Source organism: Kribbella sp. NPDC026611, assembly GCF_040638345.1.
In the GTDB taxonomy this organism is placed as follows: domain Bacteria; phylum Actinomycetota; class Actinomycetes; order Propionibacteriales; family Kribbellaceae; genus Kribbella.
The window spans coordinates 224469-278669 of sequence record NZ_JBEZYC010000001.1 but is presented as its reverse complement, the minus strand read 5'-3'; the positions used below and the strand labels follow the sequence as shown (position 1 = coordinate 278669).

58 protein-coding genes, 9 tRNA genes and 1 pseudogene (1 of these 68 cut by a window edge) are annotated in these 54201 nt (G+C 68.4%); 33 read left to right on the top strand and 35 right to left on the bottom strand.

The annotated features are described in order from the left end of the window. Positions 1–277 precede the first annotated feature (277 nt). Genes AB0E69_RS01430 through AB0E69_RS01415 form a run of 4 tightly spaced genes read left to right on the top strand, consistent with a single transcriptional unit; the run spans position 278 to position 3596 of the window. A complete protein-coding gene (locus AB0E69_RS01430; RefSeq protein ID WP_360137697.1) occupies positions 278–1390 on the top strand; it encodes an NRAMP family divalent metal transporter in 1113 nt (370 codons plus the stop codon). A 15-nt stretch (positions 1391–1405) separates the two neighbouring features. Then, positions 1406–2158 (top strand): 5-oxoprolinase subunit PxpA, encoded by a 753-nt coding sequence (locus AB0E69_RS01425; protein WP_360140354.1) that lies wholly within the window; start codon positions 1406–1408, stop codon positions 2156–2158. After that, positions 2158–2763 (top strand): allophanate hydrolase subunit 1, encoded by a 606-nt coding sequence (locus tag AB0E69_RS01420; protein WP_360137694.1) that lies wholly within the window; start codon positions 2158–2160, stop codon positions 2761–2763. Before AB0E69_RS01425 ends, AB0E69_RS01420 begins: the two co-directional genes overlap by 1 nt. After that, on the top strand, positions 2760–3596 hold the full coding sequence (locus tag AB0E69_RS01415) for a biotin-dependent carboxyltransferase family protein (protein WP_360137691.1): 837 nt from the start codon (positions 2760–2762) through the stop codon (positions 3594–3596). The genes AB0E69_RS01420 and AB0E69_RS01415 overlap by 4 nt, the downstream gene beginning before the upstream one ends. Here the strand turns inward: AB0E69_RS01415 and AB0E69_RS01410 are convergent. Both AB0E69_RS01410 and AB0E69_RS01405 read right to left on the bottom strand, forming a co-directional pair. Further along, positions 3589–4077, bottom strand: coding sequence for a VOC family protein (locus AB0E69_RS01410; protein ID WP_360137688.1), 489 nt, complete (start codon positions 4075–4077; stop codon positions 3589–3591). The genes AB0E69_RS01415 and AB0E69_RS01410 overlap by 8 nt on opposite strands. A gap of 68 nt (positions 4078–4145) precedes the next feature. Continuing rightward, positions 4146–5099: a helix-turn-helix domain-containing protein gene (locus AB0E69_RS01405; protein WP_360137685.1), complete on the bottom strand. Its 954-nt coding sequence runs from the start codon at positions 5097–5099 to the stop codon at positions 4146–4148. 35 nt (positions 5100–5134) lie between these two features. On the opposite strand from AB0E69_RS01405, the gene AB0E69_RS01400 reads away from it, so the two are divergent. Further along, entirely contained in the window at positions 5135–5767 is a 633-nt protein-coding gene (locus AB0E69_RS01400; RefSeq protein WP_360137682.1) for an HD domain-containing protein, read from the top strand. 41 nt (positions 5768–5808) lie between these two features. Then, a complete protein-coding gene (locus AB0E69_RS01395; protein WP_360137679.1) occupies positions 5809–6153 on the top strand; it encodes a UBP-type zinc finger domain-containing protein in 345 nt (114 codons plus the stop codon). A gap of 1 nt (position 6154) precedes the next feature. Here AB0E69_RS01395 and AB0E69_RS01390 read toward each other — a convergent pair whose 3' ends face one another. From AB0E69_RS01390 to AB0E69_RS01360, 7 genes and pseudogenes are all read right to left on the bottom strand, one after another. Then, entirely contained in the window at positions 6155–7156 is a 1002-nt protein-coding gene (locus tag AB0E69_RS01390) for a proline racemase family protein (protein ID WP_360137676.1), read from the bottom strand. Further along, positions 7153–8055, bottom strand: a complete 903-nt coding sequence (locus AB0E69_RS01385; RefSeq protein ID WP_360137673.1) for a dihydrodipicolinate synthase family protein — start codon at positions 8053–8055, stop codon at positions 7153–7155. The genes AB0E69_RS01390 and AB0E69_RS01385 overlap by 4 nt, the downstream gene beginning before the upstream one ends. Then, complete coding sequence (locus tag AB0E69_RS01380; RefSeq protein ID WP_360140351.1) at positions 8052–9392, bottom strand: FAD-dependent oxidoreductase; 1341 nt, start codon at positions 9390–9392, stop codon at positions 8052–8054. Before AB0E69_RS01380 ends, AB0E69_RS01385 begins: the two co-directional genes overlap by 4 nt. A gap of 186 nt (positions 9393–9578) precedes the next feature. Continuing rightward, positions 9579–9863, bottom strand: a pseudogene (locus AB0E69_RS01375) ((2Fe-2S)-binding protein); the annotation flags it as partial. Further along, the gene (locus AB0E69_RS01370) at positions 9860–11023 is read right to left on the bottom strand and encodes an FAD-dependent oxidoreductase (RefSeq protein ID WP_360137670.1); all 1164 of its coding nucleotides are present in this window, start codon (positions 11021–11023) and stop codon (positions 9860–9862) included. The gene AB0E69_RS01370 and the pseudogene AB0E69_RS01375, both read right to left, overlap by 4 nt. Before the next feature lie 69 nt (positions 11024–11092). After that, positions 11093–11674: an XRE family transcriptional regulator gene (locus tag AB0E69_RS01365; protein WP_360137667.1), complete on the bottom strand. Its 582-nt coding sequence runs from the start codon at positions 11672–11674 to the stop codon at positions 11093–11095. 10 nt (positions 11675–11684) lie between these two features. Next, positions 11685–12740: an SDR family oxidoreductase gene (locus tag AB0E69_RS01360; RefSeq protein ID WP_360137664.1), complete on the bottom strand. Its 1056-nt coding sequence runs from the start codon at positions 12738–12740 to the stop codon at positions 11685–11687. A gap of 70 nt (positions 12741–12810) precedes the next feature. Between AB0E69_RS01360 and AB0E69_RS01355 the strand changes: the two genes are divergently transcribed. Continuing rightward, the gene (locus AB0E69_RS01355) at positions 12811–13701 is read left to right on the top strand and encodes a LysR family transcriptional regulator (RefSeq protein ID WP_360137661.1); all 891 of its coding nucleotides are present in this window, start codon (positions 12811–12813) and stop codon (positions 13699–13701) included. After that, positions 13694–14626 (top strand): cation diffusion facilitator family transporter, encoded by a 933-nt coding sequence (locus tag AB0E69_RS01350; RefSeq protein WP_360137658.1) that lies wholly within the window; start codon positions 13694–13696, stop codon positions 14624–14626. Before AB0E69_RS01355 ends, AB0E69_RS01350 begins: the two co-directional genes overlap by 8 nt. On the opposite strand, the gene AB0E69_RS01345 is transcribed toward AB0E69_RS01350, so the two are convergent. From AB0E69_RS01345 to AB0E69_RS01335, 3 genes are read right to left on the bottom strand one after another with little or no spacing between them, the layout of a single operon-like run. Further along, a complete protein-coding gene (locus tag AB0E69_RS01345) occupies positions 14611–14799 on the bottom strand; it encodes a DUF3099 domain-containing protein (RefSeq protein ID WP_360137655.1) in 189 nt (62 codons plus the stop codon). The genes AB0E69_RS01350 and AB0E69_RS01345 overlap by 16 nt on opposite strands. Next, complete coding sequence (locus AB0E69_RS01340; RefSeq protein WP_360137652.1) at positions 14757–15704, bottom strand: dihydrodipicolinate synthase family protein; 948 nt, start codon at positions 15702–15704, stop codon at positions 14757–14759. Before AB0E69_RS01340 ends, AB0E69_RS01345 begins: the two co-directional genes overlap by 43 nt. Then, positions 15701–16720: an aminotransferase class V-fold PLP-dependent enzyme gene (locus tag AB0E69_RS01335; RefSeq protein WP_360137649.1), complete on the bottom strand. Its 1020-nt coding sequence runs from the start codon at positions 16718–16720 to the stop codon at positions 15701–15703. The genes AB0E69_RS01340 and AB0E69_RS01335 overlap by 4 nt, the downstream gene beginning before the upstream one ends. 72 nt (positions 16721–16792) lie before the next feature. Between AB0E69_RS01335 and AB0E69_RS01330 the strand changes: the two genes are divergently transcribed. Continuing rightward, a complete protein-coding gene (locus AB0E69_RS01330; protein ID WP_360137646.1) occupies positions 16793–17740 on the top strand; it encodes a helix-turn-helix domain-containing protein in 948 nt (315 codons plus the stop codon). 21 nt (positions 17741–17761) lie between these two features. Here the strand turns inward: AB0E69_RS01330 and AB0E69_RS01325 are convergent, their stop codons facing one another. After that, on the bottom strand, positions 17762–18820 hold the full coding sequence (locus AB0E69_RS01325) for a hypothetical protein (protein ID WP_360137643.1): 1059 nt from the start codon (positions 18818–18820) through the stop codon (positions 17762–17764). Next, positions 18817–19941 (bottom strand): hypothetical protein, encoded by a 1125-nt coding sequence (locus AB0E69_RS01320; RefSeq protein WP_360137640.1) that lies wholly within the window; start codon positions 19939–19941, stop codon positions 18817–18819. Before AB0E69_RS01320 ends, AB0E69_RS01325 begins: the two co-directional genes overlap by 4 nt. Positions 19942–20141: 200 nt before the next feature. On the opposite strand from AB0E69_RS01320, the gene AB0E69_RS01315 reads away from it, so the two are divergent. Together AB0E69_RS01315 and AB0E69_RS01310 are read left to right on the top strand one after the other, a co-directional pair. After that, positions 20142–20936 (top strand): serine protease, encoded by a 795-nt coding sequence (locus tag AB0E69_RS01315; protein ID WP_360137637.1) that lies wholly within the window; start codon positions 20142–20144, stop codon positions 20934–20936. Positions 20937–21024: 88 nt separating this feature from the next. Next, on the top strand, positions 21025–21735 hold the full coding sequence (locus tag AB0E69_RS01310) for a TetR/AcrR family transcriptional regulator (protein ID WP_360137634.1): 711 nt from the start codon (positions 21025–21027) through the stop codon (positions 21733–21735). Between the two features lie 5 nt (positions 21736–21740). On the opposite strand, the gene AB0E69_RS01305 is transcribed toward AB0E69_RS01310, so the two are convergent. Genes AB0E69_RS01305 through AB0E69_RS01295 form a run of 3 tightly spaced genes read right to left on the bottom strand, consistent with a single transcriptional unit; the run spans position 21741 to position 25231 of the window. Further along, a complete protein-coding gene (locus AB0E69_RS01305) occupies positions 21741–23156 on the bottom strand; it encodes a dihydrolipoamide acetyltransferase family protein (protein WP_360137631.1) in 1416 nt (471 codons plus the stop codon). Continuing rightward, positions 23153–24139, bottom strand: coding sequence for an alpha-ketoacid dehydrogenase subunit beta (locus AB0E69_RS01300; protein ID WP_360137628.1), 987 nt, complete (start codon positions 24137–24139; stop codon positions 23153–23155). Before AB0E69_RS01300 ends, AB0E69_RS01305 begins: the two co-directional genes overlap by 4 nt. Before the next feature lie 3 nt (positions 24140–24142). Further along, a complete protein-coding gene (locus tag AB0E69_RS01295) occupies positions 24143–25231 on the bottom strand; it encodes a thiamine pyrophosphate-dependent dehydrogenase E1 component subunit alpha (RefSeq protein ID WP_360137625.1) in 1089 nt (362 codons plus the stop codon). A gap of 118 nt (positions 25232–25349) precedes the next feature. Between AB0E69_RS01295 and AB0E69_RS01290 the strand changes: the two genes are divergently transcribed. After that, positions 25350–25838 (top strand): Lrp/AsnC family transcriptional regulator, encoded by a 489-nt coding sequence (locus tag AB0E69_RS01290; RefSeq protein WP_360137622.1) that lies wholly within the window; start codon positions 25350–25352, stop codon positions 25836–25838. On the opposite strand, the gene AB0E69_RS01285 is transcribed toward AB0E69_RS01290, so the two are convergent. Continuing rightward, positions 25835–26821 (bottom strand): LacI family DNA-binding transcriptional regulator, encoded by a 987-nt coding sequence (locus tag AB0E69_RS01285; protein WP_360137619.1) that lies wholly within the window; start codon positions 26819–26821, stop codon positions 25835–25837. The genes AB0E69_RS01290 and AB0E69_RS01285 overlap by 4 nt on opposite strands. A gap of 92 nt (positions 26822–26913) precedes the next feature. Between AB0E69_RS01285 and AB0E69_RS01280 the strand changes: the two genes are divergently transcribed. Then, positions 26914–28227 (top strand): Gfo/Idh/MocA family oxidoreductase, encoded by a 1314-nt coding sequence (locus AB0E69_RS01280; protein WP_360137616.1) that lies wholly within the window; start codon positions 26914–26916, stop codon positions 28225–28227. On the opposite strand, the gene AB0E69_RS01275 is transcribed toward AB0E69_RS01280, so the two are convergent. Together AB0E69_RS01275 and AB0E69_RS01270 are read right to left on the bottom strand one after the other, a co-directional pair. Continuing rightward, complete coding sequence (locus AB0E69_RS01275) at positions 28204–28662, bottom strand: nuclear transport factor 2 family protein (RefSeq protein ID WP_360137613.1); 459 nt, start codon at positions 28660–28662, stop codon at positions 28204–28206. The genes AB0E69_RS01280 and AB0E69_RS01275 overlap by 24 nt on opposite strands. 32 nt (positions 28663–28694) lie before the next feature. Next, on the bottom strand, positions 28695–29699 hold the full coding sequence (locus AB0E69_RS01270; RefSeq protein ID WP_360137610.1) for a magnesium and cobalt transport protein CorA: 1005 nt from the start codon (positions 29697–29699) through the stop codon (positions 28695–28697). A 173-nt stretch (positions 29700–29872) separates the two neighbouring features. Here AB0E69_RS01270 and AB0E69_RS01265 point away from each other — a divergent pair, with 173 nt between their 5' ends. Continuing rightward, a complete protein-coding gene (locus AB0E69_RS01265; RefSeq protein ID WP_360137607.1) occupies positions 29873–30841 on the top strand; it encodes a 2-hydroxyacid dehydrogenase in 969 nt (322 codons plus the stop codon). Here AB0E69_RS01265 and AB0E69_RS01260 read toward each other — a convergent pair. Further along, on the bottom strand, positions 30831–31733 hold the full coding sequence (locus tag AB0E69_RS01260) for an RNA polymerase sigma-70 factor (RefSeq protein ID WP_360137604.1): 903 nt from the start codon (positions 31731–31733) through the stop codon (positions 30831–30833). The two genes, AB0E69_RS01265 and AB0E69_RS01260, sit on opposite strands and share 11 nt — an antisense overlap. A 151-nt stretch (positions 31734–31884) precedes the next feature. Here AB0E69_RS01260 and AB0E69_RS01255 point away from each other — a divergent pair, with 151 nt between their 5' ends. Further along, a complete protein-coding gene (locus AB0E69_RS01255; protein ID WP_360137601.1) occupies positions 31885–32385 on the top strand; it encodes a carboxymuconolactone decarboxylase family protein in 501 nt (166 codons plus the stop codon). Positions 32386–32427: 42 nt separating this feature from the next. Here AB0E69_RS01255 and AB0E69_RS01250 read toward each other — a convergent pair whose 3' ends face one another. Continuing rightward, positions 32428–32946, bottom strand: a complete 519-nt coding sequence (locus tag AB0E69_RS01250; RefSeq protein WP_360137598.1) for a DinB family protein — start codon at positions 32944–32946, stop codon at positions 32428–32430. A gap of 380 nt (positions 32947–33326) precedes the next feature. Here AB0E69_RS01250 and AB0E69_RS01245 point away from each other — a divergent pair, with 380 nt between their 5' ends. Next, on the top strand, positions 33327–33575 hold the full coding sequence (locus tag AB0E69_RS01245; protein WP_360137595.1) for a hypothetical protein: 249 nt from the start codon (positions 33327–33329) through the stop codon (positions 33573–33575). Here the strand turns inward: AB0E69_RS01245 and AB0E69_RS01240 are convergent. Then, the gene (locus AB0E69_RS01240) at positions 33556–33963 is read right to left on the bottom strand and encodes a VOC family protein (protein ID WP_360137592.1); all 408 of its coding nucleotides are present in this window, start codon (positions 33961–33963) and stop codon (positions 33556–33558) included. The two genes, AB0E69_RS01245 and AB0E69_RS01240, sit on opposite strands and share 20 nt — an antisense overlap. Positions 33964–34082: 119 nt before the next feature. On the opposite strand from AB0E69_RS01240, the gene AB0E69_RS01235 reads away from it, so the two are divergent. Then, a complete protein-coding gene (locus tag AB0E69_RS01235; RefSeq protein WP_360137589.1) occupies positions 34083–34457 on the top strand; it encodes a VOC family protein in 375 nt (124 codons plus the stop codon). On the opposite strand, the gene AB0E69_RS01230 is transcribed toward AB0E69_RS01235, so the two are convergent. Then, entirely contained in the window at positions 34454–35098 is a 645-nt protein-coding gene (locus tag AB0E69_RS01230; protein ID WP_360137586.1) for an HAD family hydrolase, read from the bottom strand. The two genes, AB0E69_RS01235 and AB0E69_RS01230, sit on opposite strands and share 4 nt — an antisense overlap. Positions 35099–35190: 92 nt before the next feature. Here AB0E69_RS01230 and AB0E69_RS01225 point away from each other — a divergent pair, with 92 nt between their 5' ends. From AB0E69_RS01225 to AB0E69_RS01210, 4 genes are all read left to right on the top strand, one after another. Continuing rightward, the gene (locus AB0E69_RS01225) at positions 35191–36867 is read left to right on the top strand and encodes a heparinase II/III family protein (RefSeq protein WP_360137583.1); all 1677 of its coding nucleotides are present in this window, start codon (positions 35191–35193) and stop codon (positions 36865–36867) included. A gap of 672 nt (positions 36868–37539) precedes the next feature. Further along, positions 37540–38349, top strand: a complete 810-nt coding sequence (locus AB0E69_RS01220; protein WP_360137580.1) for a hypothetical protein — start codon at positions 37540–37542, stop codon at positions 38347–38349. A gap of 62 nt (positions 38350–38411) precedes the next feature. Continuing rightward, positions 38412–39173 (top strand): hypothetical protein, encoded by a 762-nt coding sequence (locus AB0E69_RS01215; protein WP_360137577.1) that lies wholly within the window; start codon positions 38412–38414, stop codon positions 39171–39173. A gap of 220 nt (positions 39174–39393) precedes the next feature. Next, entirely contained in the window at positions 39394–41289 is a 1896-nt protein-coding gene (locus tag AB0E69_RS01210; RefSeq protein ID WP_360137574.1) for a heparinase II/III family protein, read from the top strand. Between the two features lie 74 nt (positions 41290–41363). Here the strand turns inward: AB0E69_RS01210 and AB0E69_RS01205 are convergent, their stop codons facing one another. Beyond that, positions 41364–41948 (bottom strand): DUF664 domain-containing protein, encoded by a 585-nt coding sequence (locus tag AB0E69_RS01205; RefSeq protein WP_360137571.1) that lies wholly within the window; start codon positions 41946–41948, stop codon positions 41364–41366. Positions 41949–42047: 99 nt separating this feature from the next. Here AB0E69_RS01205 and AB0E69_RS01200 point away from each other — a divergent pair, with 99 nt between their 5' ends. Both AB0E69_RS01200 and AB0E69_RS01195 read left to right on the top strand, forming a co-directional pair. Then, entirely contained in the window at positions 42048–42533 is a 486-nt protein-coding gene (locus AB0E69_RS01200) for a GNAT family N-acetyltransferase (RefSeq protein ID WP_360137568.1), read from the top strand. Between the two features lie 96 nt (positions 42534–42629). Further along, positions 42630–42998 (top strand): YciI family protein, encoded by a 369-nt coding sequence (locus AB0E69_RS01195; RefSeq protein ID WP_360137565.1) that lies wholly within the window; start codon positions 42630–42632, stop codon positions 42996–42998. 46 nt (positions 42999–43044) lie between these two features. Here AB0E69_RS01195 and AB0E69_RS01190 read toward each other — a convergent pair whose 3' ends face one another. The 6 genes from AB0E69_RS01190 to AB0E69_RS01165 form a co-directional block, all read right to left on the bottom strand. Next, positions 43045–43431 (bottom strand): VOC family protein, encoded by a 387-nt coding sequence (locus AB0E69_RS01190; RefSeq protein WP_360137562.1) that lies wholly within the window; start codon positions 43429–43431, stop codon positions 43045–43047. Positions 43432–43537: 106 nt separating this feature from the next. Continuing rightward, positions 43538–44656, bottom strand: a complete 1119-nt coding sequence (locus AB0E69_RS01185) for a phosphotransferase (RefSeq protein WP_360137559.1) — start codon at positions 44654–44656, stop codon at positions 43538–43540. A 229-nt stretch (positions 44657–44885) separates the two neighbouring features. Beyond that, positions 44886–45509 carry a hypothetical protein gene (locus tag AB0E69_RS01180; RefSeq protein WP_360137556.1) on the bottom strand — a complete coding sequence of 208 codons (624 nt, stop codon included), beginning with the start codon at positions 45507–45509 and terminating at the stop codon, positions 44886–44888. A gap of 91 nt (positions 45510–45600) precedes the next feature. Next, positions 45601–46014 carry a VOC family protein gene (locus AB0E69_RS01175; RefSeq protein ID WP_360137553.1) on the bottom strand — a complete coding sequence of 138 codons (414 nt, stop codon included), beginning with the start codon at positions 46012–46014 and terminating at the stop codon, positions 45601–45603. A 153-nt stretch (positions 46015–46167) separates the two neighbouring features. After that, positions 46168–46692 carry an ester cyclase gene (locus AB0E69_RS01170; RefSeq protein WP_360137550.1) on the bottom strand — a complete coding sequence of 175 codons (525 nt, stop codon included), beginning with the start codon at positions 46690–46692 and terminating at the stop codon, positions 46168–46170. 132 nt (positions 46693–46824) lie between these two features. Continuing rightward, a tRNA-Thr gene (locus AB0E69_RS01165) sits at positions 46825–46900 on the bottom strand. 311 nt (positions 46901–47211) lie between these two features. Here AB0E69_RS01165 and AB0E69_RS01160 point away from each other — a divergent pair. The 10 genes from AB0E69_RS01160 (at position 47212) to AB0E69_RS01115 (ending at position 49180) form a co-directional block, all read left to right on the top strand. Next, complete coding sequence (locus tag AB0E69_RS01160; RefSeq protein ID WP_360137547.1) at positions 47212–47358, top strand: hypothetical protein; 147 nt, start codon at positions 47212–47214, stop codon at positions 47356–47358. A gap of 146 nt (positions 47359–47504) precedes the next feature. Next, positions 47505–47575: transfer RNA gene (locus AB0E69_RS01155), tRNA-Pro, on the top strand. Positions 47576–47669: 94 nt separating this feature from the next. Beyond that, positions 47670–47744 (top strand) — tRNA-Arg (locus tag AB0E69_RS01150). Positions 47745–47746: 2 nt separating this feature from the next. Further along, positions 47747–47820: transfer RNA gene (locus AB0E69_RS01145), tRNA-His, on the top strand. A 77-nt stretch (positions 47821–47897) separates the two neighbouring features. After that, positions 47898–47971 (top strand) — tRNA-Leu (locus tag AB0E69_RS01140). 83 nt (positions 47972–48054) lie between these two features. Continuing rightward, on the top strand, positions 48055–48501 hold the full coding sequence (locus AB0E69_RS01135; RefSeq protein ID WP_360137544.1) for an HNH endonuclease: 447 nt from the start codon (positions 48055–48057) through the stop codon (positions 48499–48501). A 34-nt stretch (positions 48502–48535) separates the two neighbouring features. Further along, a tRNA-Gln gene (locus AB0E69_RS01130) sits at positions 48536–48608 on the top strand. Between the two features lie 25 nt (positions 48609–48633). Continuing rightward, a tRNA-Ser gene (locus AB0E69_RS01125) sits at positions 48634–48726 on the top strand. A 249-nt stretch (positions 48727–48975) separates the two neighbouring features. Further along, positions 48976–49063, top strand: a tRNA-Ser gene (locus tag AB0E69_RS01120). Positions 49064–49097: 34 nt separating this feature from the next. Next, positions 49098–49180: transfer RNA gene (locus AB0E69_RS01115), tRNA-Tyr, on the top strand. A gap of 1088 nt (positions 49181–50268) precedes the next feature. Here AB0E69_RS01115 and AB0E69_RS01110 read toward each other — a convergent pair. From AB0E69_RS01110 to AB0E69_RS01095, 4 genes are all read right to left on the bottom strand, one after another. Continuing rightward, entirely contained in the window at positions 50269–51642 is a 1374-nt protein-coding gene (locus tag AB0E69_RS01110; RefSeq protein ID WP_360137541.1) for an FAD-linked oxidase C-terminal domain-containing protein, read from the bottom strand. Further along, positions 51639–52505, bottom strand: coding sequence for a hypothetical protein (locus tag AB0E69_RS01105; RefSeq protein WP_360137539.1), 867 nt, complete (start codon positions 52503–52505; stop codon positions 51639–51641). The genes AB0E69_RS01110 and AB0E69_RS01105 overlap by 4 nt, the downstream gene beginning before the upstream one ends. Continuing rightward, on the bottom strand, positions 52502–53710 hold the full coding sequence (locus tag AB0E69_RS01100) for a DUF2088 domain-containing protein (protein WP_360137536.1): 1209 nt from the start codon (positions 53708–53710) through the stop codon (positions 52502–52504). The genes AB0E69_RS01105 and AB0E69_RS01100 overlap by 4 nt, the downstream gene beginning before the upstream one ends. Positions 53711–53889: 179 nt before the next feature. Further along, positions 53890–54201: the 3' end of an IlvD/Edd family dehydratase gene (locus tag AB0E69_RS01095; RefSeq protein WP_360137533.1), read on the bottom strand. Its footprint extends 1542 nt past the window's final position; the window shows 312 of its 1854 coding nt (coding positions 1543–1854); its start codon lies beyond the right edge, outside the window; it ends in the stop codon at positions 53890–53892.

Here is a 54201-nt window from a genome sequence, read left to right as displayed (position 1 = left end):
GGAAGTTTGGTGGAACAAGAGTCTTGCAGGATTGTTGAACAATCTCTACTCTCGTGTCATCCCCCGATCACTCACCGCCATGGAGACCGTCCCGACACCTCGCTTCCTGGAGTCCGCCATGTCCCTCCGCACCCCGCGCCCGCGTAAAACACCGGTACGGCGACCGGCCACCCGAACCCTGCAGCGCCGTACCGGCCGATCCGGCCCCAGCGGCCGGACCAATCCCTACGCCCGGCAGCTCACCCCCGCCGCCGGCCGGAAGACCCCGGACAGCGCGATGAAGGCCGGAGCCCGGTCGACGCTGGCCGGCGCGATGTTCCTGGCGGCGACCGCGGCGATCGGCCCCGGGTTCGTCACCCAGACGACGGTCTTCACCGCGTCGCTCGGAGCAGCGTTCGCGTTCGCGATCGTGGCGTCGGTCCTGGTCGACGTCGCGGTCCAGCTGAACGTCTGGCGGGTGATCGGCGTCTCCGGACGCCGGGCCCAGGAGCTGGGCAACCTGCTCGCGCCCCGACTCGGGACCGCGATGGCCGCGCTGCTGTTCGCCGGCGGGCTGGCGTTCACGATCGGCAACATCTCCGGCACCGGGCTCGGTCTGCAGGCGCTGGTCGGTCTCGATCCCCGGATCGGCGCGGCCCTCTCCGCGGTCGTTGCCATCGGCATCTTTCTGGCGAAACGTACCGGGGTCGCGATGGACCGCGTGGTGATCGTGCTCGGTGCGGTGCTGATCTCCTTGGCGGTCGCCGTCGCGATCAGCTCGCATCCACCGGTCGGCGCCGCGTTGCAAGGAGTCGTCCAGCCGTCCCACCCCCTCGTCGTCCTGACCCTGGTCGGCGGCACGATCGGCGGCTACATCACGTACGCCGGTCCACACCGGCTCCTCGACTCCGGTATCTGCGGCCCGACCTACGTCCGCCACCTGAATCGGGCCGCCGTCGGCAGCATCCTGATCACCGCCGCGATGCGCATCGCGATCTTCCTGGCGGTGCTCGGCACTGCCCGTGCGGTTGGGTCCTGGGCGTTCGGCGCGGTCCTCTGGTGTGGAGCGACCGCCTCGGTCATTGGAGCGGCGTACACGACCGTCACGTTCGTCACCTCGCGGACCAAGACGTCGGACAGCACGCGCACCACCCTGATCGTCCTGTTCATCGCAGTAAGCACTGTCATCTACCTGGCGCTCGGTACGGCCCCGGCCCGGCTGCTGATCTTCGCGGGTGCGTTCAACGGCGCGCTGCTGCCGCTGGGCATCGGCGTACTGCTCTGGGTGGCGTGGCAGCGTCCCGCGCTGCTGCGCGGGCACCGGTACCCACGGTGGTTGCTCGGCGTGGGCGGCGCCGCCTGGCTGCTCACGGTGCATCTGGCCGTCCGCTCGATCGTCGACCTGTTCTAACTTGGAGGAATGTTCATGGACCTCAACGCCGACCTCGGCGAGGGCTTCGGATCCTGGCCGATGGGTGACGACAGCGCTCTGCTCGAGGTCGTCACGAGCGCCAACGTGGCCTGTGGGTTCCACGCCGGCGACCCGTCGATCATGCGCCGGGTCACCGCGGAGGCGGTTGAGCGCGGCGTCGCGATCGGCGCCCACGTCGGGTACGCCGACAAGGCCGGGTTCGGCCGGCGGTTCGTGGACATCGAGCCGGCGGCGCTGCGCGACGAGGTCGTGTACCAAATCGGTGCGCTGGACGCGTTCGCGCGGATCGCCGGCGACCGGGTCCGGTACGTCAAGCCGCACGGCGCGCTCTACAACACCATCGGCCATCACGAGGAGCAGGCCGCGGCGGTCGTCGGAGCGGTCGCCGACTACGACAAGACGCTGCCTGTCCTCGGGCTCCCTGGTTCGGCCTGGCTCCGGCTGGCCGCCGACGCCGGTCTGACCGTCGTACACGAGGCCTTTGCGGATCGCGCGTACACGTCGGCCGGCACGTTGGTGTCCCGGCGCGAACCCGGCTCGGTGCTGCATGACGCGGACGAGATCTCGGCCCGCTGTACGGCGATGGCGACCGGGCAGCCGATCCGGGACAACGCGGGCGGGACACTCGTGGTCGACCCAGCCTCGATCTGTGTGCACGGCGACACCCCCGGCGCGGTCGACATCGCGCGCCGGGTACGTGCCGCCATCGAAGGAGCGGGCGTGACGCTACGTCCGTTCGCAAGCTGATGCGCATCCTCCCCGCGGGGGACCGGGCGCTGCTGGTCGAGCTCGCAGACCTGGACGAGGTGCTTGGGTACTACGCCGCGCTCGCGGCCGCACCGCCCGCCGATGTGGTCGATATCGTGCCGGCGGCGCGGACCGTGCTGGTAACCACTCGGGGCTCGCTGGAGGTACTGTCCCGCTCGCTGCTGGCAGTGACACCTGCTGACGGATCCCGCTCGGCCGGCTCGTTGCTCGAGCTCCCGGTGACGTACGACGGCGAGGACCTGCGCGACGTGGCCCGAATGCTCTCTTGCAGCGTGGACGAGGTGATTGCCCGGCACTGTGGCGAAGAGTGGACGGTCGCGTTCTGTGGGTTCTCGCCGGGGTTCGGGTACCTGACCGGTGCAGGCGAGTGGGACATCGCGCGGCGGGAGTCGCCGCGGACGAAGGTGCCGGCGGGGGCGGTTGCGCTGGCCGGGGAGTTCAGCGGGGTGTACCCGCGCGAGTCGCCGGGTGGCTGGCAGTTGATCGGACGGACGACGGTCCGGATCTTCGACCAGGACCGCGACCCGGCCGCGCTGTTCCACCCCGGGCGCCGGGTTCGGTTCGTCGACGCGGGTCGTGGATGAGCAGCCTGACCGTACTCGCCCCGGGGCCGTTGGCAACGATCCAGGATCTCGGCCGCCCCGGCCAGGCAGCCCTCGGCATCACCGCGTCCGGTGCCTGCGACCGGGCCGCCTACGCGCTGGCCAATCGCCTGGTCGGCAATCCCGCCGGCACCGCCGCGATCGAGGTGACCTTCGGCGGCCTGGAGCTCCACGCCGACAGCGACCTGACGATCGCGATCACCGGCGCCCCGTGCACCGGCGTACCTCTCAACGCGCCCGCCCACTTGGAGCCGGGCCAAGTACTGCGCCTCGGCCCACCCCGCACCGGCCTCCGGTCGTACGTCGCAGTCCGCGGCGGCCTCGACGTCCCACCAGTCCTGGGGTCCCGCTCCACCGACCTCCTGTCCGGCCTCGGCCCCGCACCTTTGAGTTCCGGGCAAACACTGCAGGTCGGCAAGGTCGTGGATCCGATGCCCGGCGTCGACCTCGCTCCGGTAGCAGATCCACGAGGCGATGAGGTCACCATCAGAGTCACCCCCGGCCCACGCCGAGACTGGTTCACAGACGCCGGATGGAAGGCCTTGATCACCCAGACCTACAACGTCAGCAGCAACAGCAACCGCGTCGGCGTCCGCCTCGACGGTGAACCGCTGGAACGAGCCCGCACCGGCGAGCTCGCCAGCGAAGGCATGGCCCGCGGCGCCATCCAGATCCCGCCGTCCGGTACGCCGGTCATCTTCCTCGCCGACCATCCGGTCACCGGCGGCTACCCGGTCATCGCCTACGTGACCGAGGCGGACCTGGACGCCTGTGCCCAGCTCCGCCCCGGCCAACCGGTCCGTCTGATCAGCTAGCCCGCGAGCGCATCTCCACCGCGAACGTCTCCTGCGCGTGCCGCATCAGCGCGGCCTCCTGCGGGTCGGCGAACAGCTCGCCCAGCTTCGCCGGGTCCACGTCCTCGACATGCGTCTGCAGCCACCAGATGTTGCCGACCGGGTCCTTCACCCGGCACCCGCGGTCGCCGATGATCCGCGAGTAGAACAGCTCGGTCACCACCGTCGCACCCGCTGCCTTGGCCCGCGCGAACGTCTTGTCGACGTCGTCGACGAACACGCTCAAGAAGGCCGGCGTCTCGGGCCAGTCGTCCGCCGAGTCGAACGCCATCAGCACGGACTCGCCAACGGTGATCTCCGCGTGCCCGATCGTGCCGTCCTGGTTCCGGATCCGCGCCGACGCCTTGACCTCGAAGGTCTCCTCCACAAAGTCGAGGAACCTGTCCGCGCCCTTGGCCGCGACGTACGGAGTAACAGTCGACTTCCCGCTTGGATTGTTCATGGGACTCAGTCTGCTCGGGGTAGCGGACAGGTTCTGTCCTCCATTGCGACGGAGATCGAGCGCACTACTCAGGTGGTTTGGAATCGGCGGCGGTAGTCCGTAGGGGTTGTCCCGAGGTGTTTGGCGAAGGCGCGGCGGAGGGTCTCGTCGCTGCCCAGGCCGCTGAGACTGGCCGCCGACGTGATGCTGTGGCCATCCAGCAACAGCTGCTGAGCCCGGTCCAACCGCACGCGCTCGACCCACCGGCCTGGCGTGGTCTGGAACTCGGTCTGGAACAGCCTGGTCAGGTGCCGCGCACTGACAGCGGCGTACGACGCCATCCGCGGCAGACTGTGGTCAGCGGCCGGATCTGCGACGACCGCCTCGGTCACAGTCCGGAGGAGGTCGGTCCGCGGCGGCGGAGTCGCCATAGCCGTCGAGAACTGCGACTGACCACCAGGCCGCTGCATGAACACGACCAGCTCCCGCGCAACAGCCCTCGCCAGGTCAGCCCCGTGGTCTGCCTCCACCAAAGCCAGCGCGAGGTCGATACCGGCACTGATCCCCGCCGACGTCAGATAGCGCCCATCCGCCACGTGCAGCGCGTCCGGTACGACGTCCACCTTCGGATACTGCCGCTGAAGCGCCGCGGCATGCCGCCAGTGCGTGGTCGCTTGCCGCCCGTCGAGCAGACCGAGCGCGGCCAACACGAACGCGCCGCTGCACACCGAAGCGACCCGGACAGCCGTCTTCGCCAGCCCCTCGGTCACCGCCAGGACCTCTGTGGGCACTCCGTCGACCAGGTGGTCCGCACCAGCGACAACGACGGTGTCAACCCGACCTGTCCTCTTGACGGTCCCCGCGAGCACCAGACCGGATGCAGTCGTGACCTCGCCGCCAGCTGGTGACACCAGCACGGTCTCGTAGCGGCCCGCCTGGTGCAGCACCTCGAGCGGTCCACTGACGTCGAGCAGCGTCACCCCGTCGTACACCACAAACGCGACCCGTGTCCGAATCTGTGGTTTCCGTGGCGATCTGGACATGGCACCAGCGTAGCCCTCCGCCCGAACCTGGACGCATGACCGAAACCATCGCCGGGATCCGGATCCCCGACAGCACCCTCGCCACCGCAGCCACCGAGCTCGTCCGTGACGTCGCCTCACCGCTCCTCTTCCACCACTCCCGCCGCGTCTTCCTGTTCGGCGCACTGCGCGGCCAGGCCCTGCAGTACGACCCGGAACTGCTGTACGTGGGCGCGATGTTCCACGACCTCGGCCTGACCGACCGCTACCGCCGTACCGACCAGCGCTTCGAGATCGACGGGGCCGACGAGGCCAGGCGGTTCCTGGCGGCGCACGGCGTGACCGGTGAGCCGGCCGAACGGGTCTGGACCGCGATCGCGTTGCACACAACGCCGGAGATCCCGCAGCACATGGCGCCCGAGATCGCGCTGGTCACGCGCGGCGTCGAGGTCGATGTCCTGGGCATCGGGTACGACGTCATCACGGACGCGGAGCGCGACGCGATCACCGCGGCGCATCCGCGGCCGGACTTCAAGACGCAGATCCTGGCCGCGTTCACCGACGGTCTTCGCGACCGGCCGGCCACGACGTTCGGCAATGTGAAGGCCGACGTGCTCGAGCATTTCGTCCCCGGCTTCCACCACACCGACTTCGTTGACGTCATCAAGAACTCGCCGTGGGCGGAATGAGTTCGCTTGTTCTCTGCCGGTAGGCCGGTAAGGATGGCGGCATGACGAACATTCCTGGGATCGACGCGACGGTCCCACCGAGCGGCGCCGGGTGCGCGGAGTGCCTCGCTGCCGACGGCTGGTGGTTCCACCTCCGCCGCTGCGCCCAGTGCGGTCACATCGGCTGCTGCGACTCGTCGCCGGCCCAGCACGCGTCGGCCCACGCGTCCGAGTCCGGCCACCAGATCGTCCGGAGCTTCGAGCCCGGCGAGGACTGGTTCTGGCACTACGGCGAGTCGGAGTACTACGAGGGTCCGGAGCTGGCGCCGCCGGTCTCCCGCCCGGTCGACCAGCCCGTCCCCGGTGGGAACGTCCCGGCCGACTGGCAGGACAAGCTGCACCGCTGAGTTAGAGCACGAAGCCGGCCGGGAAGGGGTCGTCGGGGTCGAGCAGGTAGTTCGCCGTCCCGGTGATCCAGGCCCGGCCGGTGACCGTCGGTACGACGGCCGGCCGGTCGCCGACCGTGGTCTCCTCGATCAGCCGGCCGGTGAAGCGGGTGCCGATGAAGGACTCGTTCACGAAGTCGGTGTTCAGCGCGAGCTCGCCGCGAGCGTGCAGCTGGGCCATCCGGGCCGACGTACCGGTGCCGCAGGGTGAGCGGTCGAACCAGCCCGGGTGGATCGCCATCGCGTTGCGCGCGTCCGCGCCGTCGAGGCCCGGCGCGGTGAACTGGACGTGCTTGCAGCCGTTGATCCCCGGGTCGAGCGGGTGCACCGGTCGATCGGTCGCGTTGATCGCGTCCATGATGTCCAGGCCGGCCTTGAGGATCCGGTCCTTCTCGGCCCGGTCGAACGGAAGGCCGAGCTGGTCGAGCGGCAGGATCGCGTAGAAGTTCCCGCCGTACGCCAGGTCGTACGTGACCTGGCCGAGCCCTGGTACGTCGACCGTCGCGTCGAGCGCGTGGCTGTACGACGGGACGTTGGTCAACGTCACGTGCTCCGCGCGACCGTTGCTAACGGCAACGTCGACGACAACCAGACCGGCCGGCGTATCCAGACGAACCTGCGTGACCGGCTCGGTCACCTCGACCATTCCCGACTCGACCAGGACCGTGGCCACGCCGATAGTCCCGTGGCCGCACATCGGCAGCAGGCCGGAGACTTCGATGTAGAGCACGCCCCAGTCGGCGTCGGAGCGGGTCGGCGGCTGCAGGATCGCGCCGCTCATCGCCGGGTGCCCGCGCGGTTCGTTCATCAGGAACAGCCGGAGGTCGTCCAGGTGCTTGACGAAGTACTCGCGCCGCTCGGCCATCGTCGCCCCGGGGACGACGCCGACCCCGCCGGTGACGACGCGGGTCGGCATCCCCTCGGTGTGCGAGTCGATGGCCGAGATCGTCTTAACCGACCTCATCCGAGGGACTCCACGGCTTTCTTCATGTCCTGCTCCAGCTGTGCGACGTGCTCCGGAACCAACGGCCCGCGCGGCGGGCGGCACGGGCCGCCGAACCGGCCGACGTAGTCCATGCCGTACTTGATCGCCTGTACGAACTCGGGCCGCGAGTCCCACCGGAACGCGGCGACGAGCGGCTCGTACAGCGCCCGGGCCTCCTCCAGCTTGCCTTGCACCGCAAGGTCGAACAAGCGCACCGACTCGGCCGGGAACACGTTCGGGAAGCCGGCGAACCAGCCAGTCGCGCCCATCAGCAACGCTTCCAGGGTCAGGTCGTCGGCGCCGGCGATCACCGCGAGATCGGGAGCCTGCTCGCGGATCTCCAGGATCCGGCGGACGTCGCCGGAGAACTCCTTGACCGCGACCACGTTCTCCAGCTGGGCGATCTCGGCGAGCAGGTCCGGGGTCAGGTCGACCTTGGTGTCGAGCGGGTTGTTGTAGACCATCACCGGGAGGCCGACCTTCGCCACCTCGCTGAAGTGGTTCAGGACCTCGCCGCGGTTGGCGCGATACATGGTCGGCGGCAGGCAGAGTACGCCGTCGGCACCGTCCTCGGCGGCCTTCTCGGCCCAGGCGCGGGCCTGATGCGCGCCGACGCCGTGCACGCCGACGACCACGATGCCGTCGTCGCCGACCGCCTCGATCGCGGTCTTCGCGACCGCCCGGCGCTCGTCGTCGGTCAGGCTCGAGTACTCGCCGAGAGAGCCGTTCGGCCCGACACCGCGGCAGCCGTTGTCCACCAGCCACCGGCAGTGCTCGGCGTACTTGTCCAGATCCGGCCGCAACCCCGCCGGCGCCGACGCGTCCTCGGCGTACGGCAACGCGGTCGCAACGATCACGCCTTCCAACTTCTCACTCACATGTCCTCCTGCGCCTCAGCCAGATCCCGCAACCGCACCGGCACGGCGATCGGTCGTCTTGTCCCTGCATCTTCGGTCCCCAGCAACCCACAAACATTCCGCGAACAGACCCGCCCCTGGCACAACCCCAAACCCACCCGGGTCGTCAGCCGCAGCGCCCGCCCGTCCGTCACCCCGCGCGCATCCACCGCACTCTCGAGATCGCCCTTCGTCACTTCCTCACACCGGCAGACCAGCGTGCTTGCATCGCTCCAGCTCATCCATCCGTCCCGCAGCGGGTAAGCAGCTGCCAGAGCCGCAGCAAACCGCCGACCCCGCTCCACGGCCGCGAACTGGCGGTCGGTTGGTACGTGACCAGCGGCCGCCAGGCCCGCGACCTGTCCCTCAGCGGACGAAAGCTCAGCGCCGCCGATCCCGGTAAGTTCACCGGCGGCGAAGACGCCTGGAGTGGTGGTCTGCTGGTTGCGGTCCACAACAACAGCAGAACCGCTGAGGTCGCAGCCTGTCGCGGTGGCCAGCTCGAGGTTGGGGGTGAAGCCGAAGCCTACGCAGATGGCGTCGACCTCGAGCTCGCGTTCGGTGCCGGGGATCGGGTGCCAGTCCGCGTCCAGCCGTGCGATCGTTGCCGACTCGACGTGGTTGTTGCCGTGGGCAGCGATGACGGTCCAGCCGTGCTTCAGCGGAATGCGATGACGCGCGAGGAGAGCGGCGTACCCGGCGGTCTCGCGAAGCTTGCTGCGAGCAACAAAAGGATCGGTGGACCAACCACGCCTGACGGTCGCCAGTGAGTTGGCTTCCAGCAGGCCGACTACCTCAGCGTCGACCCCGATCAGTGATTCCGCTACGGGAAGCAAGAACGGTCCAGTGCCTGCTACGAGCACACGCTTGCCGACGGCAACTCGCTGACCCTTGGCAAGAGCTTGGGCAGCTCCAGCCGTGTAGACACCTGGCAGATCCCAACCAGGGAAGGGAAGCACGCGATCGTAGGCACCCGTCGCGAGCACGACCGCCTTCGCGTCGATGGGAAACACCGCCCGACCAGCCGCGTCTGCCGGCCCGCGCTGCACCCAGAGCCGCAAGCCCTCAATCGCCCACACTGAAGTCTCAGGCGAATGCGTGATCCGCGGATGCGCAGCCAGCCGCTCCCGCTGCTGCACGAACGACTTCCACCCATGCTGCAACCGCTCGGGCCGCCGAGCCCCGAACTCGACCGGCAACTGTCGGTTGAACTGCCCACCCACCGTCCGGCCGCTGTCTACCAACACCACCTCAACCCCGGCATCCGCAGCAGCCAGAGCCGCCGCGATGCCGGCGGGCCCCGCTCCAACCACCACCACATCTGACACCATCGGCCGAGGACGATCCCCTCCACCCGAGGTCCGCGCCCCGCCCGCCCAGGACTCAAATGACGGTGCGTCCCGGGGCGTCGAGCCTGCGGGTGTCTGGGGTGTCTGGGGTGTCTGGGGTGTCTGGGGTGTCTGCGGCGTCGGGGGTGTCGGGAGGACAGCGCCCGCCTGAGTGTCGATCGCGTCGCCGGCCTCGACCGTCCGCTGGCAGGCGCGTACGTCGGGCAATCCGTTGACCGTGATCAGGCAGTCGTGGCAAGCACCGATTCCGCAGAAGGTGCCGCGTGGGCGGTTCTTCACGCGGGTGGTTCGCCAAGTATCGCGGCCGTTAGCGAGGAGTACGGCGGCAACAGTTTGTCCGGCGTGAGCAGTTATCGGATGACCGTCAACGGTGACGCGAACGGCAGGCGGCGTACCGACCTCAGCTGGATCGCCCCGCCGCGGGCGCAGGAACGCGCTCATGCGGCGATCACCGCCGGCCGGTCCACCCGGAAGGGCGTGGCATCCACATGCGGCGCCAAACCAAGGAACAACTCAGTGATCAACCGCCCGGTGGCAGGCGCCAATCCGATCCCCGCACCTTCATGCCCGGTCGCATGCCACAGCCCGGCCATCCGCGGATCCGGCCCGATCACCGGCAGATGATCCGGCGCATACGGCCGGAACCCGCCGTACGCCCGCATCACCGGCACATCCCCCAGAAACGGAAACAACCCCCACGCCTTCGCGGCCAGCTCGCGCAGCACCCGCACCCGGATGGTCTCGTCGAACCCGATCCGCTCCCGGCTCGACCCGATCAGCACTGTGCCGCCCCGCGTCGACTCCACCACCGTCGACGTCTGCAGTTCGGCGTCCCCGCTCCCGACGGCACCGACATAGTCAGCGTCATAGACCTTGTGCCGCACGGTCTCCGACGGCAGCGGCGCCGTCACCAGAATCATCCCGCGCCGCGGCAGAATCTCGATCGCCGCACCCGCCGAAGCAGCAAACGCCCCGGCCCAGGGCCCACAGGCATTGAGTACGGCGCCACACGCGATGTCGCCGTCCGACGTCTCCACCCCGACCACTCGCCCACGCGACTGCCGCACCCCCAGCGCAGTCACTCCCGACAGCACCTCGCCGCCGCGCGCCCGTGCCGCGGCCAGCAAAGCCGTTGCCGCCAGCACCGGTTGAACCTGCGCGTCATCCGGATAATGCACCCCGACCGTCACCCTCGGCGTGATCAACGGTTCCAACTCGAAGACCTCAGCCGGAGCAATCACCCGGGCGTTCACTCCAGCTGCCCGCTGCTTCCCCGCGAACTCTTGCAGCGGCTCCGGATCGCCGGTCGCGACCACCACACCGCCCTTGGCCTCCCACTCGATGTCCGCGACCGCCGCAGACAACCGACCGCGGACGACGTCCCACTCCGCGCGCGACGCCATCGCCAGGTCGAGCTCCGGTCCCGGCTCCTTGTCCGAGACGAGCACGTTGCCTTCCCCCGCTGCTGTCGTACCCGCGGCCGGTCCGGCGCGGTCGATCACCAGGACCCGGACGCCCGCGGCGGACAGCGCCTCGGCACACGCGGCACCGACAACACCGGCACCCACGACCACCACATCGGGTGTCGCCGACCGGGCCATAGCGCTCCTCAGGGAAGACCGTTCACTAAAATGAACGGTACGCGCGCCACACCCCAGCGGTCAATGACCTCAGTGCGGACCGGGCGGGGCCGGGTACAGATCCGGCGGGTACTCCAGCAGCAGCACCGACCGCACCGGCCCGTCCACTGCCTCGTAGCCGTGTGGCGCCGCGGCCCGAAACGCCAGGTAGTCTCCCGGTCCGAGCTCCTCGACCCGGTTCCGCGTCGTCACCCGCAACCGCCCGGACAGCACGATGTGGTGCTCGGTCCCCGGATGCCCCTCGGAGTGCTGGGCGGCGTCCGGCCGGAACTCCTGGTTGTAGATCTCGAACAGCCCGCCCGGGTGCTCCAGCCGCCGCAGCAGCCGCAGGTCGATTGCGTCACCGGGCAGTACCTCGACGTCCGCCGACCGCACCAGCACCACGTCGGACCCCGTCGACTCGGTCAGCAGCGCGGACACCGGTACGCCGAGAGCGTTCGACAGACTGAACACCGTCTCGATCGTCGGGTTGCCCGTCCCGGACTCGAGCTGCGACAGCGTGCCCTTCGCGATCCCGGACCGCCGGGCCAACTCGGACAGCGAGATCCCCTGCTCGTCCCGCGCCGCCCTGAGATTCGCCCCGAGCAACTTCCCTGCACCGATCGCCGTCACAGCCGGGAGCTTACTCAGGGATGATTCGCCGCTGCTGCAAGTCGGCGAAGATGCCGGTGAACATGGCCGAGGTCTCGACGTACTCGTGGAAGCCGGCTCGGCGGATCTTCGACGAGTCGGCGAAGAAGTCGTAGTCCCACCCGAAGACGAAGTCCGCGAACGGCCACGACGACACCTCGGCGAACGACGTGCCGGCCAGCCCGTGCTTGACCTGCAGCTCCTTCCAGACCGGTTCCTTGTCCGCCATCACGTCCGCCAGCGACATCTGCAACGGCGGCGCGACCTCCATCCCGAACCACGCCCCCAGCCGCGGCCACAGCTCGCTCCACCGGAACAGGTCACCGTTCGCGATGTTGAACGCCTGGTTCGCCGCCGCCGGCGCGGTCGCCGCCCAGACCGTTGCCTTCGCCAACAACCCGGCATCGGTCAGCTCGAGCAACGCGTCGTATGCACCGGGCTTGCCCGGAAACCGCAGCGGTACGCCGAGCTCGCGCGAGATCGACGCATACACAGCGATCCCGACCGCCAGGTTCATCGGGTTGCCCAGGGCAACACCACCGACGACGGACGGTCGCAACGCTGACCAGCTCCACGCCTTGCCCCGCTGCCGTTCCTCGAGATACCGCTGCTGATCGACGTTGAACTCCGGCGGCAGGTGCGGCGGGTCGTCCTCCCGCGCCGGCGTCTTGAACGGCCCGAGATGCGCGCCGTACACCTTGTAACCCTGCATCAGGCTGACATGCCGCAACCCGCGCGCGACCGGCTCGATCGCCTCGACCACGTTGACCAGCATCGCGAGATTCGGCGCGACCAGCTCGGCCCACGTCGGCCGATCCTGGTAGGCGACGTAGAACACGTGCGTCACCTCGGTCAGCCCCGACAGCTTCGCGCGGGTGTCGTCCGGATCAAGCAGATCGACCGCGACCTGCCGCACCCGCCCGGGTACGTCGGCTCCGCCGCGCCGCGACAGCCCGATCACCTTCCAATCCGGCAGTCCGGCCAGATGTTCCACCAGATTGGTGCCGATCACCCCACGAGCACCGACCACCAACGCGACCTTGTCCATGCTCACAGCCTTGCTGACCTGCACAGATAAGACCAAGGCATAGTTTTCACCGAACCCATAAACTGAGTTCATGACAACGCTCCGGCAGCTCGAGTACCTCGTGACCGTGGTCGACCAAGGCTCGTTCACGAAGGCCGCCGAGCTCCTGCACGTCACCCAACCGGCGCTCTCCCACCAGATCCGCACGCTCGAACGCTCCGCCGGCGGCCCGCTCCTCGAGCGCCTTCCCCGCACGATCCGCCTCACCCCGACCGGTCGCGCGATGCTGCCGCACGCCCGCGCCACCCTCGCCGATGCCGAGCGAGCCCGCTGCGCGGCCCGCCAAGCAGCCGGGCTCGAGGTCGGCGAACTGCAGATCGCCACCCTCTACTCGATCACCCTCGGCGTACTCCCCCAGGCACTCAGAAGTTGGCGACAGACACACCCTCAGGTCGGCATCCGCCTGCACGAGCACCGCCACACCGACGAGCTGATCGAGGCCATGTACGCCGGTGAAGCGGACCTCGCCGTCGGTCCGACGCCGCCCGGCTGGACCGGGCCGATCCACACCCTCGGTACCGAGGAGCTCGTGGTCGTGGTCGCGAACGACGACCCATTGGCCCTGCGAGCAGCAGTCCGGCTGACGGACCTGGCCGACCGTCCCTGGGTTCACTACGCGCCCGGTCACGGACTGGCCGACGTACTCGATCGCGCCTGCGCACAAGCCGGTTTCGAGCCGAGGATCGCCGTACGCACGGAGCAGACCGCGGCCGCTCCCGCATTGGCAGCGGCCGGGCTCGGTCCGGCGCTCGTCCCGGACAACATCCTGCCGAAGGACTTCGACGGCCACGTCCTCCACCTCGAACCGCCGGTGCGACGCACGCTCACGGCGTACACGCGCGGCCAGCCCGACCCGCTCGCCGCCGCCTTCATCCGGCTGTTTGACGAACGCGGCCCGCGGGCACGCGGAAGTGATGGCTGACGAGGAATCCGATGCGACAGTCCTGCTCGCCGGCGGGGCGAATCTGGCGATCGCGCTCGCCAAGATCGTCGCCGGCCTGCTCTCCGGCTCGACCGCGCTGCTCGCCGAGGCCGCGCACTCGGTCGCCGACACGATGAACCAGGCGTTCCTGCTGACCGCGCTGCACCGCAGCCGGAAGCCGGCCGATGCCCGGCACCCGTTCGGCTACGGGATGGAACGCTACTTCTGGTCGATGCTCGCCGCGGTCGGCATCCTCGTCCTCGGCGCCGGCTTCTCGATCACCGAGGGCCTCCGCTCGATCCTCGCCCCCCAGCCGATCACGGCCCTGCCGGTGACGTACGGCGTACTCGTCATCTCGTTCCTGTTCGAAGGCACCTCCTGGCTGCGCGCGATCGTCCAGCTCCGGCGCGAGGCCCGGGAGCACGGCGTACCGCTCCGGCAGCACCTGCGCACCGCCGAACCAGCGGTCAAGACCGTCGCGTTCGAGGACACCGCCGCGCTGATCGGCCTGCTGATCGCGGCGATCGGCGTCACGCTCGCGGTCGTCACCGGCGAGCACGTCTTCGACGGCGCCGCGTCGATCGCCATCGGCGTCCTGCTGATCGTGGTCGCGTTCACGCTCGGCCGCGACAACAAGGCGATGCTGATCGGGCGGGCCCTGCCCGACGACACCCAGCGCGAGATCCGGGCGATCATCGCCGGCACGCCCGGGATCGACGAGGTCCTCGACCTGCTCTCCCTCCAGCTCGCGCCGGACCAGGTCCTCGTCGTCGCGAGCGTCGATCTCGACGACTCGGAGACCACGGGCGCCGCGGTCGAGCAACTGGCCGAGAAGATCGACGCCGAGGTACGGCGGGACCACCCGACGATCCGGCACCTCTACCTGGACCCGACGCCGGGCGACCCGGATCAGCGCCGGTCGTGACCCCAGTTCGCCACGATCACCGCGATCGGCGGTAGCACCGCGGCGACCGCGCTCATCCCGATCGCGACCGGGATCGAGAACAGCCGGACGACGAACCAGGCCAGCCCGATCAGCGTCAGGCAACTGCCCATCAGCCAGTAGTAGAGCTTCCGGTTGTCGTACCGGCGGGCCATCCCGTGCTCCCTGCCCTCGGCGACCATGTGGTGTCGGCCAGCAACGCACCGACCAGTTCGTGTTCCCCCTGGGTCAATCCTCCCACCGGCGCCCGAACCGTCGCGGTCTCGATCAAGCCGGCCGCGACCAACGCAGTCTTCAGGACTCCGACACTCGCCGCACCGCCCCGGCGCGCCCGCAGATCCTCGAAGCGCGCGGCGGCCGCCCAGGTACGGCGTACCGCAGCCTGATCGCCGGCCCGGAGCGCATCCAGCAGCTGCTGCGGGATCGTGTCGTCCAGCTGCGCCAGCCCCGAGGTGAACCCCGTCGCACCGGCCTGCCAGGCGAACGGCGCCCACTTCTCCGCCAGCCCGCATAGCCAGACGAACCGCTCCCCGAGCGCCGTCGTCAGCGCGGCCAGTACGGCGGGATCGGCCACGGCATGCTTCACACCCACCACGTTGGCCGGCAGCTCGGCCAGCACGGAAGCACCGATCGCGGGATCGCGAAGGTACAGGACCACCGGCATCGGACCGACCGCATCGGCCAGCTCCTGGTGGTACGCCAGCCAGCCGCTCGCCGAAGCAAACGGGTTGGCGGGCTGGTGGACCATCACCGCCGCGGCGCCCTTCTCGGCCGCGTCCACGGCATCCTCGATCGCGGACCGGACCGGTCCGCCGACCGCGGTGATCACCGGCGTCGATCCAGCCGCGGCGACGGCGACGGCGAGCATCGCGCGCCGCTCACGCGCGGTCAGCGCGAGGAACTCGCCCACGCTGCCGCCCAGCGTGATCGTCCCCGCCCGGGAGGCGGCCGTTGCCGCAACCAACCGGTGCAGGGAATCGAGATCAAGGGTGCCCTCGGCATCCATCGGGGTGACGAGCACGGCACACACCGAGCCGAGCCGGCTGACGAAATCGCTCATCCGAGTACCTCCAAGGCTTTGTCCACGTCGATGTCGTCGTTGCAGGGGCCGAAGGAAAGCCGCGCGCCGCCGCCCGCGGCGTGGGTCACGGCGAAACCGGCCGCGGTCAACCGGGCGAGTGCCTCGACGCCCTCGACCACGACGATCGGCGTCGGACCGACCGGCAGCCCGCGACCGGCGCGGAAGCGGTTGGCAAGGGCGAGGACGTGGTCCCCGATCCGCTGGACGCCGAGCCGGCCGATCGTGCCGAGGGCAGCTTCAGCGGCCACCCACGAGTTCCAGACCGGGCTGACGTCCAGCCGCTTCGCGGTCGAGCCCAGCTCGAGCGGACCGCCGTACCCGCGGCCGGCCGGCCACCAACCGGCCGCAATCGGCTGTAGCGCGTCCAGTAGATCGGGACGAACCGTGAGGAAGGCGACCCCACGCGGCGAGCCGAGCCACTTGAAGGCCGGGCAGACCACCAGGTCGAACAGCCCGTAGTCCAGCTCGAGCCACCCGCACGCCTGGGCCGCGTCGACAACGGTCCACGCAGATCGGGACGCCGCGGCGGCTTGGATCTCGCGATAGTTCGCCGGCGTCCCGTCGGCCGAGCTCACCAGGCTGAACAGGACCAGATCGCCGCGCTCGGCGATCGCGTCGGCGAGCCGGTGCCGCGGTACCAGCTCCACCCGCACTCCCCGCGACTCCGCGGCCAGGAACGGCAGCAGCAGCGAGGCGAACTCCTGTTCGTCTGCGATCACGAGTGTGCCGCTCGGGAGCGAGGCCGCGACCAGCCCGACCAACTGGGACACCGAGGTGCCGGTAGCCACCGCCTCGGCCGGCACGTGCACGAGGTCGGCGAAGAGCGCGCGGGTCCGATCGGTCGCCGCCAGCCAGTCCGGGTACGGCGTACTTCCCTCGGACCACTGGCGGATCCACGCATCGGCCGCCTCGATCGCGCCGCGCGGCGGCAGGCCGTAGGCAGCGGTGTTCAGGTAGTACCGGCCGCGGCCGCGCCAGGGTTCCAAGGACGCCATGGGAATGATCCTCGTCGTCCGTACGGCGTTGACGTGAGCGGCAGGAATGTCCTGATCCGTATGATTCCGGACATGCAGACGATCGCCGTGCTCGCCTACGACCGGGCGCCGACCTTCGAGTTGTCGATCCCGGCGGAGGTGTTCGGGACGGCAGCGATGCGCGACCGCTGTCGCCTGGTGATGCAGCGCGGCGAACCCGGTCCGCTCCGGACCGAGCACGGCTGGTCGATCCCGGTCTCGCCGGCCGTCGACCTCGCGCCGGGTGACCTGCTGATCGTCGCCGGATGGCGCGATCCCGTCGAGAAGCCGCCGGCGAGCATGCTGGACCTGGTCCGCTCGGCGGCCGCGGCGGGCGTCACGGTCGCATCGCTCTGCACCGGCGCCTTCGTTCTCGCCGCGGCCGGTTTGCTGGACGGGAGGACCGCGACCACGCACTGGCGGCACGCGCCGGTCCTCGCCCGGGACTATCCGTTGGTGACGGTCGATCCAGCGGTGCTGTACATCGATGCCGGTGACGTGCTGACGTCCGCCGGCAGCGCGGCCGGCATGGATCTCTGCCTGCACCTGGTCCGCCGGATGTACGGTGCCGCGCCGGCCAACGAACTGGCGCGGCAGATGATCGTCGCCGCCCACCGCGAGGGCGGGCAGGCGCAGTACCTGCCGCAGACCATGGCCCTCGCCACCGGGACCGGCGCGGTCGCCGCGTCGACGGAGTGGATGGCCGGTCGGCTGGACCAACAGATCACCGTGGCCGAGCTGGCAGCCCGGTGTCACCTGAGCTCACGTCAGTACGTACGCCGCTTCACCGAGCTGACCGGGACCAGTCCGTACCAATGGCTGCTCCGGCAGCGGATCGCCCGCGCGTGCGAGCTGCTCGAGACGACCGAGGCAGGCGTGGACGAGATCGCCCGGTCGTGCGGCTTCGGCGACGCGACCGGGCTGCGGGCGCAGTTCCGCCGACGGTTGGGAACGACACCGACGGCGTACCGCGGGACCTTCCGGCAGTCGGACCTTCGCTGACGAACCGGCGCTACTTTGGTGCTACTGAACGATGACGTCGTCCAGCCAGGAGAATGCGGCGTCCTGCATTGCGCCGTCGAACTTGTGAGGGCCGTCGAAGAACTGGCCGGTGTAGGTGTTGGTGCCGGCATAGTGGGCGGCAATGCGCTCATGTGCGGCCTCCGCTCCGGCCAGGGGAAATAGCTCGTCCTGGCGGTCGTACTGCACCAGCAGCGGGGCCGGTGCCTGGCATGCGGCGACGTCCGGCCAATCGATGGTGGTCGGGAGCATGCGGGGCATGAGCATCCACGTGTGGGTCACGACGTTCTTGTCGAGCAGGGAGTTGTAGGTGCCCATCATGCCGACCACCACGGCTGCCGTCAGCTCGGAGCTAGTTGCCCTGAGCAACGCTGATCGGCAACCACCGCCGGACAGCCCGATGCTGGCGGACTGATCCGTGGTGTCCTCCCGGTTGCGCAGGTAGGTGAGCGCGATCAGGTCCTCGCGGGCGACGACGGCGGCCATCGTCGTGCCGAGCATCGTGCAGTACTTCTCGACCACGTGCTCGTGAGGTCCGGCGGCCGCGTTGTAGGCGGCGACGTCATCGCCCACCGGGAGGTCGAAGCGCCGGCTGCCCCAGAGGAACACGTCCGGCACGATGACGACGTACCCCCGTCGCGCCAGGTCGTTGGCGAAGGCTCGCCCCTCGTACAGCTCGGCCCGCGCCGCCTGCACGGCCTCGACCGGTTCGATGTCAGTGTCGGCGATCTTCTCCTTGCCGTAGTACTTGAACCCGTCGTGCCCGTGCATCGCCACCACGCCCGGCAGCGGCCCGTCGGCATTGGCCGGCTTCAGTACATATGCATGCGTCCGCGGTCCGAAGCCGACGTCGTACGAGATCTCCTCGCCGGCCAGCCCGTCCGCGGTCCAGCGCCGCTCGACCCGGACATCTTCCGGATAGTTGACCGCACCCGCTGTCGCCACCATGGCTTGCACCGCCTGTTGGACCGTTTCAGGAGCTGGGAGGGATCCGGAGCGGGCGGCGGGGGCGGCCGCGTGGTCGATCCAGTCGCTGTAGACGCCGAGGTGTGCGGAGGTCATCTGCCGAGGCTGTCACAGTTTCGGTAGTAGCGGCTGACCGCATCGAAGGACTTCTTCGGCAGCCAGCGATAGCGCGAGGCCGGGTCGGCGTCGTCGTACCGGAAGACCTTGCAGAGGCTGTACGCGGCGATGTCCTCGTCGTGCGGACGGTCGTGCGGACGGTGCGGAGCATCCGGCGAGATGAACGTGTAGTTGGACGCACCCAGGAATCCCTCGGCGGTGAAGACTTCGAGCATGTTGACGAGGTGGTCGGCCTGTTCCTGCTCGTCCCGGGTGTACTGCGGTGGAATCACCGGAACACCGCTGCTGTAGTCGACGATGTCCCAGCCCATGCCGCCCAGTTCGGCCGCGCCGGTGAACGTGCAGCAGCCGAACTCCAGGATCAGGATCGGCTTGCGCCAGCGGCGGAACGGCGCCAGCTCCTTGGTGTGGTCGGCGCGGTTCCGGTGGTACGAGTAGTAGTCCAGCCCGACGATGTCGAAGAGCGACCAGTCCACCTGCTCGAGGTCCGACGCGGCGCCGTACGTGATCCGGCCCTTGAAGTTGCTCCGGGCAACCTTCACCATCCGGGCCGTGAACGCGCGGAACTTCCGCTGCAGCTCGGTCATGTCGAAGCCGCCCTTGGTCAGGTACGCGACCCGCTCGTCGAACGTCGCACCGGGCACGATCCCCGGCGTGAACAGCATGAACTCGCACCCGATCGCGAGGATGACCTCCCGGTCGTACCGGCGCCGCAACCGCTCGGCCTCGACCGCCACCTTCCGCAGCAACTCCTGCTCGTCCGCCTGCGGCTCGTCGAACGACCGCGGCTGGATCGACACCGTCAGTCCCTCTTCGAGCGCCGCGGTCGCGGTGTCGATCAGCCGGTGTACGTCGCTGCCGTAGATGCTGACCCAGTTCGCGTGCAGCCGGTGGCGGATGGCGTGGATCTCGCCGCGCATGATGCTGGTCCGCCAGAGCGCGCGGCTGTCGTCCCCGAGGTACCCGGTGCCGGTGTCGTAGGCGGTGCCCCGGAGCTCGAGCTTGCGAGCGGGAGTCGCTGCGGCTGTCGTCGTACCGGCAACGCTTGCTGCCGCTACGAGACCCAGAAACTGTGCACGATTGATCGCCGGAATGTTCATACGATCAGGTTTTCGTGGGGATCGCGCGGTGTCGTCGTCCGTTGGCACCGCGCGGTCCGACTTTGGTCGCGTGACACAGGGATGACCCGTCACCGATGTGCCCTGTCAATCGCTTGCATCACTCCATGTGGCTGTACGACTCTTCTCAGTCATGGGGGTCGCACCGCCCTGGCGACCCACCGACACCTGGAGTGTGAGGCATGACAGGAAAGCTCAACGCTGCCCGGATCGTGTTCGCCGCCGCCCTGCTGGCGACCACGACCCTCGGCGCGGTCGGGACCGCCGAGGCCCGGACACCACCGGTCGCCAACATCGTCGGCGGCTCGCTCGCGAGTACCGCGCAGGCGCCGTGGGCGATCGCCCTGAACAACAGCCGCTCGTCGGACCCGTACGGCCAGTACTGCGGCGCGACGCTGGTGAAGGCGAACAAGATCGTCACCGCGGCGCACTGCGTCACCCAGTCGATCAGCACGTACACCGCGGTCCAGGGCCGCGACGACCTGCGCGGTACCGGCGGGAAGACGTCGAAGATCGCCAAGATCTGGAAGGACCCGCAGTACGGCCGAGTCGGCGGTCACGACGTCGCGGTGATGACCCTGTCCACCCCGTTCACCGGGGTCGCCACGCTGCCGCTGGAGTCGAGCCGCTCCGCGGACGCCGTCGGCGCGCAGTCGACCGTCTACGGCTGGGGCACCACCGAGGGCACCGGCCCGGAGGACCGCTTCCAGAAGGTGCTCGTGCCGGTGCTCGGTGACGCGTACTGCGGCCAGGTCTACGCGAGCGACGGGTACGTCGCCAACGGCGAGATCTGCGCCGGCTACAAGAACGGCGGCAAGGACTCCTGCCAGGGCGACTCCGGCGGGCCGCTCGTGCTCAACGGCCGGCTCTTCGGCGTCGTGTCCTGGGGGATCGGCTGCGCCGACGCCGGCAACCCGGGCGTCTACGCCGAGGTCGCTTCGTACTACTCGGCGCTGACGACGCAGATCAACAGCTGAGGTTCACGAGTGGCCGGTCCACGGGGATCGGCCACTCGTGCCGGGGGCCGCACTGAAACAGTGTTCTCGTGTCTGGGACACTGTTTCAGTGCGAGAAGCTGACCAGCGGACGGTGCTCGGATCGGTGTGGCTGCGCGACGACGCGCGGCCGACGAAGGCCGAGCTGACCAGGGAGGATCTGGTCGCGGCGGCCGTTCGGGTGCTGCACCGCGAAGGTCTGGACGTGTTCTCGATGCGGATGATGGCCGCGGAGCTCGGCACCGCGGCGACCTCGGCGCTGTACTGGCGGGTCGCGAACAAGAACGACCTGCTCGAGCTCGTCGTCGACGACATCCTCGCCGCCGCGCTCGTGCCGCCGCCGGAGCGTGGTGACTGGCGCGAACAGGCCACCGTCGTGCTCGAGGCGGCGTACCACGTCCTGTGGGAACACCCTTGGGCGTCGCAACTGCTCGCCTCGCATGCCGGCCTCGGGCCGAACTACCAGGCGCTGACCGAGCGCCTCCAGGCGATCCTGCGGACCGCGGACTTTCGCGGCAAATACCTGGACTCCGCCGTCACTGCGCTGTTCCGCTATCTGATCGGCTCCGCGGTCACCGACTCCGCTTGGCTGTCGATGGTCCGCCGGAGTGGACTGACCGACCTCCAGTGGGCTTCGCGCTCCGCGGACAGGCTGGGTGTCGACGCGGAGCAGCTCACGGCGTACTTGAGCGAGAAGAGCATCGCGGGACCGAAGGCGCGGTTCTCCTCCGGTCTGCGCGTGATCCTGATCGGGCTGCGGCCTCGCGAACTGACTCTCTAAGATCCTTAGAGGTCCGCGAAGGCCGAGGCGGGGTTTTCGAAGGCGTCGGCGACGAAGCGGAGGAAGGCTGCCGCAGTGCCGCCGTCGCAGACCCGGTGGTCGAAGACGAGCGACAGCTGGGTGAGCTTGCGGATCGCCAGCTCGCCGTTCAGCACCCACGGGCGGTCGATGATCCGGCCGACGCCGAGGATCGCGACCTGCGGGTGGTTGATGATCGCCGCGCTGCCGTCGACCCCGAAGCTGCCGTAGTTGTTCAGCGTGAAGGTCCCGCTGGTCAACTCCTCCTGAGTCAGCCGACCTGTCCGCGCTTGGTCGGTCAGCCTGCGGATCTCGGCGTCGAGGGCTCGGGTGGTGAGTTGGTGAGCGTTGGCCACCGCCGGTACGACGAGGCCGCGATCGGTCTGCGCTGCGAGGCCGAGGTTGACGCCGTCGTACTGGACCAGTTCTTCGCGCTCGGTGTCGACGTACCCGTTGAGCTCTGGATACTTCAGCAGACCAGCGACGACGAACCGCGCCATCAACGCCAGCAGACCGACGTCGGTCGATGCCCTGAGCTCCATCAACGCGGTCGCATCGACGTCCACCCAGGTGGTCGCCTCCGGAATCTCCGCCCGGCTCCGGCTCAGCGTCGCGACGACCGCCTTCCGGAACCCACTCATCGGCGTCCGCCGCAACTCCGGCAATCCGACCCTGGACGTCGCGGCCGGCTTGTCGTACCGCGCCGCGATCGCTTGCTCGACATCCCGCCGAACGATCAAGCCGCCCTCACCAGACCCGGCAAGCGCCGTCAGATCAACCTCCGCATCCCGAGCCAACCGCCGAACCAACGGCGCAACCACCAACGGAACCCGGGGACCCGCCGCCTGCCGCTCCCGACCCGACCCGACGGAAGCCGTCCCGGCGCCCACCGCCGCAGACGAATCTGCCGGCGCCACCCGCCTGGCACTCACCGCCGCACTCCTCGCAGCAGCGGAATCGGCCGGCGCCACCACCCGCCCAACACCCACCGGAACAGTGGAACGGGCTGGCGTCGCCATCTGCTTTTCAGCAACAGTGTCTGGGTCTGCGGATCGTGCTGCTGTGCGGGGCTTTCGTCGGCGTGCGGTGGTCGTGCTCGTATCAGTGCCGTAGCCAACCAGCACATTCCCCGACCCAGCCTGCTCTTCCTCGCGATAAGCAGAAGCCGCGCCGTCCCCCACGGTGATCAACGGCTTCCCCACCGGCACCGTAGTACCGACCTCGCCATGCAGCTCCTCGACGATCCCCGCATACGGCGACGGCAGCTCGACGATCGACTTCGCCGTCTCGACCTCGGCAATCGGCGTGTCGACCGTGATCACATCACCGACCTTGACCAGCCAGCGCACGATCTCCGCCTCGGTCAGCCCCTCACCGAGATCAGGAAGCAGGAACGTGTTCACGAGTCCTCCCACTGCAGATCGTCAACAGCGTCAAGGATCCGGTCCACACTCGGCAACTGGTACTTCTCCAGCTTCGGCGGCGGGAACGGAATGTCGAACGCCGTCACCCGCCGGATCGGAGCCGCCAGCGAGTGGAAGCACTTCTCCGTCACCCGCGCCACGACCTCCGACGAAACACTCGCAAACCCGGACGCCTCCGCAACCACGACCGCCCGCCCGGTACGCCGAACCGCCGCACACACCGTCTCGTCGTCGAACGGCACCAGCGACCGTACGTCGATCACCGACAACTGCCGCCCCTCGGCCGCCGCAACCTCAGCAGCCTCCAACGCAACCGGCACCGCGGGCCCGTACGCGATCAACGTCGCGTCCGCCCCCTCACGCCGTACCACCGCGGTCCCGATCCCGGGCTGCGACTCGGTGAGGTCGACCTCCTCCTTCGCCCAGTAGAGCTTCTTCGGCTCCATGAACACGACCGGATCCGGGAATTCAATTGCCCTGCGCAACAAAGAGTAGGCGTCCGCGACCGTCGCCGGCGTGACCACGGTCAGCCCCGGCGTGTGCGCGAAGTAGCTCTCCGACGAGTCGCTGTGGTGCTCGACCCCGCCGATCCCGCCGCCGTACGGGATCCGGATGACCATCGGCAGCGACACCCGTCCACGGGTCCGGTTCCGCATCTTCGCGACGTGCGAGACGATCTGCTCGAACGCCGGGTACCCGAACGCGTCGAACTGCATTTCGACCACCGGCCGCATCCCGTTCATCGCGAGCCCGACCGCCATCCCGACGATCCCGGCCTCGGCCAGCGGCGTGTCGAAGCACCGGCTCTCGCCGAACTCCGCGGTCAGCCCGTCGGTGATCCGGAAGACGCCGCCGAGCGGGCCGACGTCCTCACCGAACATCAGCACCGAGTCGTCGGCCTTCATCGCGTCCCGTAACGCCTGGTTGAGCGCCTGCGCCATCGAGATCTTCACGTGCGTCATGGGTCAGGCCTCCTCTCGGGCCAGCTCGTCGCGCAGGTACTCGGCCTGCTCGCGAAGCTGTTGCGTCTGCTCGGCGTACAGGTGCTGGAAGAGGTCCGCCGGATCGACCACCGGCTCCGGCATCAGCCCTTCCCGCAACGCCTCCGCCACCTGCACTGCTTGTGCCTCAGCGCGTTCCTTCACCTCGTCGGACAGCCAACCTTGCGTCTCGAGGTACGTCGTCAGCCGCTTGATCGGGTCGCGGTCCAGCCACGGCGTGACCTCGTCGTCCTGGCGGTAGCGCGTCGCGTCGTCGGCGTTGGTGTGCGCCTGCACGCGGTACGTGTGCGCCTCGACCAGCTGCGGGCCCTCGCCGTTCCGGGCCCGGTCGACGGCCTGCTGGAGGATCGAGAGCAGCCCGGCGAGATCGTTGCCATCGGCCCGCTCGCCGGGGACGCCGTACCCGATGCCCTTGTGGGCCAGCGACGGCGCGGCGCTCTGTCGCGCGAGCGGGACCGAGATCGCGTACTCGTTGTTCTGCACGAAGAAGACGACCGGCGCGTGGAAGACCGCGGCGAAGTTCAGCGCCTCGTGGAAGTCGCCCTCGCTGGTCCCGCCGTCGCCGACGAGCGCCATCACGACTGTGTCCTCGCCCTTCAGCCGGGCCGCGTGCGCGACGCCGACCGCGTGCGGGAGCTGGGTCGCGAGCGGGGTGGACTGCGGCGCGACGTTGCGCTCGTACGGGTCGTAGCCGGAGTGCCAGTCGCCGCGGAGCAGCGTCAGCGTCTCGATCGGGTCGACGCCGCGGCTGACGATCGAGACCGAGTCGCGGTACGTCGGGAACAGCCAGTCGCCGTCCTTCAGCACCATCGTGGCCGCGACCTGGCAGGCCTCCTGGCCGTGCGACGACGGGTAGACCGCGAGCCGGCCCTGCCGGACCAGGGCGCTGGCCTGGTCGTTGAACCGCCGGCCCTTGATCAACTGTGCGTAGCCGTCGAGCAGAGCGTCCTTGGTGGGCAGCTCGTACGACGGATTGGCGTGCAGTACGCCGTCCTGGTCGATCAACCGGACGGGCTCTGCGGAGGGGAGCAACTGCTCCTCGACGGTGGTCATGGACCCTCCAGCACAGGGAGACGGAGTGTGGCCTAATCGTCGTCTTTATGGCCAACTGGATCCATAGCTGGAACAATCGTGAGACGTTTGGTCGATTCGGGGGAGTTTGGGGCGCAGAGTGTCTGACGAGGTGATGGTCCACCGGGCGGGTCCTGGACAGATTGTCGTGGCGCCGGCCCTGGACGAGGTCGACCGGCAGATCATCGAGGCGCTCGGACGGGACGGCCGGCTGTCGATCCGGGCGCTTGCGGATGCTGTGCACATCTCGCGAGCCAACGCTTATGCGCGGGTCGAGCGACTCACCGACACCGGGGTGATCACCGGCTTCACGGTGACGGTCGATCCGCTCAAGCTCGGGCTCGCGACGTCCGCGTACGTCACGCTCAGTCTGCGGCAGAGCTCGTGGCGGACGCTGCGGAAGCAACTGCAGACGATTCCGGAGATCAAGCACATGGCGCTGGTCGGCGGGGATTTCGACGCGATCCTGCTGGTCCGCGCGGCGGACAACGAAGGTCTGCGCCGGGTGGTGCTGGAGAAGCTGCAGGCGATCCCGGAGGTGCTGGGCACGCGGACCGCGTTGATCTTCGAGGACATCGGGACGCTCTAAGGGCAGCCGCAGGACCTTCTCTTGATGAGCTCAGTGGGGAAGGTGATCGCCGAGGTCTTGCTCTCCCCCTCGACCAACCGTCTGACCGCCTCTCCAGCCATGCGCTCCAACGGTTGTCGCACCACAGTCATGGGCGGCCAGCTGAATTCCGTCTCCGCGGTGCCGTCGAAGGCCACGAGTGCGACGTCCTCAGGTATCCGTAGGCCCGCTTCATGGATCGCCTTCAGCGCACCGACCGCCTGCAGATCCGAGCTGGCGAACACCGCGGCCGGCCTGGGTGTCGCCGCGAGCAGCTGTCGCATCGCATCGAAACCACCCTCGCGACTGAACGCCGCCCGGACGATCGGCCCTCCCACCAGACCTCTGCTCTGCAAGGCGTCGCGATAACCCAACTCCCGCTCGGACCCTTCGGGCCCACCAACAATCAGCCCAATCCGCCGATGCCCATGTCCCATCAGGTGCTCAACCCCACTCCGAGCCCCCTCCCGATAAGCCGGCCGCACCGAACTGACCCCACCCACCTCCCGATTGATCGCCACCACCGGCACCACCCCCTCCGCCGTGCCCTGGGGCTCACCCAGGTCGGGCGGCAGGCTTGGTGCGACCAGCAGAAGGCCGCTCACCCGTCGCGCCAGCAGCTCCGCGACCTTTGCCCGCTCGGTCTCCGGATCGCCGTCCGCGCTGGTCTGAAGGACGACGTACCCACGCTCGGCCGCCGCCTTGTCGATCGCCTTCGCCAGCTCTGCGAAGAGAGGATTGCCACCGTCGGGCGTGATCAGGCCGAGGGTCCGCGTCGTACCCGTCCTCAGCGCCCGAGCCGTCGCGTTCGGTCGGTAGCCGAGCGCGCGGATCGCCTCGAGCACCCGGTCGCGCGTCTCCGGCGCGACCGCGCGTGGGCCCGCGTTGACGACGTAACTGACGACCGCGGCGCTGACCCCGGCGTATTCCGCCACGTCGTTACGGGTGACCGGATCCTTCGGCATGCAGCGATGGTACGACGGTTGACCGCATTGGAAAGCGATTGCTAGCGTCATATCTACACGAGTAGATCTACACGAGTAGAAGGAGACCTGCCGTGCCCAGACGCTATGCAGTCGCCGGGACCGGTTCGCGGGCGCAGTCGTACGTCCGCGCGATCCTCGAGGAGCACCCGTCAGAGGCCGAACTGGTCGCGTTGCTCGACTCGAACCCGGGGCGGCTGGCTTTCCATCAGCGACGCGTGACGGAGCTCGGCGGGCCGGAGCTTCCGCAGTACGGCGCCGACGACCTGGAGCGGATGGTCAAGGAGCAGTCCGTCGACCGGGTGGTCGTGACGACCCCGGACTACACGCACGCTGCGGTTGTCTCCCGGTTGCTCCGCGCCGGCGCGGACGTGATCGTCGAGAAGCCGCTGACGATCACCGCAGAGGGCACGCGGCAGATCGTCGACGCGATGAACGAGTCCGGCAAGTCCGTGGTCGTCACCTTCAACTACCGGTACTCGCCGCGGAACAGTGCGCTGCGGCAGTTGATCCAGGACGGCTCGATCGGGAAGGTGACCAGTGTCGAGTTCCAGTGGGTGCTCGACACGCGGCACGGCGCGGACTACTTCCGGCGCTGGCATCGCGAGAAGAAGAACTCGGGTGGCCTGCTGATCCACAAGGCGTCACACCACTTCGACCTGGTCAACTGGTGGATCGCGTCATCGCCCGTACGGGTCTTCGCGTCGGGTGGCCTGGCGTTCTACGGCGCCGACAACGCTGCCGATCGTGGCCTGGGGCAACGACCCGCGCGCGGTTCGGTCGACGGCGCGGCCGACGATCCGTGGCTGCTCGACCTGCGCACCGACGAGACGAACCGGCAGCTGTACTACGACAACGAGAAGTACGACGGGTACCTGCGCGACCAGGACGTGTTCGCGCCCGGCATCACGATCGAGGACAACATGTCCGTGATCGCCGAGTACGCGAACGGCGCCCGCCTCAGCTACTCGCTCAACGCCCACTCCCCCTGGGAGGGCTACCGAGTCGCCGTCAACGGCACCGAAGGCCGCGCCGAGCTGAACGTGGTCGAGCGAGCCGCCGTCGTCGATGACCAGATCGACCCCAGCTACCCGACCGACCGCGTCATCCCCGGCGACGTCCGCACCAACGGCGAACAGTTGATCCTCCAGAAGCACTGGGCCCCCGCGGTCGAGGTAGAAATCCCCAAGGGCGAAGGCGGCCACGGCGGCGGCGACCGCCTCCTCTATACCGACCTGTTCGTGGGTCCGACCAACGACCCGCTGGCCCGAGCCGCCAACGTCCACGACGGCGTCAGAGCAGTAGCGGTAGGCATAGCCGCCAACCAGTCCCTCACAACCGGTCAACCCGTAGTAGTAGCCGACCTACACCTCGGCGGCTGGTCCTAGGCGCAGGTGCTTGCTGAGGTCGCCAACCAGACGGATGTCGACCGCCCGCTCGACGAACCGCCAGACACCGTCCTGTCGTTCGAACCGGTCGCGGTACCGCCCGGCGGCGATCACATGTGGGACCTCACCCGGCGCCGCTTGCAAGACAGTCACGTACGAGCGGGCGGACGCCTGGTCTGGCGAGCCGCCTGGCTCGACCGTGATGTTGGTAGTGACGTGCTGGGTACGGGGTGTGCCGTCCGGGTAGACGATCAGCGTGTCACGGAACCAGCGCTCAATCTCCGCCTGCCCGACAAGCGGCGCCGCACTCCAGCGATACGTCGCACCACCCAGCAGCTCCCCGACCCCGACGAAGTCGCCGTCATCGACCAGCTCCGCGTAGCGAACGACAAGGCCCTCGATCTCCCGAGCATCTACTGGATCCACACGCGCCACGGCCTGGACTGTACTACCAGGCCGTGGGCCCGTCAGGCGGCTTGTCGTCGGGCTGCTCGTTGTCGGCGGAACCAGATCAGCAGCGCGATGCACGGAACGACCAGTCCGCCGACACCGAGCGCCAGGAAGTCCCACTTGGCGCCGATGTGGTCGACCAACCACGCGAAGTTCTGGCCGAAGAACCCGGTGACGAACGTCAGCGGCAGGAAGACGGTGGCCAGGATCGTCAGCTGCTCGATGGTCGCGTTCTGCCGCACGCTGACCTTCGTCTGCTCCACACCGATCACCGCCATGTTCGCCTCGAGCACAGTGGCAAGGAGGTCGCGCTGGGCGGCCACCTCCTCGTTGACCAGGACCAGGTGGTCGTGGACGTCGCGGAAGTACGGCAGTAGCGAGGTCTGTCGAGCGTCACGCTCCAGAGTCGCCAGCACTGCCATTAGTGGGTGCACGGCTCGGTAGAAGTCGGTCACCTCGCGGCGGAGGAAGTAGATCCGCTCGGTGGGCGCGACCGTGCCGGCGAACACGGTTCGCTCGACCTGCTCGATGTCGCGCTCCAGCTCCGCGACCACTGGTCCGTAGCCGTCGACCATCTGGTCGACGATGGCCCAGAGCACCGAGCTGGTGCCGCACTCCAGCAGCTCAGGCCGCTGCTCGAGGCGGATCCGGGCGCCGTGCAGATCGCTCGCCGTACCTTGACGGACGGTGATCACGAACGCCGGCCCGACGAAGACGCTGACCTCGCCGAAGTCGACCTCCTCGGTGTCCTCGTCGTACCGGGCGGTGCGGAGGATGACGAGGCGGATGTCGCCCTCGTACGGCTCGACCTTGGGCCGCAGGTGGAACGTCTGGGCGTCCTCGACGGCCAGCTCATGCAGGCCGAAGCTCTCTCTGACCTGGGCGAGCTCGTCGGCGTCCGGCTCGTACATGCCGAGCCAGACGAACCCGCCGGCCTTGCAGCTGGCGGCAGCTTCCTCGACTGACATCGCCTCGACGTGCTGGCGGCGTCCGTCCCGGTAGTAAGCGCAGTCGATGATCATGATTCGCCTCCTGCCCCGATCGTCACCCGCGACGGGCCCTCGGCAACAGCCTCCGTCCGTGGAAGCAGGGGTGAACAAGTCCCCGCCGAGTTCCGGCCGAGTTCCGATCCAATGCCTGAGAAATGCTGGTTGGGTTCCTGGTCCGGTCCGTGATCGTCGACAAGGATGAAGGCATGGACCTACCAGTGGTGCTGATGCCGAAGCCGATGAACCCGGCGGTCGCGGACGATCTGGACGGAGTGTGCGAGCTGATCAAGCTGTGGGAGCTCGACGATCCGGACGCCGTCCTGGATGCCAGACGCGACGAGATCGTTGCCGTCGCCGCCGGCGGCGGCTTGATCGACGGCGCGTTCCTGGACCGATTACCGGCCGTGCGGATCGTGGCGAGCTTCGGCGTCGGCTACGACCGCATCGACGCCGCGGCCGCCGCTGAGCGCGGCGTCGTGGTCACGAACACCCCTGGCGTCCTGGACGCCGAGGTCGCCGACACCGCCATGGGCCTGCTGCTGATGACGGCTCGCGAGCTCCCCCAGGCCGAGCGCTACCTCCGCGACGGCAAGTGGCAGACCGGCGCGTATCCGCTGACTCCCGTCACCCTGTCCGGCCGCCGGATGGGCATCCTCGGCCTGGGCCGCATCGGCCAGGCCATCGCCGACCGCGCCGCCCCCTTCGGCATCTCCATCGCCTACCACAACCGGCACGAGAAGGACGTCCCGTACCCCTACTACCCGTCCCTGGTCGACCTGGCCCACGCCGTAGACATCCTGATGATCGTCATCCCCGGCGGCGATTCCACCCGCCACCTGGTCGACGCCGAGGTCCTGAAGGCCCTGGGCCCAACCGGCATCCTCATCAACGTCGCCAGAGGCTCAATAGTCGACGAACAAGCCCTCGTCGACGCCCTCCGAACCAACACCATTCTCTCGGCCGGCCTGGACGTCTTCGAACACGAACCGACCCCTCACCCCGACCTCCTCACCCTCCCCAACACCGTCCTCCTCCCCCACGTAGGCTCCGCCACCACCCCCACCCGCAACGCCATGGCCGCCCTGGTAGCCGCCAACCTCAAGTCCTGGTTCAACAGCAACACCGCTCTGACGCCAGTCCCGGAGTCGATGGAACTGCCTGGAGCTAGCGGGTGAGCGGGACTGTCTGCTGGAGGTGGGAGAGCTTGGCGGGGTTTCGGACGGCGTAGAGGCCGGTGATTTGGTTGTTCTGGACGTGGAGGGCGGTGACGGTGTCTATTTCGCCGCCGGAGCGCAGGATCAGGGCGGGTTGGCCGTTGATGTGGGTCAGTTCGAGGGAGAAGTTTTCGGCGATGCGGGAGACCGCGGCGGCCAGGAGGCGGGCTACCTTGTCGGCGCCTACTACTGGGCGGGGGACGGCCTGGACGACGCCGCCGCCGTCGCCCAGGAAGACGACGTCGGGAGCGAGGATGTCGACGAGGCCTTGGAGGTCGCCGGTGTTGACCGCGTGCTGGAAGGCGTGAAGGGCGTCCCGGGTTTGGTCGGCTGAGACGGCTCCGCGCGGGCGGCGGGCTGCTACGTGGGAGCGGGCGCGGTGGGCGATCTGGCGGACAGCATCCGGCTTCTTGTCGACGGCGGCCGCGATCTCGTCGTACTCGAGGCCGAAGACGTCACGCAGTACGAAGACGGCGCGCTCGGTCGGTTTGAGAGTTTCCAGGACGAGAAGCATCGCCATCGAGACGCTCTCGGCGAGCTCAACGTCCTCGGCGACGTCCGGCGCGGTGAGCAGCGGTTCGGGTAGCCACGGGCCGACGTACGACTCCTTGCGGCGGCCGAGGCTGCGGAGTCGCTGGAGGGCTTGCCGGCTCGCGATGCGGACGAGGTACGCACGGTGGTCGTTGACGGTATCGAGATCGACGCCGACCCAGCGCAGCCACGTCTCCTGCAGGACGTCCTCGGCGTCCGCGGCCGAGCCGAGCAGCTCGTACGCGACCGTGAACAACAGGTTGCGATGGGCAACGAATTCGGCGGTGGCGCGATCCGTCCCGTTCATTGGCTGCTCCTTCATCCACATGAGTCTCTCACCCACCAGATGCCGGTCCGCGCCGTCCTGTGACATCGGCTCCGGTATGGCGCTCGTCACGTCGCGGAGGCCGTCACAGCGGACCGGCCGGCGGCATCTCGTGGTCGTCCAAGAGATCTCACCGAATGAGGTAGTGATGGAACCCCGGATCGACCTGATGAACAACCAGTTCGGCGTGAAGGTGGCGAAGCGGCTGTTCGCCGTCCACGGCGTGCTGCAGCAGTCGTCCCTGCCCGAGTCCATTCAGAACCTGGTGATGCTCCGCGGCAGCCAGATCAACGGGTGCGGTCACTGCATCGACATCCACAGCACCGAGGCGGCGGAGGCCGGTGAGACGACCAAGCGGCTCAACCTGGTCGCCGGTTGGCGGCACACCACCGTCTTCACCGAACCGGAGCGTGCGGCCCTCGCCCTCACCGAGGAAGCGACCCGCCTCGCCGACGCGTCCCCCGGCGTCTCGGACGAAACTTGGGCCGAGGCCGCCAAGCACTTCAGCGAGGACCAGTTGATCGCGTTGGTGACCATGATCGCGATGATCAACGCCACCAACCGACTGGCCGTCACCTTCAACCAGCTGGGCGGCAGCTACCACCCCGGCTTCGCCACCGAGGTACTCGCCGGGGCGGCCAGCAGCTGAGGGTCCCCGCGCCGGACGACAGCCGGGCCGGCCCGCGAGCTCTCAGCTGGCGGGCTGGTCCGGCAGGTCCCAGATGCGCTCGGACTCCCAGGCGTACTCCCAGGCCTGGATGTCCGGGGGCTCGATGCCGAAGCCGGTGAGGATGGCGCAGACCTGCTCGCGGTGGTGATTGGCGTGGTTGATCGCCTGGGCGATGAAGATGCCGACCCGGGTACCACGGGTGTTGTTGTCGACGATCATCACCCGCTCGACGTCGATCGGCGCGGCGAGGAACTTCTCCCAGAGCTCGCCGGCCTCGTCGTTCCAACGTTCGAGGGTGTCGAAGTCCTCGGCGGCGTCGGCGTCCACGTAGTCGAGCGGGCTGTCCGCGATCCGGCGCAGGTAGCTGCCGTCGCACCGGACGATGTGGTCGAGCGTCTCGATGATCGTCCCGAACGTCCCGACACCGGTCGCCTGCAACTGCTCGGCGGTGAGGTCCTGCTGCCGACAGAAGCCGATCAGACTCCGCGTCGCCCAGTTGTTGTGCCGAATAGGGTCGTACAGCAGATCATTGAGTCCCATGCCCCCGAGGCTAGCCCCGCCCCTCAGCCGCCCCCACCGAATTTCCAGCGCCGCGACCATGCCGCCCCAGCGCGAGACACGTCCTCCGCCCCCGGACCATTCACATCGCCGACAGCAAGCGAACAACAGGCCACCGCTCCGCTACAGCTCGATGCGTCCGCATCGGCGGAGACAGATCAGGCAGGCTCAGCGAGGCGGCGGTGCTGAGCCGTGCCGGAGCGCGGGCAACCCGCCGGGCTGCGGGACGCCCGCGGTGACTCGATCTCGGGGGAAGGCTGCGCATGCCAGCGTAAACGGCTCGCCGATCGACCTGCCGAGTACGGCAAGCGCGCGACGCCAGGCCGGTCCGCGACGGCCACGAGATCGTCCGCCACCGGCGCATGCGTGACGCATGGGTGTCGGTGGCGCCGTACCCGCGACGGTTGAACCGCGATCAGTGGTACGCCGGGCGGCGAGCCGCCGCGTCACCGGGGGTACGCCGGGTGGCTCGTGTCCGGGCAGACGTGCGGGAAGACGGGTACGTCGTCGACGTCACCCGTCCGACCACCACCGGACCCGGCGCCCACCTGGCGGCCCGTGAGCAGGACGCCAGGTGGGAGTGGGGCTTGGTCAGCCGGCTGAGATGTTGACCATCCAGTTGATGCCGAACTTGTCGGTCACCATGCCGAACTCGTCGCCCCACTGCTGCTTCTCCATCGGCATCGTCACCTTGCCGCCGTCGGACAGCTTCTCGTAGACGTCGCGCAGCTCGGCGTCGTCACCGCTGAGGCTGATCGTGATGCTCTCGCCCGGGTTGTAGTCCATGCCCGTCGGGGTGTCGGACGCCATCAGGGTGTAACCGCTCGGGGTCTCGAGCTGACTGTGCATGATCTTGTCGTCGTCATCCGGGCCGTGGCTGGCGCCGAACTCCCCGAAGGTGTTCGTCGCGAGCTCGCCCCCGAAGACGCCCTGGTAGAACTCCATCGCCGCGCGCGCATCGCCGTTGAAGTGGATGTACGGATTGAGCCGGGACGCCATCTTGGATTCCTTCCCCCAACTGGCCGGACCCTGTGGTCCAGCACTCTTTCCGGCACAGTAGACCCGCCTGCCGACAGTTTTCGACCCCTGGCGATCGACCGTCCGGTTAAGGTCTCGGCATGATCCTGCGACACATCACGATCGACGCGGCCAACCCGTACGAGCTCGCCCAGTTCTGGAGTACCGTGACCGGCTGGCCGCTCGGCGCGGAGGACGAACCGGGCGACCAGGAGGTCCTCGTCGAAGCACCCGCGCCGGTCCCCGGCCTGCTCTTCATCGCCGTCCCGGAATCGAAGTCGGTGAAGAACCGGGTCCACATCGACTGGGTCCCCACCGAACGCACCCGCGACGCCGAGGTGGATCGTCTCGCAGAGCTCGGCGCCACCATCCACGAGGACCACCGCCAGCCCGACGGCCGCGGCTGGGTCACCATGAAGGACCCCGAAGGCAACGAGTTCTGCGTAGAACGCAGCGAAGCCGAACGCGCCGGCTAGACCAACCCCACCATCGACCGCACAACCACGTCCGGACGCACCTCCCGCAGCCGCTCTTCGTGCTGCGGCGACTTGGCATAAGCGATAGACGGGACGCCCGCCGCCCGCGCAAACAGCGTATCGGTGGGCTCATCCCCCACCATGCAACAGTCCTCCGCGCCGTACCCGAGCAGCCGGAACGCTTCGATTGCCCGGTACGGATCCGGCTTCATCAACTCAGGACGCGCGTACGGCCGCCCGAGCACCGCCACGACGAGATGAGCCAGCTCCTCCCGCTCGAGAAACCCGTCGATCGCCACCGCCGCGTTGTTGCTGACGACCACTACCGGCTTTCCGGCCGCGGCGCACCCCTCCAGAAACTCCCGCACACCAGGCGTAATCGGCGCGTGACGCGCGGCTTCGATCTCGCCCGCGATAGCGGCCTGCTCGACTGCTTCGAGTACGGCGGGAGCCGCATGCTGCCCCGCGTACCTGAGCACGCGGAGGTGCTGCACGCTCTCCGTCAGCTCCTCCGGCAGCTCGACGCCCGCTGAAAGCAGTGGCGCCCGCGTGTCCGCCGCAATGGTCGTCGTACCCCCGGACGGGAACAGGTCGCACACCGGGCCGTCGAAGTCGAGCAGGTAGGCCTTCGGATTCAGCATGCGGTGACAGTACCCATCCCGCAACTTTCCTCAGTCGGTTGCCATCAAGCGGGCTGTCAGCAGTCTGGTGGTGCGTTCGGGGGGTTGTTGTGGTGCGTGCGTGGGTTGTGGTGGGGGCGTTGGTGGCGGCGGTCCTGGGGGTTACGCCTGCTGCGGCCGCCGCCGGGCCCGGGATCGTGGTGGCGGCGGACTTGCCAGAGCCTGCGGGGGCTCAGGGGGTCGACACTGTGATGCCGGCGGCAACTGCCAAGGCGCTGCAGGCAACTGCCTCGTTGAAGGCCAACGGGACCTACACGTGCCAGGGGTTCAGCAACGTGGCCGCCGGAACCCCAGTGGCGAACCTGCTACAGGACATCTACACCTGGGGCGGTTTCAAGCCCTACAAGGTCGGCAACGGCAGCGGCAACATCAACTGGAAGCTGAACCCGTACAACAACCCCAGCTGGTACATGTGGTTCCACTCCCTGCGCTGGCTCGGCCAGGGCATCGTTGCTGCGAGCCAGGGCAACACTGCTGCCCTGGACCGCGTCACCACGATCGTCCACGACTGGGTGCGCGACAACCCCTACTCCTGGAAGGGCAACGTCGGCGCGTGGGAGTCGACGATGCACCGGACCAACGTCCTCATCTGCACCCGGCAGGCAATCCTCGCCGGGCTGCACGTGACCATGCTGCCTCCGCAGTACCAGTGGATCGACATGGCCCTCCTCGACCACGCCAAGTTCCTGGTCAACAACTGGAGCGGCGCGTGGAACCACGGCACCGACGAGAGCATCGCGCTCTTCGGCGTCGGCTGCACGCTGGACAGGTCGGACTACCTCAGCTTGGCGGTCAGCCGGCTCCAGGCCGGCATCACCACGTCCATCGACGCGCAGGGCTCCACCAACGAGCAGTCCACGGCGTACGCCCAGTTCAACTACGTCCTGTGGGGCCGAGCGATCGACGTACTGCGCGCCTGTGGCGTCGACCCCGGTACGACGATCGCGGCGCGCCGTACGCTCCTCGCCGACTGGCTGGCCCACGCCACCGACAGCCGTGGCACCCTGCACCAGATCGGTGACTCAGAGCTAGTCCGCACGACGCCTGTCGCCAACACACCCCTCGAGTACGCCGGCAGCCTCGGAGCGACCGGCGTACCCCCGACCGACCGAGCCAAGGTGTACTCCGCCGGCTACGTCTTCGGCCGCTCCGAGTGGGCGCCCACCTTCGCGAGCCAGGCGTCGTACGCCATCAGGTACGGCCCAGCGCACGCCATGCACGGGCACAGCGACCACATGTCCGTCACGTACACCGCCCGTGGTCGCGACATCCTCGTCGACAGCGGACACGCCGGGTACCAGAACGACCAGTGGCGCACCTGGGCCAAGAGCCCGTTCGCGCACAACGTGATGACCACACCGCTCGCACCGGACCTCAACCCGGCGACGAAGCTGACCAGGTCGGCGCAGAGCGCGACGGCTGACTTCTACGAGTTCTCCGACGTACCTGGCGCCGGCATCAGCCGCGTACGCGACGTGCTGGTACTGCGGAACCCGGACCTGCTCGTCACGCTCGACCGGGGCTCCGCGAAGACCGCGCAGCAGTTCCAAACGCTCTGGCACCTGCCGGCCGACCAGACAGCGTCTGTGTACTCCCGCACTACCGCCACAGCCGAGCGGAAGAGCGACAGTACCCGCACGGTCCTGTTCCAGCTCCCCTACCGGCAGGCGCTGCCCGCCGGGGCGATCCTGGTGAAGCGGGCCCAGACCAGTCCGATCCAGGGCTGGTAGTACCCCAGGATCACCAGCCGCCAGGCCGCACCGACCCTGATGTTCGCCCGCTCCGGCAAGACGGCGTCGATTCTGTCGTTCATCGCGCCCGTCCCGACCGGGCGCCGGCGTCCAGTACAAGACTCGCTGGTCCGGAACCACCTACGTCGTCGACCTGACCCTCGCCGGCACCAAAGTCTCCGTGGGCATCACCGCCGGCGGCTCGCTCCTCCGCCTCCGCTAGGCACGTCCGCCGGAAACGTTGCAGTTTCTGCAGCGGCGAAAAGGTATCGGTCCGGGCCGGGTTCGGGGATGCTGGTGGAGTGCGGATTCTGTGGTGGGGGCGGAGGAAGAAGATCGCGGCCGATGACCAACCTCGGCAGCGGCAGGTTCAACGGGACGAGGTGAAGGATCTTCGGGCGCGGCTGACCGGAGAGGGGTACACGCTCAAGCACTGAGCGTGAAGGGGGAACCCGGACTGTGGCTGCGGACACAGACAGGGTGAGCAACAAACCTGTGATGGGGGGCATCTGACAGGTGAGCCGGATCGCATGCAACGGATACATCGATTCACCGCGTCATCTGAGTGAAGGACGTTTGCCGCGGATCGGGGTGCTACGGCATGCACCGAAACACCGGTACAGGCGTCCCGTTCGGGTGGGCACATCAACTGGGGAAGGTGGAGGCGTCGCCTTGAGACAAGTCCGGCAGGCAGCCATCGGGCAGGTCGTCGCGATCTTCGTGACGATCCTGGTACTGACGGTTGTCGGCGGACTGCTGATCGTGCTCGAGCCCCGCTCCTCGGCCGCCGACATCACCCCGATCGACGCGGACTCGTACAGCGCCCCGAGCGCCGGCCCCGGTGCCTACGGCTCCGGCACGCTCGGTCCCTGGCAGAACCTGTTGCACCACATCTCCAGCGAGGACCAGATCCGCGACGTCCTGTCCTTCGACGGCGTGTTCATGTTCGGCGACAGCATCGCCGTCCAGGACAACGACGCGCTGGAGCGAGTGCTGGCCAACCAGACCGGCGACTCGATCGCCTCGCACGACTGGTCCGGCCAGCCGACCTCCGCCGCGGTCGACGCCCTCGAACAGTGGTCGCGCAGCTACGGTCTGCCGCGGCGCATCGTCATGGCGGTCGGCACCAACGACATCTTCAATCCGCCCGCCTTCGCGGCGCAGGTCGAGCGCGCGATGAAGATCGCGGGTCCGGACCGCACGGTGTACTGGGTCGACGTGTACGCGAACCGCACTCGCGCGCGGAACGCCGTACCGGGTGCCGACGTCGCCAACAGCGCCTGGGTCAACCGGCAGCTCGAGGACGCCGCGATGCGGCACCCCAACCTGCGCATCGTGCGCTGGTCCGAGTTCGTCACAGCGCAGCCGGGTGGCCCCGCCAAATACCTGCGCGACGGTGTCCACACCAGCCAGAACGTCGGCAGCGACGCCCGCAACCAGCTGATCAGCGACGCGCTCCAGTCGAGCCGGGTCAGTAACTGATCGATGGCAACCTTTGAGCCGCCTTCCGCGTTTACTGAGGTGACACTGGGGAGGGATCGCGGATGAAGCGGGCAAGCCTGCGCGGCGGCGTGACGTCGGCGGTGATCATCGCCGTACTGACCGCGGCGTTGTTCGCGCTCCTCCACCTCGACGAACCGACCGCGAACGCGAAGTCCACCGCGCCGGCAGCGCCGAGCGAGTACGGGTCCGGCGCGCTCGGCTCGTGGCAGCACAACAAGCGCGTGATCACCAGCGCGGCCCATGTCCGCCACGTCATCGCCACGAACGGGATCGTGCTCTTCGGCGACAGCATCTCTGTCCAGGACGGGGACGCTCTCAATCGGCTCCTCGGGCAACGACTGGGTACGACGTTCGCGCAGTACAGCTGGGCCGGTCAGCCGACCTCGGCCGCGGTGGACGCACTGGCGTCCTGGTCGCGCGCGTACGGCCTGCCGCACCGGATCGTGATGGCCGTCGGGACGAACGACATCTTCGATCCGCCCGCCTTTGCCGCTCAGGTCGAGCGCGCACTCCAGATCGCCGGGCCGGACCGGGTCGTGTACTGGGTGAATGTGCACGTCGCCCGCACCGACGAGCCGGCCGACGTGCAGGTCGCCGACCAGCGCAACAGCGAGTGGATCAATCTGCAGCTCGCGCAGGCGCAGGAACACCATCCGAACCTGCGGATCGTGCACTGGGCCGAGTTCCTCGCCGCCCGGTCAAACCGGGAGAGCGCCTACCTACGCGACGGCCGGCACACCACCGTCCCGGTCGGCCAGAACGCCCGGAACGCCCTGATTCTGCAGGCGATCCAGCGCGGCTGAACCGCCCTTCCAGGCGGGCGGACCGGGGCCTATTCCTCGCAACAACTTTCTGCCGGTCCCGGACATCTATCTAGGCAGAAGCAGTTAGGTGCCGGACGCAACATCTGCCGGTCCGGCGAACTCTCAGGACACCACTTCTGATCGGCTCCCGGGCACACCTCGGTCCAAATTCAGGTCTATGCCAGAACGACACGCTGCGGCGTGTGGGGGGAGAACCAAGATGCCCGCGAGACATCTGCGCACGAAATGGAGGCCCTTGCGGCTGGGGATCGCAGCGGTCGCGAGCCTCGCCGTACTGGGGACGGCCCTGGTGGTCCCGTGGGGCGGATCCGAGCCGGAGGCCGCCGCGGACCCGACCGTCGCCCGTACGCCGGAACCGCCGACGCCGCCGCCCGCGCCGAAGAAGCTGAACACGTATAGCTGCTCCGGATACAGCGGCATCGACTCGATCAACCCGTTGGCGAACCTGTACCAGGACAAGTTCACCTGGGGTACGACACCGGCGTACCAGGTCGGCAACGGCAAGGGGAACGTCAACTGGCGGTTGAATCCTTCCAAGAACCCGAGCTGGTACATGTGGCTGCACTCGCTGCGCTGGCTCGGCCAGGGAATCACCGCCGGCGCTCAGGGCGACCAGCGGGCCTTGAAACGTGTCAGCACGATCGCGCACGACTGGGTGATCGACAACCCGTACTCGTGGAAGTCCGACGTCGGTGCCTACGAGTCGACGATGCATCGCACCAATGTGCTGATCTGCTTGCGTCAGGCAATCATGTCGGGCCTGAAGACGCCGCGACTGCCGCGGGAGTACGCGTGGCTGGACAAGGCGCTGCAGGAGCACGCGTGGTTCCTGCAGAAGAACTGGAGCGGTGACTGGAACCACGGCACCGACGAGAGCCTGGCGCTGTTCGGCGTCGGCTGCACCCTTGGCCGGAGTGACCTCAAGCAGGTCGCGGTCACCCGCCTGACGGGTGCGATCAAGACCTCGATCGACACGCAGGGCTCGACGAACGAGCAGTCGACGGCGTACGCACAGTTCAACTACGCGCTCTGGGGACGGGTGATCGACGCGCTCGAGAAGTGCGGGGTCGATGCCGGTACGACGATCCGCGCGCGGCGGCGCGAGCTCGCGAAGTGGCTGGCGCTGGCGACGAACTCGCTCGGGAACCTGCCGCAGTTGGGTGACTCGGAGGTCGTGCGCACGTTCCCGGTCCCGGGGACGGTGCTGGAGTACGCCGGGACGCTCGGGGTGAGCGGGATCCGGCCGACGCAGCGGGTCGGAATCTTCGACGCCGGGTACATCTTCGGGCGGACCGGGTGGGGCGAGACGCGGCCGTTCACGCAGGAGTCGACGTACAGCATCCGCTTCGGGCCGGCGCGGAAGCTGCACGGGCACGAGGACCACACGTCGGTCACGTACACGTCGCACGGGCGGGACGTCCTGATCGACGGCGGGCACTCGGGGTACAAGTTTGACGACTGGCGGAGCTGGGCGAAGAGCCAGTTCGCCCACAACGAACTGACGGTCGCGTCGACGGCGGGCGACCACCCGGAGACGCGTTTGGTGCGGTCGTCGATCGGTACGACGTCGGAGTACTACGAGCTCGCGGACACGCTCGGCGCCGGGATCTCGCGGACGCGGGACGTGCTGGTGCTGAAGGACCCGGATCTGATGCTGGTGCTGGACCGGGGCCGGTCGGGGACGTCGCAGCAGTATGAAACGTTGTGGCACCTGCCGTCGGATCAGAAGGTGGTTGTCTCGGGCAACGATCGCGCGGTGGCGGCGAAGGCCGGCGACCGGGTGAAGACGACGTTGCTGCAGATCCCGTTCCAGCAGGCGACGGCGCCGATCTCGGTGGTGACCGGACAGCAGGGGCCGGTGCAGGGGTGGCACTACCGGACGATCGACCAGCGGAACCCGGCGTCGGTGGTGAAGTTCAGCCGGAACGGGCAGGACGCGACGATCCTGTCGGCGATCGTGCCGACGCGGACGAACGCGGCGGTCTCGTACACGACGTCGTACCAGGGTTCCCGGCTGATCGTGAACCTGAAGGTCGACGGCGCGACGACGGTGATCGGCATCGCGGCCGACGGGACGTTGCAACGTATCAAGTAGGCGGCCGGCGGCCGGGGCTGGGCGTCGGAGTCTGCTGTCAGCGCGCCGACAGCAGACGGCCCGGCGGTTCGCGCTCAGCTCGTCTTGGCTCCGATCGGTTGCCAGTCGCGCGGCGGATCCTCGCCGACGCGGCCGTCGACGGCCTCGCGGATGAGGTCGGCATGGCCGGTGTGGCGGCCGTACTCCTCGACCAGGTCGAAGAGCAGGCGACGCAGGCTGGCGTGCTGCCCGTCCGGCCAACTGATGTGCGCCGGCTGCTCCAGCCCACCGTCCGCGACCGCCGCCGCGACGACTGCCCGCGACCGCGCGACCGCGTCGTCCCAGAGCGCGTAGAGCTCCTCCGGCGTGTTGTCGACGGCGGAGTCGAACTCGTAGTCGTTGTCGTCCCGCCACCCGTTGGTGAGCCACGGCCCGCTCATCGGCTCACCCTTGAACTTGATCGAGAACATGTAGTCCTCGTTCGCCGCGAGATGCTTGAGCAGGCCGCCGAGCGTGATCGTCGACTTCCCGATCCGCGTGTTCAGCCCGTCCGCGTCGAGCCCGTCCACCTTGTACCGGAACGTCGTCCGCAACCGGTCCAGCGCCCCCACCAGATGCTCAACCTCAGACCCCGCCACCGGCGGCTCCCAAGGAGCCGCCACCCACTGAGTGTCAGTCATAACCCCACCGTAAAACCCATTCCGGACACTCCCCTTCCGGAACAACCCGCCAACTAAACTCGGTGGCGAGGCGGGTCGGGCGACCGTACCGTGCGCTAGGTGGCCAGCTACGACATCGTGCTCCGGTTGACGGTCCGGGACCTGCGCGTCGAGGACCTGCCCACGCTCGGCGAGTCGCCCACCAAGGTGGTGTCGATGGAGGGGGAGCTGGCGCGCGCCCGGCGCGGGGAGGTCGACTATCTCGCGGTGTGTACGCCGTCCGACCGTCCGGTGGCGTACGGCGCCGTCGACTACACGAAGCCGGCGGGCGGAGCGACCCTTTACCAACTGACGGTTCTCGAGCCGCTCCAGTCGTGCGGTATCGGCACCATCCTGATCCACGCACTTGAGGACCGGATCCGCGCACGAGGACTCCGGATGGCCGAGCTGGGCGTGGACGACGCGAGCCCACGTCCGCAACGCCTGTACGAGCGCCTCGGATACGCCGTGAGCGGCACCGAGCTCGGGTCCTGGGACGTCGACGCGCCCGACGGCTCCGTCACGCGGTACGAAACGACCATCACCCTGCTCCGGAAAGCGCTCTAGCTGAGAAACTTCTGCAGGGCTGTCGGATTCGGGTTGGGGCGTTCGTTGCAGGGGTGAGAGGCGGCCGGGGTGGCCGTCGGGACAAGGAGTGGTGAGATGGCGCGGTACCTGATCTCGTTCAACAACGGCACGATGGACATCCCCGAGGGGGACCTGCCCGACGTGGCCAAGGCGGCGCGCGCAGTGGTCCAGGAGACGATGGACGCGGGCGTGTACGTCTTCTCTGGCGGCCTGCCGCTGAACGTGGAGTACGACGTGGTCGACACCGACGGGAGCATCACCGACGGCCCGTACCCGGAGAGCAAGGAACACATCGGCGGCTTCCTCATCGTCGAGGCCTCCACCCGCGCCGAAGCCGTCGAATGGGCCAAGAAGACCGCATCCGCCTGCCGCTGCCCTCAAGACGTCCGAGAGTTCCTCCCCGACCCCTTCGTAGAAGCCTGGACCGCCCACAAGACCCGCTAGCCGGCCAAACCACCTGACCTGGGGTTTGCTGTCTTTCGCCCCCGGGTCAGGTGGTCTGGACGACCTGGATCAGGTGCCCAGCAGGGTCCTCGACCCAAGCAATGAGGAGCCGACCGAGCCACGGCCGCGGCCCCTTGACGGGCGTAGCACCGACTTCCTGAAGCCGCTTGTACGCGGCGGGGGTGTCCGCAGTCCAGAGGATGACCGCAGCCCGCTGCCCCGCCGCAACCGGATCCAGCCCGTGGTCACGACGCGTCGACTCCTCGGTCGCCAACCCAATGCGGTAACCATCCAGGACGAGATCCAGATGAATAGGCGGCCCCTCAGCCGGAGTACGAAACACCTCCGCAAACCCAAGCTCCTGATAGAACCGGCCGGCCCGCTCAACGTCCTGACAGAACAGAACAACCTGCGGCCTCCCAAACAGCCCCACATCACACCTCCACTACAGACCCGCCGACGTCAGCCAGCTTCCGAGCTCGCGGCAGTGTTGGCCACAGGCCGCGAGCTCGTGTCGCAGAGCGGGAGCAGCGCGCGAGTCAACCTCGCAATGACGCGATTGCTTGAGCGGCTAGGCGTTGGGCGTGCTCGGGGCGCGCGATCCAGCCGATCCATCCCTCGTCCATCTTCGGGGTGGACCCGTTGCGCACGGCCTCTCGGTAGTCCAGGCACGCCAGCCACAGCGGTCGCATGGCCAGTACGCCGGGCAGCCGGTCGAGCTCCTCGTCGGTGAGCTGGATGTGCTCGCGGTACCCGCGCGCGACCGCGTCGATGCCCTCCCGGTCGCCCTCCCCTGCGGTCGTCAGCAGCCAGGCGAGGGCGGGCAGGCGTGGTCCGCGGCCAGATCCTGCCCAGCCGACGATGGCGAGGTCGCCCGGCCGGCCGACGGCCGCCCACGCGTGGTAGTTCCCGTGGGTGAACGCCTCGGGCAGGCCCTCCGCGTCGTCGGCGTGCTCGACCTGGTCACGCAGCCACTCGAACATCTCGCGACCCTCGGGAGCGACGGCATCCTCGACGCTCACCAGGAAGCTCATCGCCGCCGCGAGATCCTGCTTGGGCCGTCCCACGAAGAAGGCGCCGTCATGCTCCTCCGCCCCTCCGTCTCGGGCGACCGCACCGCCGGCGGCGGGCAGTTTGTGCAGGCGGCCGAGCAGGCTCGCCAGCTCGTGAAGCACCGCCGGCGACTGGGCCGGCCGTCCGCCCTCGACGTACTCGGTCACGATCACGCCGCTGCCGTCGAGCACCGATACGGGACTGTCGTGCGCGGGCCGCTCGGCGGGGAAGTCGTGCAAGGCCAGGAACCGCAGGATCTCCGCATCGCCCTCGACGCGGCCGACGGTGTCCGCCGCCGACGAGAAGACTCGCGCGATCCAGGGCGAGCCGTCCTCTCGCTTGACGACCAGCGTCCAGGGGTAGTGGCCGATCCAGGATCCGAGCGGACGCGTCTCGGGGTCATCGTCGATGGGTGCGATCGAGGTGATGCGAATGCCGTATCGCGTCTCGAGGTGCGCCCTCAGCTCCGCGAACTCGACGGGGCGAGTACGCGCGAACGGCGACGTACGGCCCTTCTCCAACGCGGCCCGGGCCTCGGTGTACCGCAGTCCGGTCGCTTGTGCCCGCTGACGTACTGCGCGCTTGAAACTGCCCTCTTTGGTCATGACAAGCCTCCTCGACGTGCCCCATTCCCCCAGCGAAGCGGCACACGAAACAGGCTTGGACAGCAGCAGCCTTGAGGGCAGAATCCCCTTCACCTTCTCGAGACCCCAGCTGGGGCAGGACCTCACGAGGCTGGGCGTCGGCAACGCCGTCCCCCGATCGTGCCGGGCCCAGACAACCATGTCAACCACAGCTTCGAGCCTGTCGCGGATCAGCTGGTGTACAAGCCGGCTAGGACTCTGCTGGAGTTGGTTCGCCCGCGATCGCTTGAGCTGGTTGTGCCATGTCCTCGCGCTTTCTCAACCACGGCTGCTGCCATTTGTACTGAGCGCACAACTCGTCGAACGGCAGACTGGCGGCGTCGTAGTACTTCGCGGACTTGTACAGGTCGTTCAGCCGCGTCCCCAGAATCTCGAGCGCCGTCAGATCGGTCGCCGGTAGGCCCATGTCACGGCGGGCAGCCAGGACGAAGTCAGCGTAGATACGAAGCGAGAGCTCGGCGGGAGGATCGTGGAAAGCCGACTGCATGAAGTTGCGGTACGTCCGCACCGCCTCGTCGGAACCATAGATGCCGATCCACAGTGCGAACTCGCTGACTTTCTCAACGCTGAACTCGTTCTCAGGATTCTTCTTGCCACTGGCGACAAAGGCCTCGCCAAGCATCGCGATCATGGGCCTGTAGACCTCATACTTCTTGTCCGCAAGCCTTGCCTCGAGGTCGCGGAGACGTTGCGTCTCAATCTCGACGACACGCGCCCGCTTCGCGAATCGACCCGCGATGACGGCCGCCGTGATAGCTGCTACGGCGGGCAGCCCGGACACCATCGTTGTAACCCACCACGGCGCAGTGTTCACAGCTCCCCCATTGCAAGCATTCAGCGGTCAGCCCGACACGCAAGCCGACCAACGATCGCAGATCTGGGGTCCTGTTCCTAGCGCTCGCCGCCTACTGGTCGGGCTTGGACCAGGTGGGGCCCTGATCGGTCCAGGTGACGCCCTTGTTGCGGCAGAGGCAGAAGGGGTGGCCGACGGGGTCGGCGTAGATGCGGAAACCGTAGCCGTCGGGATCGCTGCAGTCCCGCGCCAGCGTCGCTCCGAGCGCCAGGATGCGGCGCTCTTCGGCCTCGATGTCGTCGACTTCGAAGTCGAGGTGGTACTGCTTGGGGTGCTCGGGGTCGGGCCACTGCGGGGCGCGGTAGTCCTCCACCGGGACGAAGGCCAGTTCGATCTCGCCGAACCGGATACCGGCCCAGTTCTCGTTACTGCCCTCCTTGACCGCGACCCCCACCACCTCAGAGTAGAAGGCCGCCAGCTTCATCGCGTCCGGGCAATCAATGATGAAGTCCGTTAGTCGCAGCATCCCGCGATGATGCCACGAGCCAGACTTTGGTCCAGGCCCTGGTCGGCGCGGATCGCGTGTTGAGCAGCTAGCAGGCCCGGGCGGCCCCGGTCCCCCTGATTTGCTCTCCCGCGGGACCGCCCTGTTGTGCCGGCGAAGCGGTGATGCTGCCGCCTAGCCTGCCGGCGTCCCGGCCGCCACGCTGGAAGGTGCCGGGAGAACTCCCAACTGGTTCAGCCAGCTGAACTGGTCGAGGATGTTCCAGTGCTCGACGATCCGCCCGTCACGCACGCGCATGATGTCGACGTACTGGAACGTCACGCGCCTGCCCGTCGCCGGAACGCCGGCGAACTCCCCGGCGTTGGTACCCGACATCGTCTTCTTGGTCACGACCTTGTCGCCCTCGGCAATCATGTCGTCGATGGTGAACGTCGCGTCGGGGTAAGCCTGGGCGAACGCCTGCAGAAACACCTTGCCCCCTTCCCGATCCGCCGGGACACCCGGCGGACTGCTGAGGTTGACGAACTCCGGATCGTTGAGTTCGTCGTAGACACCGAAGTCCTTCCCGTTCTGAACTTCCTCGACAAACCGCCTGATCACGGCCTTGTTCCGCTCGACCTGATCGCGCTCTTCCATGCCTGTCACCACCTCGAACCCGCGGCGCCGCCCACCGACGCCGACAACACCCAGCGTCGCCACCCACCCTTCCCGCCCACCAGAGACCCCCTTCCCGCCCACCCGGGAATCCACGCCTCACCTGCGCAGGGTCACCGAGGCTGGAACGACAGAACCCCCAGCCTCAGAGACTGACCTCTGACCTGGGGGTTCGCGTGGAGCCGCCTGTCGGAATCGAACCGACGACCTTCTCATTACGAGTGAGACGCTCTGCCGACTGAGCTAAGGCGGCGTGGTACCGAGGCAAGAGTGTAGCGGGAGGTGGGGGGTGATTCCGAATCGGATTCGCGGGCCGGGCGGTGGGGTGGTTCAGGTCACGCTGCGGTTGGGCGAGGACCGGGCGGCGGGGCGCGTGGTGGGGAAGCGTCGGACGGGATGCGCGGGAGGCCGGCGGGCAGGGAAGGGGAACCGGCGGCGGGGCGACGTACGTCGTACGGGTGGGAAAGAATGGGGTGGGAACAAATGGGATCGGAAATGCGTTGACTTCATTGGACGTATGCCGGAGACTAATTCCCGCAAGGACCAAGAGACCTAGGAGACATCGTGACCCGCAGGCCCGACCCGAAGACTGCATGGCGGCGTAACGCCATGTGTTTGTCGGCGTGCGTGCGATCCGGGCACGAAGACAACTTCTACTACCACCAGCTCGGCATCGAGCTGAGCCTGACCAGCGGCGGCCCGCCTGGCTGATCTCCACATGGAGGGATCTCCAGGAGCCGTCTGAGTCGGGCAACCGGCCGTCAGGCGGCTCTTTTCTTTTGCCCGCCACGGGCAATTCTCACGGTATTCACGGATACCGGCACGCACAATTGACAATTACACAGTCATGCTATTTACCAGCTGTTGGCGAGAGTGGCGCCCCGCATTTGGGATGCGGAGATCGGGGGTTCGAGTCCCTCCAGCTGGACCCGGCGCCCGCGGAATGCTTGCTACCGGCCGAGCGGGCGCCACGTACGTGCCCTGCGCCGGAAATCCGCACCACATCCGGCGCAGGGCACCGAACGCCCGTGGCTCAACCGGGAGAGAGCGCCTGCCTACGAAGCAGGAGGGTGCAGGTTCAAGTCCTGCCGGGCGTGCTGTGTCCGAGGCCGAAGCGGTCGAGGCACCGGGACGTGGCCCCGGAGGAAGCGGGTTCGAGTCCCGCCGGGCACCCGCAGTACACCTGGCAGCACCCGCAGTACCGGCCGCAACACCCGCAGTACAGCGCAGGACCCCGCAGTACCCCGCAAGCGGCTCTGGCCCAATTGGTAGAGGCGCCTGGCTTAGGACCAGGAGGTTCAGGGTTCGAGTCCCTGGGGCCGCACGCGACGACCGACACCGAGATCGATTGGGATCACCCGACCTGGCGAGGCCCGGTCGGGCACACTGGAAGGGAGGAGGAACCACATGAGCGGTGTGATCGTCCTGAACGCCTCGTACGAGCAACTGCAGGTCGTGTCGATCCCGCACGCGATCCGGATGCTCGTCCGCGAGGTCGCCGTCGTCGAGGAGGCGCACGACGGCGCGAGCATCGGACCGTTCCCCCTCCCCCGCGTACTGCGTCTGGTCCGGTACGTCGTGATGAAGTGGCGCTACGCCTCCGGCCGGCTGCAGTACACCCGGGCCGGCGTATTGAAACGTGACAAGTACCTGTGTGCGTACTGCGGTAAGCCCGGCGCGTCGACCATGGACCACGTCGTACCACGATCACGCGGTGGACGCGGCGAATGGCTGAACGCCGTCGCTGCACATGCCGCCTGCAACGAGAAGAAGGGCTCGCGTACGCCGGAAGAGGCCGGGATGCCGCTGTTGTGGCAACCGTGGATTCCTTCCCGTGCCGAGATAGCGCTCTGAAACGACACAATCCCGGTGTCGCGGACGAGCGCGATGCCAGGTGGGCGCCGGCGACCCACCCTCGGCTCTGACCCGAGGCCCCGCAGGTTCGACTCCTGCCCTGGCAGCTGTACGCCGTCGCGATGACGGCTTGGCAGAGTAAGCCGAGCTTCGGCCTAACGGCAACCGTCTCGAAAACGGTCTGTCCCTCAACGGGGCGTCAGGGTTCAAGACCCTGCTCTGCCGCTCGAAGGCGCCACCGCCGCGCCGACACGCTGGCCGTGCTCCTGCCGAGCAAGGGCGCAGCCTCGGGCCGGACAGCCAGCTCGAGCGAGACGCGCCCCTTGCCGTCGAGGGTTCCCGAGTGTGTGCCGTCCGTCTGGAGCAACCCAACCGCGTATGCGGCATCCGGTCGCTCCAGGTCCTCGAACATGAGAGAAGTCAATCATTGAGCAGAAGGTCCTGCCGTGGTCAGGGGACATGGCAGGACCTTCGGGTGGGATCCGCCTGTTGGTAGGGGCAGCGGTTTGCTAAACCGTGGTCGGCTTCGGTTGGCTCGCGAGTTCGAATCTCGCTCTCACCGCTGGGTGGCCGGGAAGGACCGGTCACCCTGCCAAGCAGGGGCGCCGTCGTGGGAGAGGCGGGGTGGGCTGTAAACCCATTGCCTTGTGCTGAGCGGGTTCGAATCCCGCCTCCTGCACCGACCTGGGGCTAGTAGAGGCCCTGGGCAAATATATATGAGAGGAGGACCGGCCATGGCCGACCTCAGGAACAGAAAGCGAGTGCCTGGCGGCAGGTCCGGTGCTCCGGTCAAGCAGGGTCATGCACTCCGTCGCGTACTGCTCGCCTGCGGGCACGTGCAGCGCGACCGGATCGCCCACCCGGGCGATCACGTCTGGTGCGAATCCGACTGCTCCGACTGGACCCGCGTCGTGTCAGTCGAGGAATAACTCCCGATGGCGTGCCGGATCACCCGGTACGCCGTGCCCGGTACCCCACGCTCGGTACGCGGCCCTCGGTACGCCGTGCTCGCACCCCGCCCTCGTACGCCGTGCTCGGTACGCGAGGCCCGTACGCGAGGCCCGTACGCGGTGCTGGTGCGCGGCCCTCGGTACGCCGTGCTCGTCTGCGGCGCTCGTACACCGCGCACGTACGCCGGACTCGGACGCCGCCTTTGTAGACGGTGGTTGTACGCGGCACCTGTACGCGGTGTTTGTACGCGGGACTCGCACACGGGACTCATAAACCGGCCTCGTACGCGGGACTCGTTCGCCGCTCTCGCGTGCCGCGCAAGTACGCCGCCACCTGATGGGGTGGCGGCGTACTTGTGTTAACCCCCTGGTGACGGAATCACGTCGGGCTCTCCGAAGGCTTGGCTCCTGGTTCGACTCCGGGCAGGGGGACTCGAGGGTGGGGTCGAAGTGCGTGGAGAGTGTGAGTGGCGACGCGCCTCGGGTGGAGAGGATGTGGAGGTGGAGGTTGGAAGGGGCGACCGGCGCTGCGAGCGGGAGGTGTCGGCGGTGGCCGATGGTTGTGCCGGTGGCTTGCTCGGTCCACTTGCCGTTGGTGAATCCGTCCACTGCGATGGACTCGACTGTTTTCCGGACTCGATGTCTTCGCGGAGGTCCACGACGTTGATGGTCGCCGACAGCTGCAGGTCGACGTCGTAGATCCCGGTCCCCCACTCCAGATCCGCGTACGTATTGATCCAGAAGTGCACGAAAGCAGTCAGCTCCTGCCGCTGCCAAGCCACCTGCAGCGCCGAGGGCCGGAGCGCGGACGGCGCGATCACAGCAGGACTTTTCCTGGGTTCAGTAGATTGAAAGGATCAAATGCGGCCTTGACCCGGCGGTGTAGCTCCAGGCCGACCGGGCCGAGCTCGTTCTCCAGCATGCGTGCTTTCAGCGTTCCGATTCCGTGTTCGCCGGTGATCGTCCCGCCCAGCGACAGGCCGAGCTCCATCACCGCGTTGAAAGCTTCCAACGCCCGCGCTTCGGCCGCCGGATCATCCCGCTCGAACACCACGGTCGGGTGCATGTTCCCGTCGCCAACGTGCCCAGGGCAACAAATCAGCACGGAGTACTTCGCTCCGATCTCGGCAACCCCACGCAGCAACGCGACCAGCTGCGACCGCGGTACGGCGACATCGTCGATCAGCGTCATCCCGAGCGGCTCCAGCGAGGCGTTCACCAACCGGCGCGCCTCGAGCAGCATCCGCGACTCCTCGGCGTCCGACGCCTCGGCAACATCCACAGCGCCGTGCTCAGCACAGATCGCCGCGATCCGTCCCACGTCCTCCGCCGCCCGCGGCCCGCGGTCGGACTGCGCGATCACCATCGATCCGGCATCCGCCGGCAACCCCATGTCCCGATAGTCCTGGATCGCCCGCAACGTCGGCTGGTCCAAGAACTCCAGCAGCGACGGCCGCAACCCGGACGCCATCACCGCAAACGCCGCCGCGATCCCGTCCTCGATCGACCGGAACGTCGCCGCCGCCGTCAGCGCAGCCTCCGGCGCGGGCCGCAGCGCCAACGTCGCCTCGGTCACCACGCCCAGCGTGCCCTCAGACCCGACCATCAACCGCGTCAGGTCGTACCCAGCGACGCCCTTCGCCGACCGCCGACCGGTCCGCACGACCTCACCCGAGGCGAGCACGACTTCCAGACCGCGGACAAAGTCCGACGTCACGCCGTACTTCACGCAGCACAACCCGCCCGCGTTGGTCGCGATGTTGCCGCCGATCGTGGACATCTCCCACGAGGACGGATCCGGCGGGTAGAACAAGCCTTGGTCCAGGACGGCCCGCGACAAGTCGGCGTTCACCACCCCCGGCTGGACCACCGCGACCTGGTCCTCGGCCGAGATCTCCAGGATCTGGTTGAGCCGCGACGTCGACAGCAGCAAACAGCCGTCGATCGCATTGGCAGCGCCGGACAGCCCGGTCCGCGCCCCTTGCGTGACCACCGGCACGCGCGCCGACGACGCGGCCCGCAGGACCGCCTGTACCTCGGAGGTACTCGATGGCCGCACCAACGCCAGCGGTACTCCGGCCGTGCAGAACGTCGCGTGGTCGTTGCGATGGCTGTCCAGTATGTCGGGATCGTCGACGACCACCGCGTCGCCGAGCTCCGATCGCAGCTGCGCGACCAGCGAGTCGGTCATGCCTCGTCCTGTTCGGCCAGCAGCCGAAGGATGAGCTCCGCCCGCCGCACGCGCTCCCGTCCGAGAGCCTCCGCCGTACCCATCAGATGAGCGCCGACCGGATAGATGTTCGGCGAGTTCCGCAGACCCATCTTCAGATACACCGGTGCCGCCACGCGCACGATCTCCGGTACGTCGTAGAACCGCACGTGGCCACCCTGGTCCTCGGGCACCTCGATGTACATGTCGATCGGCACCGTCGTCACCGACCGGATCTCCGCCAGCACCGGCACCGGGAGGTCCGTTGAAACGTTCAAACTGGTCGCGCCCAGCCGCTCGTACAGCCGGGCGGTCGGTGCGTTGGGCAACGGCATCAGCACCGAGGTCTTGAGCACCAGATCCGACGGCAGCGAGCCGTCGACCTTCAACGCGCCGAGGAGCTCGAGTACGCCGATGTCGCCGACCAGCAGACTCCGTACGCCGAGCTCGACCGCGCGGAACGCGTCACACAACGACGCCGCGACCTGATCGTTGCCGCGCGCAACCCCACCGACCGCTGCCGAAACCTTGGCCTGACCACCGATGTCCCACGCGCCGCGCGGCCCGAGGAATAAACAGACCTCGACCCCGGCCCCCGATCCGAGCGACAGCATTTCCTCGATCTCGCCGTCGGTCAGCATCATCACGCCGCTGCCCTGCGAGACGCGGTCGATGGTGATGCCGCGCGCCTTCGCCTCCTCGAGCACCGCAGCCATCACCCGCGGCCCCTCACAGGACGGGATCTCCACCTTGTACGGCGACCCGTCGGGGAAGGTCCGCGCCGAGTCCGCGCCGGGCCGGAAGCCGCGGTCGGCGAGCAGGGCCCGTGCTTCGCGTAGGTTCATCGGTCACTCCAAGCTCCGAGCTGCCCGGCCGACGTCAGGTCGCGCGCCGTACCGGTGATCTCCAGGTCGAACCGCTCCGCGGCCTCGGCCAGCAACGCGGGTGTCACCATCAATTCATGCGGGGTCAGCGTGTCGCGGATCCGGGCCAGCCGAAGCTCGGACCAGTCGCGCCGGCCACACATCGTGACGGCGGCGAGTACGGCGGACTCGTCGTCCTCCATCACCATCGGCAACCGGGAACGGCGCGCACCGCCGGCGCCTGAGGTGAGGGCGTTGACGTAGCTGACCTGGAGGTCGATCTGCTCCAGGATCCGCGCCGGGATGACGTCGGCGAGGCCCAGGCCGGAGGCGTTTCCATGAGACGCCGGGGTCAGGGAGTGGACGCTGATCGCCGCGATCGAGGGCGACTCGAACTCGGGGATGCCGTGGACCCAGCACCTACCGATGACGTTGGTGTCCATGCCGGCGCCGGACTTGTCCTTGCCCAGTGCATCGACTACGAGGACGTCCAGCTCGTCGAAGGGCAGGCGGCCGAGCAGGCCGGAAGCCCTTTGTTGCAGGGCGTTCTCCGCGGCTTCTGCGATGCCGGATGCTTCGAGGAGTTCGACTGCGGCGGTCTGATCCTCGGCGTTCTCGAGGATCGCGAGGCCACCGAGGACTTTGCCCTGCGCAACGATCATCCGGGCCGCGGCTTCGATGTTGGCGCCGAGCGACGGGATGCCGCCGGCGTGCAGCGAGGCGGCGCCGACGTGGTTGCCGAGGCCGATCGCGAGGATCTTGGCGACCCCGCTCTCGATCGGGCCGCGGAAGTCGGTGTGCGGTTTGACACGATTCACCAGCAGGATGCCGTCGGCGTCGGCGGCGAGCTTGTCGTGGTGGATCTGGGTACCGTCGTCGAGCTTGCCGACGACAACCGTCTCCATGGTCGCTTCGATGGGACAGCCAACGGATTCGGGGGTGATACCGAGCCCTTCGAGCATCTCTACCTGGCCGTCCGCGGTCGCTCCCCCGTGCGACCCCATCGCCGGCGTCACGAACGGCGCAGCACCCGCGGCCCGAAGCCAGTCGACCGCCGCACGCACGACCGGCACCAGATCACGGATGCCACGACTCCCGGCAGTCACCGCGATCCGCGCCCCCGGCTGGATCCGCCCTCGGAGCGGCTCGAGCGCCGCCAGCGCGTCGGCGTACGGGTCCTTCGACACCGGTAGATCGGTGAGGATCCGCCGAATCGGCGTTACCTGCGGAAGCGTGCCCTCCGGCCGAAGCCCCCGAACCGCCTCGAACGGTCCCCACGACCGCCTCGCTCCGCTCGGCGGGGAAGAGGAGGTGGCGGCGTCGGGCCTGCTGCCATCAGGAGTGGCGCCGTGCGTGTCGGCAGGCATCAGTGACTCTGTCTGGCGACGGTCGAGCCGGTGCGGCCGATGAGGAAGTCGAGGTCGCAGCCCTGGTTGGCCTGAGTTACGTGGTCCACGTAGAGGCGGGCCCAGCCGCGGTCGGTTGGGGGAGCGGGAGGTTGCCAGTCGGCTCGCCGCTTCTCCAGCTCCTCGTCGGAGACGTCCAGGTGCAGGCGGCGGGCGGCTACGTCGAGTTCGATCCAGTCGCCCGTGCGGACCAGGGCAAGCGGTCCGCCGACAGCTGCTTCCGGGGTGACGTGGAGTACGACGGTGCCGTACGCCGTGCCGCTCATCCGCGC

Coding starts and splice junctions, on each gene's coding strand:
- AB0E69_RS01345 (WP_360137655.1), bottom strand. CDS start 14,799: ATGGCCCGCCGGTACGACAACCGGAAGCTCTACTACTGGCTGATGGGC.
- AB0E69_RS01235 (WP_360137589.1), top strand. CDS start 34,083: ATGATCCTGCGACACATCACGATCGACGCGGCCAACCCGTACGAGCTC.
- AB0E69_RS01260 (WP_360137604.1), bottom strand. CDS start 31,733: ATGAAGGAGCAGCCAATGAACGGGACGGATCGCGCCACCGCCGAATTC.
- AB0E69_RS01330 (WP_360137646.1), top strand. CDS start 16,793: ATGCAGACGATCGCCGTGCTCGCCTACGACCGGGCGCCGACCTTCGAG.
- AB0E69_RS01350 (WP_360137658.1), top strand. CDS start 13,694: ATGGCTGACGAGGAATCCGATGCGACAGTCCTGCTCGCCGGCGGGGCG.
- AB0E69_RS01400 (WP_360137682.1), top strand. CDS start 5,135: ATGACCGAAACCATCGCCGGGATCCGGATCCCCGACAGCACCCTCGCC.
- AB0E69_RS01425 (WP_360140354.1), top strand. CDS start 1,406: ATGGACCTCAACGCCGACCTCGGCGAGGGCTTCGGATCCTGGCCGATG.
- AB0E69_RS01230 (WP_360137586.1), bottom strand. CDS start 35,098: ATGCTGAATCCGAAGGCCTACCTGCTCGACTTCGACGGCCCGGTGTGC.
- AB0E69_RS01430 (WP_360137697.1), top strand. CDS start 278: ATGAAGGCCGGAGCCCGGTCGACGCTGGCCGGCGCGATGTTCCTGGCG.
- AB0E69_RS01245 (WP_360137595.1), top strand. CDS start 33,327: ATGCGTGACGCATGGGTGTCGGTGGCGCCGTACCCGCGACGGTTGAAC.
- AB0E69_RS01285 (WP_360137619.1), bottom strand. CDS start 26,821: ATGCCGAAGGATCCGGTCACCCGTAACGACGTGGCGGAATACGCCGGG.
- AB0E69_RS01320 (WP_360137640.1), bottom strand. CDS start 19,941: ATGAACATTCCGGCGATCAATCGTGCACAGTTTCTGGGTCTCGTAGCG.
- AB0E69_RS01215 (WP_360137577.1), top strand. CDS start 38,412: ATGAAGCGGGCAAGCCTGCGCGGCGGCGTGACGTCGGCGGTGATCATC.
- AB0E69_RS01185 (WP_360137559.1), bottom strand. CDS start 44,656: ATGACCAAAGAGGGCAGTTTCAAGCGCGCAGTACGTCAGCGGGCACAA.
- AB0E69_RS01315 (WP_360137637.1), top strand. CDS start 20,142: ATGACAGGAAAGCTCAACGCTGCCCGGATCGTGTTCGCCGCCGCCCTG.
- AB0E69_RS01370 (WP_360137670.1), bottom strand. CDS start 11,023: ATGGCCCGGTCGGCGACACCCGATGTGGTGGTCGTGGGTGCCGGTGTT.
- AB0E69_RS01240 (WP_360137592.1), bottom strand. CDS start 33,963: ATGGCGTCCCGGCTCAATCCGTACATCCACTTCAACGGCGATGCGCGC.
- AB0E69_RS01250 (WP_360137598.1), bottom strand. CDS start 32,946: ATGGGACTCAATGATCTGCTGTACGACCCTATTCGGCACAACAACTGG.
- AB0E69_RS01135 (WP_360137544.1), top strand. CDS start 48,055: ATGAGCGGTGTGATCGTCCTGAACGCCTCGTACGAGCAACTGCAGGTC.
- AB0E69_RS01410 (WP_360137688.1), bottom strand. CDS start 4,077: ATGAACAATCCAAGCGGGAAGTCGACTGTTACTCCGTACGTCGCGGCC.
- AB0E69_RS01390 (WP_360137676.1), bottom strand. CDS start 7,156: ATGAGGTCGGTTAAGACGATCTCGGCCATCGACTCGCACACCGAGGGG.
- AB0E69_RS01405 (WP_360137685.1), bottom strand. CDS start 5,099: ATGTCCAGATCGCCACGGAAACCACAGATTCGGACACGGGTCGCGTTT.
- AB0E69_RS01325 (WP_360137643.1), bottom strand. CDS start 18,820: ATGACCTCCGCACACCTCGGCGTCTACAGCGACTGGATCGACCACGCG.
- AB0E69_RS01105 (WP_360137539.1), bottom strand. CDS start 52,505: ATGAACCTACGCGAAGCACGGGCCCTGCTCGCCGACCGCGGCTTCCGG.
- AB0E69_RS01195 (WP_360137565.1), top strand. CDS start 42,630: ATGGCGCGGTACCTGATCTCGTTCAACAACGGCACGATGGACATCCCC.
- AB0E69_RS01295 (WP_360137625.1), bottom strand. CDS start 25,231: ATGACCACCGTCGAGGAGCAGTTGCTCCCCTCCGCAGAGCCCGTCCGG.
- AB0E69_RS01110 (WP_360137541.1), bottom strand. CDS start 51,642: ATGACCGACTCGCTGGTCGCGCAGCTGCGATCGGAGCTCGGCGACGCG.
- AB0E69_RS01415 (WP_360137691.1), top strand. CDS start 2,760: ATGAGCAGCCTGACCGTACTCGCCCCGGGGCCGTTGGCAACGATCCAG.
- AB0E69_RS01335 (WP_360137649.1), bottom strand. CDS start 16,720: ATGGCGTCCTTGGAACCCTGGCGCGGCCGCGGCCGGTACTACCTGAAC.
- AB0E69_RS01255 (WP_360137601.1), top strand. CDS start 31,885: ATGGAACCCCGGATCGACCTGATGAACAACCAGTTCGGCGTGAAGGTG.
- AB0E69_RS01265 (WP_360137607.1), top strand. CDS start 29,873: ATGGACCTACCAGTGGTGCTGATGCCGAAGCCGATGAACCCGGCGGTC.
- AB0E69_RS01355 (WP_360137661.1), top strand. CDS start 12,811: ATGACAACGCTCCGGCAGCTCGAGTACCTCGTGACCGTGGTCGACCAA.
- AB0E69_RS01205 (WP_360137571.1), bottom strand. CDS start 41,948: ATGACTGACACTCAGTGGGTGGCGGCTCCTTGGGAGCCGCCGGTGGCG.
- AB0E69_RS01360 (WP_360137664.1), bottom strand. CDS start 12,740: ATGGACAAGGTCGCGTTGGTGGTCGGTGCTCGTGGGGTGATCGGCACC.
- AB0E69_RS01395 (WP_360137679.1), top strand. CDS start 5,809: ATGACGAACATTCCTGGGATCGACGCGACGGTCCCACCGAGCGGCGCC.
- AB0E69_RS01340 (WP_360137652.1), bottom strand. CDS start 15,704: ATGAGCGATTTCGTCAGCCGGCTCGGCTCGGTGTGTGCCGTGCTCGTC.
- AB0E69_RS01175 (WP_360137553.1), bottom strand. CDS start 46,014: ATGCTGCGACTAACGGACTTCATCATTGATTGCCCGGACGCGATGAAG.
- AB0E69_RS01420 (WP_360137694.1), top strand. CDS start 2,158: ATGCGCATCCTCCCCGCGGGGGACCGGGCGCTGCTGGTCGAGCTCGCA.
- AB0E69_RS01300 (WP_360137628.1), bottom strand. CDS start 24,139: ATGACGCACGTGAAGATCTCGATGGCGCAGGCGCTCAACCAGGCGTTA.
- AB0E69_RS01210 (WP_360137574.1), top strand. CDS start 39,394: ATGCCCGCGAGACATCTGCGCACGAAATGGAGGCCCTTGCGGCTGGGG.
- AB0E69_RS01270 (WP_360137610.1), bottom strand. CDS start 29,699: ATGATCATCGACTGCGCTTACTACCGGGACGGACGCCGCCAGCACGTC.